The following is a 56,724-nucleotide window of genomic DNA, read 5'->3' as shown; positions in this document are numbered from 1 at the left end:
GCGCGTCAGCGTGATGTCGGCCCAGTCCTGGTCGGCGCCGGTGTACCACGCGTTCTCGCCGCTGTGCGGCGTCGTGAGCGTCACGGTCTTGTTCGGCAGGTTGATCTTGACGCCGTCCTCGGTGCCCTTGAGCGGACGCGAGTTCTGGCCGACCTTGACGGTCAGCGCGTCGTCGCCCGGGTTCACCTGACGGGGGTTGGCCCAGCCGAGCACCCACTTGTCCCAGAGGCCCATGTGGGTCGGCATCGACTGGAAGATGGGCCCGGCGTGCGAGCCCGACGACATGAGGTCCCAGAAGTCGACGTCGGAGTTGCCGGCGCCGGAGGTGTCGTACAGGTCGGGCAGGCCGAGGTCGTGGCCGTACTCGTGCGCGAACACGCCCACGCCCGAGTCCTCGGGCTGCACGATGTAGTTCGACAGCTTGAGGTCGGTGCCGGGGATGTCGGCGCCGCCGGCGACCGCCGACGAGTGCGCCCAGAGGGCGTAGGTGCCCTCGGCGCCGCCGCCGCCGGACTTGTCCTCGCCGGCGTGCACGAGCACGACGTGGTCGATGACGCCGTCGGGCTCGTAATAGTTGCCGTCGCCGTCGCGGTCGCCCTGGTCCTCGATGTCGTAGTCGGCGAACGGGAAGCCGGGCTGCTGCACGGCGAGCGCCTCGACCGCGTCGATCGCGAGCTGGCCGGCTCCGAGCGGGTTGTCGGGGTGGCCCTGCATGTCCTGGATGGCGCCGGCCTCGTACACGCCCTCGTCGTTGAGGTGGCAGACGCTCGCGCCGTACCAGGCCTCGGAGTGGTCGACCTTCACCCATTCGGTCGTCTTGCCGGTCACGGTGTAGGCGCCGCGCGACATCTCCTCGTACATGTTCTTCATCGAGTAGCCGGAGATGTCGAAGCCCGGCTTGCCGTCGGGCCCGGTCAGGTCGGTGCGGACCCGCTCGGTGATTCCCTCGTCGCTGAACAGCATCGCGTCGAAGTGCGCGGGGGAGAAGTCCTCCACCCACATCGAGTTGTTGTCGAGCATCGACGCGTCGGCGGGGTCGGGGATGTTGTTGTGCAGCGGGCCGTTCTGGACGCTGCCCGGCTTGCAGTCCGTCGCGCCGAAGGCGGTCGGAACCTGCACGCCCGTGAAGTCGTCGTCGGCCTGGTCGTCGAACTCGACCAGGATCGTGAGGAGCTTGGCCTCCTGGGTCGACTTGGCGCCCTTGAAGCGGTCCTTCAGCTCCTTCGGGCTCGTGCCGGTCTCGATCGACTTGGCCTCGAGCTTCGCGAGCCCACGCGCAGCGACGGGGTTGCCCGACGCGAACTTCTCGTCGACCCCCGCCGCCTTGGCGATGGCCGCCTTCTGCGCCGCCTCGCCCTGCACGACCTCGAGGTCGGTGCCGAACGCCTCCTCGGCGCGGGGCTCGACGTAGTTCATGTAGTACTCCGAGGCGTCGATCGACGTCTCGCTTCCCTGCGGTGCCGCCGTCGCCATCCCGCCCGCGCCAGTGGCGGCGAGTCCGGATGCGACGAGGGCGAGCGCCGGCAGGGCTGCCGCGGCGCGCTTCCGCGCGCGCGAGCTGGTTCCAGCCATGGTTCTCCCTCCGAGTGCCCGCGACGGTGGCCGCGGACACGAACGTCGTCCGCCGGTGGGCGGACGTAGGGGGAATCCTGCCCCCCGAACGGGGACGGTGGGAAGCCCCCGAGGGCAACTGCGTGGAATCGTTGCTATCGAGGCATCCTCAACACAGATTCACCGCGTCGAGGGAACGTGCGATGGTGGAGCGGGATGTCGCAGCATCTGCGAAACGCGAAGACTGCCGGATGGCGCGCCGCGCGCCCTCAGCCGATGAGCAGGCTGCGCAGCTGGTCGGCCGAGTGCACGACCGCGAACGCGTCGCCCGCCTCCTCGGGGGAGCCGTAGCCCCACTCGACGAGGATCGTGGGCAGGCCGTGCGCGGCCGCGCCGAGGATGTCGTAGCCGCGGTCGCCGACCATGACCGCGTTGGCGGTCTCGACGCCCTGCTCCCGCAGGCGGCGCAGCGCCTCGGCGACCACGTCGGCCTTGGTGCTGCGCGTCTCGTCGTCGCTCGCGCCGGCGATCGTCGCGAAGTGGTGGTCGAGCCCGTGGTGGGCGAGCACCTCGCGCGCCATCGACTCGGGCTTGCTCGTCGCGAGCGCGACCGGGATGCCCGCGGCGTTCAGGCGCTGGAGCACGCCCTCGACCCCGGGGAAGACGGGCGAGCGCAGCAGGTGCTCGTCGTAGTGGTCGCGGTAGACGTTGAGGGCCTCCCACGCGTCGACGTCGGTGAAGCCCGCCGTCATGCGGAGGCTGTCGAGCAGCGGGGGCCCGACGTACGACTGCAGGATCTCGCGGTCGGGGACCGGCAGCCCCATCTCGGTGAACATGTGCGCGAGGGAGTCCATGATCTCGCTCGCCGAGTCGACGATGGTGCCGTCGAGGTCGAAGAGCACCGCGGACCAGGTGCGCGTCGGCGCGATGGCGGCGATGGGCGAGGTGGAGGTCACCGAGCCATCCTAGAGCGCCTTCATCCGAGTGATTCTCAGGAAGGCGGCTAGAACAGCCGGGCGTGGCCGCTCTCGACGCCCTTCATCGCGTCGTAGTCGAGCACGACGCAGCGGATGCCGCGGTCTTCCGCGAGCGTGCGCGCCTGCGGCTTGATCTCCTGGGCGGCGAAGACGCCGGCGACCGGCGCGAGTCGTGGGTCGCGGTTCATGAGCTCGAGGTAGCGGGTGAGCTGCTCGACGCCGTCGATGTCGCCGCGGCGCTTGAGCTCGACCGCGACGGATCGGCCGGTGGCATCCGTCGCCAGGATGTCGACGGGCCCGATTGCGGTCATGTACTCGCGGCGCACGAGCCGGTACCCATCGCCGAGCAGCTCGATCTGCTCGGCAAGCAGCTTCTGCAGGTGCGACTCGACGCCGTCCTTCACGAGGCCGGGGTCGACGCCGAGCTCGTGCGCGGAGTCGTGGAGGACCTCGTGGATCGACACGGTGAGCTGGTCGACGGTCTTCGCGTGCGTGACCTTCCACACCTCGGTGACGCCGGCGGCGCGCTGGTCGTCATCGGGCTCGGCTGCGGCGAGCGTGCACGGCGGGCTCATCCAGTTCAGGGGCTTGTAGCTGCCCCCGTCGGAGTGCACGAGCAGGCTGCCGTCGCCCTTGACCATGAGCAGGCGCGTCGCGAGCGGCAGGTGCGCCGACAGCCTGCCGGCGTAGTCGACGGAGCAGCGGGCGATGACGAGACGCACCCTGCGAGTCTACGTCGGAGGTCGCACAGCGTCGGGCCGCGCGCGGCTCGCCGCCGACCTACCCCTGCGGCGACCCGTCGTGCGGGCGCGCCTCGTGGTGGCGCAGCCCGTGCGTGCGCTCGCGCTCCTTCATCTCGGCCTCGTAGACGTGGCGCCGACCGCCCACGAGCTCCTCGCGCGCGGCCCGCTCCGTCGCCTTGACCGCCGCGAAGTAGCCGTCGTCGTACTCCTCGACGACCTGGAACGTCCAGCGCCCCTCGAGCACGTTGCGGCCGACGATCTCGCGATCGATCCGATCGGCGATCTCGTGGTGCCCGGCCTTGCGGAACAGCTCGACCGCCTCGCCGATCGCGAGGTCGGCCGTCCCGGTCATCCGGTGGAAGTGATAGAGCGACCCGCGGGCGTCCTCGAGCACCTCGAGCGCCTCGGAGAACTTGCCGAGCGCCTCGATCGTGGCATCCGTCACGCCCTCGGGCCTGGTGTGCTCCGGGCGCGGGGCGTCGTCGGGCACCGCCGGCAGGGTCTCGTCGTCGGGCAGGGTCTCATCGCGCACGCTCATGCCTGCATCATGCCGAGCGGATGGCGCGCGCGACAGGCCTTGCGGCCCACGGTGGCGGTTCAGCTGCGGCGCGGGCGGTTGCGCTCGCGCGCGGCCGGCGCCGCGAGCCCGGCGACCACCATGAGCCCCAGGAGCAGCAGGAGCCCGTTCAGGATGCCGAACTGCTCGCCGAGGAACCCGATGAGCGGCGGGCCCACGAGGAACGCGCAGTACCCGATCATCGCGACCGCGGAGACGCGCGCCGCGGCATCCGCTCGATCGGCGACATCGGCAGCGGCCGACATCCCGACGGGGAACGCCAGCGAGCACCCGATGCCCCACAGCGCGGTGCCGACGATGAGCATCCACGGCTCGCTCGCGAAGATGAACAGCGCAAGGCCGACGACGCCGATGCCGGCCATGACCTGCAGCACGAGCACGCGGCCGAAGCGGTCGATGAACGGGCCGCCGAGCACGCGCGCGCCGGTGATGGCGATGGTGAAGACCGTGAAGATCGCCGCGCCGGTCGTCTCGTCGAGGCCGTGGCCGTCGACGACCGCGAGCGCGAGCCAGTCGTTCGCGCTGCCCTCGGCGAACGACATCCCGAGCATCACGACGCCGATCAGCAGCAACCGGACGTCGGCCCACACGCTGAGGCTGCGCTTGAGCCGCAGGGTCCACGGCTCGCGGGGCGTGTCGGAGTGCGGGTCGTCGCCGAGCTCCTCGCGCAGCGGGACGAAGCGCACCGCGACCACGACGGCGACGGCGATCACCGCGGCGATGATGCCGAGGTGCACCGACACCGACAGCGCCAGGGCGGATGCGACGGCCGCGAGCGCGGCCCCGGCGACCGTGCCGAAGCTGAAGAAGGCGTGCATGAGCGGCATGACCGTCTTGCCGAGCTCGCGCTCGGCCTCGGCGCCCTCCACGTTCATCATCACGTCGACCGCGCCGTTGCCGAAGCCGAACATCACCAGGCCCACGGCCACGAGCACGACGCTCGGCAGCACGGAGCCGCCGAGGCCGACGAGAACGAGGCCGACCGACACGGTCACCAGCGCGCCGATCATGCCGAGTCGCGCGCCGAAGCGCGCCATGAGCCATGGCGCGGCGATGAGGCCGACGATCGAGCCGATCGAGCCGGCGAGGATGACGAGGCCGACGCCCTGGGTGCTGAGCCCCACGTCGTCGCGGACCGCCGGGATGCGCGCGACCCAGCTGGCGAGGCTGAGGCCCGAGAGGAAGAAGATCGCGAAGATCGCGTTGCGCCAGGCGACCAGCTCGCGGCGGGGGCGAGCGGATGCCGCGGCGGCGGGCGTCTCGCCGGCGCCGGCCGGACCGTGGGCCTGCTGGTCGTGTTCGGTCATCGTGTCTGCGGGGTCTCGGTGGTGCGACATTACTGCCTCGTCGTCGAAATGCGGCCGGATTGCGGTTCGAATCGATTCGAGTCGAATCGATTCGACTGTACCCGGCGCCGGCCTCGGCCAGCAACCCGCGACACTCGGCGATCTCGCAGCAAACGGGGGGTGGTGCCTCCGGTTCGCGGCGTGTGATGATGCTCGCAATCGAGGACGGCGCCAACTTGCACGGCGCCGTCCTCGTCCACGTTCCGGCAAGGGTCGTGCGGCCGGCACCCCGTGCCATCCGCCCCCATCGCTCTGACTACGATGGGCGGGTCACCTCGACGCGCGCCGTGACCCTCGGTGCGTGGAACCCGGCGCCGGCCCACCACGCGGGCGCCCGTACGCAGAAGGCACCGCCGATGAAGGCCCTGTACAAGTCCGCGCCCGGCGCGGGACTCGAGTTCGTCGATCGCCCCGAGCCCGAGACCGGGCCCGAGGACGTGAAGATCCGGGTGCTGCGCACCGGCATCTGCGGCACCGACCTGCACATCGAGCACTGGGACGACTGGGCCGCGTCCGAGATCCGCACGCCGTTGGTCCCGGGCCACGAGTTCTACGGCGAGGTCGTCGAGGTGGGCGACCTCGTGCACGACGTGGCGGTCGGCGATCACGTGTCGGGCGAGGGGCACATCGTGTGCGGGATGTGCCGCAACTGCCGCGCGGGCCGTCGCCAGATGTGCATCCGCACCAAGGGCCTCGGCCTGCACCGGGACGGCGCGTTCGCCGAGTTCATCGTCATGCCGGGCGAGAACGTGTGGGTGCACCACTCGCCCGTCGACCCCGAGGTCGGCGCGATCTTCGACCCGTTCGGCAACGCCGTGCACACCGCGCTGGCGTTCTCCCTCGTCGGCGAGGATGTGCTCGTCACCGGTTGCGGCCCCATCGGCCTCATGTCGATCGCGGTCGCGCGGCACGTCGGCGCCCGCTTCATCGTCGCGAGCGACGTCAGCCCGGCGCGGCTCGAGCTGGCGATGCAGATGGGGGCGGACGCCACGGTCGACGTGTCGCGCGAGCGCATCCGCGACGTCCAGCCGCGCCTGGGCATGCGCGAGGGCTTCGACATCGGCTTCGAGATGTCGGGCTCGGCGAAGGCGCTGCCCGAGATGATCGAGAACATGAACCACGGCGGCCGGATCGCGCTGCTCGGCCTTCCGAGCGAGCCGTACGCGATCGACTGGGGCAAGGTCGTCACCCACATGCTGATCCTGAAGGGCATCTACGGTCGCGAGATGTTCGAGACGTGGAACTCGATGAGCGCGATGCTGCAGACCAGCTCGGAGCTGCGCGGGCGCGTGGCGTCCATCATCAGCGACCGCTACCCGGCGCGCGAGTGGCGCGCCGCCTTCGACGCCGCCGCGTCCGGCGGCGTCGGGAAGGTCATCCTCGACTGGACGGAGGTCTGAGCGTGTACGGATCGGTGAAGGAGCAGCTGCGGGCGGAGCTCGCCGAGATCGAGGCCGCCGGGCTCACGAAGCGCGAGCGCGGCATCCACGGGCCGCAGTCGTCCGAGATCGAGGTCGGCGGCCGCGAGGTGCTGAACTTCTGCGCGAACAACTACCTGGGGCTCGCGAACGACCCCCGCATCGTCGCGGCCGCGCACCGCGGGCTCGACGAGTGGGGGTACGGACTCGCGAGCGTGCGCTTCATCTGCGGCACGCAGGAGCTGCACCTCGAGCTGGAGAAGCGGGTGTCGGAGTTCCTCGGCTACGACGACACCATCCTGTTCTCGTCGTGCTTCGACGCGAACGGCGGCGTCTTCGAGGTGCTCTTCGGGCCGGATGACGCGATCATCTCCGACGAGCTCAACCACGCGTCGATCATCGACGGCATCCGGCTGTCGAAGGCCCAGCGGTTCCGGTACCGCAACCGCGACATGGCCGACCTCGAGGCGAAGCTGCGCGAGGCGTCGGGCGCGCGCCGCCGCGTGATCGTGACCGACGGCGTCTTCTCGATGGACGGCTACGTCGCGCCGCTGCCGGAGATCTGCGACCTCGCCGAGCAGTACGACGCGCTCGTCTTCGTCGACGACTCGCACGCGGTCGGCTTCGTCGGCGAGCACGGTCGCGGCACGCCGGAGTTCTGCGGAGTGGAGGGACGGGTCGACATCACGACCGGCACGTTCGGGAAGGCGCTCGGCGGGGCGTCCGGCGGCTACGTCGCGGCGCGCGCCGAGATCGTCGCGCTGCTCCGGCAGCGGGCGCGGCCCTACCTGTTCTCCAACACGCTCGCCCCGGCGATCGTCGCGGGTACGATCGAGGCGCTGCGGCTCGTGAGCGAGTCGGGCGAGTTGCGGCAGCGCCTGATCGCGAACGCGGCGCTGTTCCGCGAGCTGATGACGGATGCCGGCTTCGAGCTGCTGCCCGGATCGCACCCGATCGTCCCCGTGATGTTCGGCGACGCGGCGCTCACCGCGCGTATCGCCGACGCGCTGCAGGAGCGCGGCGTGTACGTCACGGCGTTCTCCTACCCGGTCGTCCCCAAGGGGCTCGCGCGCATCCGCGTGCAGCTGTCGGCCGCGCACGACGAGGACGAGATCCGCCGCTGCGTCGCCGCGTTCGCCGACGCGCGCGACGCGGTGCTCGCCGCCGCGCCCGCCTGACCCGTCCGACCCGGGTCTCAGTGGCGTTCACCTCGGCGGATATACGATCCGCCGCCCGGGCGGATCGCGTCCGGCCCCGGCGCGCCGTATCGTATATCCGCGGTGTTGGCCGCATTCAGCGAGCTCGAATCGATTCGACCGTAGAATCGATGTCGTGAAGGCCGAAGCCGCGCCCGAGACCGGCGCCATCCCCCGCGTGACGCTCGCCGACGTCGCCGCGAAGGCGGGCGTGTCGGCGTCGACCGCCTCGCTCGCGTTCAGCGGCTCGGGCCCGGTGTCGGATGCCACGAAGGAGCGCGTGCTCGCCGCTGCCGCCGACCTCGGCTACGGCGGGCCCGATCCGCGCGCGCGTTCGCTGCGCCGCGGCCGCTCGGGCATCGTCGGCGTCGTGCTCGAGGAACGCGTGCGCGCCGCCTTCCTCGACCCCGTGAAGATCCAGACCCTCGACGGCCTGACCGAGGGGATCGCGCCGCTCAAGGCCGGCCTGCTCCTGCTCACCGACACCGGCGACGCCGAGGCGCCGGTCAGCATCGACACCGCGCCGCTCGACGCGGTCGTGCTCATCGGCTGCAGCCCGAGGTTCCAGAGCCAGATCGAGGCGCTGCAGCGCCGCGGCATCCCGACCGTCGCCATCGAGGGGGCGCCCGGGGGCGACATCCCCGAGATCACGATCGACAACCGCGAGGCGACCCGTCGCGGCGCCGAGCACCTGCGCGAACTGGGGCACACGGATGTCGCGACCGTGACCCTCCCCTTCGAGCCCACGCGCACGCGCGGCCCCCTCACGCCGGGCCATGAGTCGTCGGCGACCGTCGACACGAGCGTGGAGCGGCTGCGGGGGGCTCGCGACGTCTACCCCGGCATCCGCGCGCAGGTGGCGGCGACCAGCTCGATCGAGGAGGGCCGCGAGGCCGGCCACGCCCTGCTGGCGGATGCCGCGAGCCGGCCGACCGCGATCATCGCGCAGTCCGACCTGCTCGCCGCGGGGGTCATCCAGGCCGCCGAGGCGCTCGGACTCGACGTGCCCGGCGACGTGAGCGTGATCGGGTTCGACGGCATCCGCGTCGACGGTCTCCAGCACGACCTGACGACGCTCGTCCAGCCGTCGGTCGCCAAGGGGCGCGCGGCGGGCGAGGCGATCGTGCGCATGCTGTCGGGCGAGTCCGCGAGCGGCACCGACTTCACGAGCACCCTGCACGTCGGCGACACGACGGCGCCGCCGCGCGCCTGAGCGACGGGGTTCAGTCGGGCGCGATCTCGCCGGAGCCCGAGATCGAACTGCGTACCTCGGGGCGTCCGGAGTAGCGCACGGTCCCGCTCCCCGAGAGCGTCACGTCGAGCGTGTCGGCCACGTCGACGGAGACCTCGCCGGACCCCGAGAGCACGACCTGCGCCGACCGTGCGCTCAGGTCGCCGGCATCGATGTTGCCGGAGCCGCTGACGTTCACCACCAGCTCGTCGGTCGACCCCTCGGTGTCGATCGAGCCGGATCCGCTGATCGAGGCTCGCACGGACTGCGCGTCGAGCGCGTCGGTCTCGATCTCGCCCGAGCCGCGGATGTCGAGCGACACCTCGTCGGCGCTGCCGAACTCGGCGGTGATGTCGCCGGAGCCCTCGAGGACGACCGACTCGAGCGACGTGACGGTGACCTCGACGTCGAGGTCGCGATCGCCGACGATGAGCGGTCCGCGGCGCACCCCGATCTCGAGCCGGCCGTCGTCGACCTCGGTGGAGAGTCGCTCGAGCAGGTTCTCGCCGCCGGTGACGGTCAACGAGGGCTCGTCGCCGAGGCGGATCGCCACCTCGCCGCCGATCTGCACCACCACTTCGGTGGCGTCCTCGATCTCGCGATCCTCGGTGCGCCGGTCGCCGGCGGTGACGAACGGCACGCACGCCGTGAGGGCGAGCAACGATCCTGCGGTCGCGAGCGCGCCGACGGCGCGGCCCGCGGTGACGGCTCGACCGGACATGAGAGCTCCTTCGTCGACGGACGCTTCGACGCTAGCCACGGAACCGCGTCGCCGGACGGGCCGTTGGTCACTCGGCTACGCGGGCGCGCCCGTCACCATCCACGCGCGGCCCCGCGCGCGCCACGACAACGTGACCGCGCGCGCGGCGAGGTACCCGATCGCGAAGGCGGCGGTGAGCCCGGCGAGCGCGAGGGCTCCGGGCACGTCGGCGCCCGAGCCGTCGGCCCACCACACGACGCCGACGGCGAGCGGGACGAAGACGGCCAGGTTCACGAGGCCGGTCCAGGCGAGGTAGCGGGCGTCGCCCGCGCCGATGAGGACGCCGTCGAGCACGAACACGAGCCCGCCGAGCGGGGCCGAGAGCCCGAGCACGACGAGCGACGGCGGCAGCAGTGCGGCGACCGCGGCCGATGAGGTGAACACGGCCGGCAGCACCCACGCGGTCGCGATCACGAGGGCGCCGATGACCGCGCCCGCCGCGACGCCCCACTCGACGCAGCGGCGAAGGACCGCGCGCACGTGGTCGACGTCGCCCGCGCCGAGCCCCTTGCCGATGAGGGCCTGGGCCGCGATCGCGAGCGCGTCGAGCGCGAAGCCGAGCGTGAAGTAGATCGTGATCGCGACCTGGTATGCCGCCAGCTCGTCGCGTCCGAGCGAGGCGGCGGCCCAGGTCGCGAGCAGCAGCGCCACGCGCAGGCTCAGCGTGCGCAGGAACAGCCAGCCCCCCGCCCGTGCGCCGCGCAGCACGCCCGCGTGGTGCGGCCAGGCGCTCGCGCCGACGCGGGCGATGTGCCGGCCGATCACCGCCAGGTACACGAGCACCATGCCCCACTGCGCGACGACCGTTCCGATCGCCGAGCCCGCGATGCCCCAGCCGAGGCCGTAGATGAACACGGCGTTCAGTGCGATGTTCGCGGTGAAGCCGAGGCCGGCCACCCAGAGCGGCGTGCGCGTGTCCTGCAGGCCGCGCAGCAGTCCGGTCGCCGCGAACACCACGAGCATCGCCGGGAGTCCGGCCATCGAGATCGTCAGGTAGACGGACGCCTGGGCGGTCACCTCTGCGGATGCGCCGAAGGCGCCCACGAGCCACGGCGCGGCGAGCCATCCGAGTGCCGCCAGGACCGCGCCGAGCCCGAGCGCGAGCCACAGTCCGTCGACCCCGGATGCGACCGCGCCGCGTTCGTCGCCCGCGCCCAGCCGACGCGCGACCGACGGCGTCGTCGCGTAGGCGAGGAAGATCATCAGGCCGATGATGGTCTGGAGCACCGCGCTGGCCAGGCCCAGGCCGGCGAGCGGGGCCGCGCCGAGGTGCCCGACCATGGCGGTGTCGGCGAGCAGGAACAGCGGCTCGGCGACGAGCGCGCCCAGCGCGGGCACGGCGAGGCGCAGGATGTCGCGGTCGACCGCGCGCCGCGATGGCGCGTGGAGCCGGGTCGGGGTGGGCGAGGTGCTCATGCCTGCACGAGCCTACGGCCTGCCTCCGTCAGCCGGTCCCGGTTCCGGCCCCGCCCCCGTTCAGCAGGGCTGGAAGCCCGCGTCCGGCTCCGAGGCCGCGGCGCCCTTGATGAACGTGAAGCGCGTCCCCGATCCATCGACCGGGAGCACCACCACGACGCCGTACTCGGGGGTCCACCCGTCGGACACGAGGAAGTACTTCCCGCCGGTGCTCTCGAGCAGCCGCAGGCCGCGATAGCGGTACCGCGTCACCTCGCCGTCGGCGAGGCACCCCGCCTCGACACCGGGCGCCGAGATGTCGAGCGGCGTCGCGCTGTCGACCTCGACCCCCGGGAGTTCCGCGACCGTGAATTCACGACCGAGCTGATTGCCCTCGACGATCGCGTAGTTCGTGGCCGACCAGAACAGGCCGACCGCGACCAGCACTGCGACCGAGCCGCGCAGCACGGCCGCGGTCAGCGGCGGCATCCGCACCGCGCCGGGGAGCCGTGAGCGGAGGTGGACGGCGTAGAGCACCAGCAGGAGCGCGCCCGCCCACAGCAGCGGCGCCGCGATGAACGCGGGCGCGGCGATGGCCTCGACGTTCGCGCCCGCCCAGGCGCCGGCCAGCCCGGCGATGAAGACGAGCGCCGCGAGCACCCAGATCCAGCGCGGCGCCCCGCGCACGACCCGATCCGACGGTCCCCGGGCCGCGAGCCTGCGCCGCCAGAGATGGTCGCAGCCGACCCACACGAGCCCGGCCACGCCGGCGATGATCGGCAGGATGAACACGGACCGCACGGCGCGGCGCGCGTACTCGTCGACCGTCATGCCGAGGATCGCCTCGTCGATGCCGAGGTACCGCGACATCTCGTCGGAGCGCACCCACCCGAAGTAGACGACGAGTGCGGTCAGCACGCTCACGTTGAGCAGGATCCCGACGAGGCTGCGGACGAGTCCGTTACGGGTCTCCTCGTCGTCCTCGGACGGCGCGTCCGTCGACTGGGGTGCAGGCGGTGGGGCGGATGGCGCGGCGTCCGCGTCGCGCGCCCGGCCGCGTCCTCGCCGGCGCATCATCCGCTCCCTCCGGTGGACGGCGCCGTCCCGGTGCCGTCGGTTCCCGCGTCGGTCCCGCCGGTGTCGGTCCCGCCGGTGTCGGTCCCGCCGGTTCCGTCGGCCCCTTCGTTTTCCCCGGCGCCGCCGGTGCTGGTGCTCTCAGTCGGCGTCGGGGTCGGTGGCTGCGTCGGCGGAATACTCTCGTCGGCGTCGGGCGTCAACGGATCGTCGACGAACGCATCGAGCGAGGGAAAGGTGGTGTCGCCTTCACTCGTGTGCCAGAGCGGCATCGGGCCAGCGGGGCACTCGAACGATTCGTCAGGTCGCTGGTCGAGCACGCTCATCACCTCGCGATACAGCAGGCAGGAGAACCTGCCAGGCGCGAAGCGGAGATCGGCGGGAATCGCGAGCCCGACGAGTCCGTACTGCGTGACGGCCTGATTCATATGCTTGCGCCCGGTCTGCATATCGCCACTGCACACGGCGACACCGGCGGCCACGAGCAGCACGAAGCGGGGATTCGAGAAGCCGTACGAAGCCTCGCCGTACTCGTTCGGCTTCGACTGCTCGAGGAACGCACGGCCGGCTTCGCAACTCTCGCGAAGGGCGGTGTACGCGCTGCTGTCGCTGAACGTTATGCTCTCGTCAGTCGGCGGAAGCTCGAACGCGTAGACGACAGGCTTCTCGCCGCCACCTCCGCCCGAGCCGCCGCCGTTGCCGTTTCCTGAGCCGCCGCCGTTCCCGTGTGCGCCGCCGTTCCCGACCCCGCCGCCGTTGCCGTTCCCGGACCCGCCGCCGTTGCCGTTCCCGTTGCCGCCGCGGGATCCGCCTCCGGAGCTGTCGGACGTGGTGTCGTCCGATCCCGTGATCGTGTCCGGTGTCGCGCACCCCGCCAGCACCGCCCCGCCGAGGAGCGCGGTCGCGGCGAGGAGCACCGCCCGGTCGAGCCGTCGTCGCCGTCGAGCGTCCATCGTGCATCGCCCCCTTGCTGATGAGGGCATGGTCGGAGTCCGAGCGTGCCGCCGCAACAGGGCGACCCCTTGCGGTCGCGCCAGTGCCAGCCCCGACCGGAGGGCACGCCCCGCGCTACGACTCGACGATCTCCTTGCCGAGCGGCGCGAGCGAGACCGGGATGAGCTTGAAGTTCGCGATGCCGAGCGGGATGCCGATGATCGTGATGCACATGATGACGCCCGTGATGAGGTGCTCGAGCGCGAGCCACCAGCCGGCGAGGACGACCCACACGACGTTGCCGAGGAACGACCACACGCCCGAGCGCGGGTTCGACACGACCTCGCGGCCGAACGGCCACACGGCGTAGTTGCCGATGCGGAACGACGCGAGGCCCCACGGGATCGTGACGATGAGGATGCACATGAGCACCCCGGCCAGCAGGTAGCCGATCCAGAGCCAGACGCCCGCGAGCACGAACCAGATGATGTTCAGCAGCGTGTTCATGATGCTCCGATCGTCGCACCGAACGGGATCCGTCGCGACGGGCTTGCGCGCAGACGGCCCGCCCCCGCTGGCGTCCTCGCGCTCGCCGGATGCGAGACTGACCGTATGAGACGGGGCCGGCTCCGCGTGCTCCTCGGCGCCGCTCCGGGCGTCGGCAAGACGTACGCCATGCTCGAGGAGGGCCGACGCCTCCGCGACGAGGGGCGCGACCTCGTCGTGGGCTTCGTCGAGCCCCACGGGCGCGCGGCCACCGCGGCCATGGTCGAGGGGCTGGAGGTCGTGCCGCGCCGCATCGAGACGCACCGCGGACTCCGGCTCGAGGAGATGGACGTCGACGCGGTGCTCGCCCGCAGGCCCGAGATCGCGTTGGTCGACGAGCTGGCGCACACGAACGCCCCGGGCTCGCGCAACGCCAAGCGCTGGCAGGACGTGGACGAGCTGCTCGACGCCGGCATCGATGTCATCTCCACGGTCAACACCCAGCACATCGAGTCGCTCGGCGACGTCGTGTACGAGATCACGGGGGCCCAGCAGCGCGAGACGATCCCCGACTCGGTGCTGCGCGCCGCCGACCAGGTCGAGGTCGTCGACCTCGCGCCGCAGGCGCTGCGCGACCGCCTCGCGACGGGCCTCGTGTACCCGGCCGAACGCATCGACGCGGCGCTGTCGAACTACTTCCGGCTCGGCAACCTCACCGCGCTGCGCGAGCTCGCGCTGCTGTGGCTGGCCGACGAGGTCGACCAGGCGCTCAAGGCGTACCGCGCCGAGCACGGCATCGACCGCAAGTGGGAGGCGCGGGAGCGCGTGGTCGTCGCGCTCACGGGCGGCCCCGAGGGAGAGACGCTGCTCCGCAGGGGCGCGCGCATCGCGGCGCGCTCGGCGGGCGGGGAACTGCTGGCCGTGCACGTCACGACTCCGGACGGCCTGCGGTCCCGCCATCCCGAGGCCCTCGACCGGCAGCGCACGCTCGTCGAACGACTCGGCGGCACGTTCCACGAGGTGGTCGGCGAGGACATCCCGCGGGCGCTGGTCGACTTCGCGCGGGCGTCGGATGCCACGCAGCTCGTCATCGGCGTCAGCCGCCGGTCGCGTCTCGCCGCGGCCTTCACGGGCCCGGGCATCGGCGCGACCGTGATCCGCGAGTCCGGCGACATCGACGTGCACATCGTCACGCACGCCGCGGCCGGATCCGGGTTCTCGCTGCCCCGCCTCGGCGGCGCGCTCAGCCGGCAGCGCCTCATCGCGGGCTTCGCGGTCGCGCTGATCGCGGGACCGTTGCTCAGCTGGCTGCTGTGGGTGCTCCGGTCCGAGGCGTCCATCACGAGCGACGTGCTCGCCTACCAGCTGCTCGTCATCATCGTCGCCCTGATCGGCGGGTTGTGGCCGGGCCTGTTCGCGGCCGTGCTCTCGGGGATCACGCTGAACTTCCTGTTCATCGAGCCGCAGTACACGTTCTCCATCGGCCAGCCGCGGCAGTTCCTCGCGCTCGTGTTCTACGTGCTGAATGCGCTCCTGGTGAGCTACGTCGTCGACCAGGCGGCGCGGCGGAGTCGCGAGGCGCGCCGGTCGGCGGCGGAGTCGCGGCTGCTCGCGGCCATCTCGGGGAGCGTGCTGCGCGGCGAGGACGCCCTCCAGGCGATGGTCACCCGCACCCGGGAGGCGTTCGGGCTCGCGGGCGTCCGGCTCATCGTCGACGGCGAGGTCCGCGCTGCCGACGGCGAGCCGACGCGCGACGAGCGCCACGCGGAGGTGCCGATCGGGACGCGCGGCGTGCTCGAGCTGCACGGGCCCGAGCTCGAGGCATCCGAGAGCCGGCTCCTCGCGGTGATCGCGACGCAGATGGATGCGGCCATCGAGCAGGGTGCGCTCGCGACCGCCGCCTCGGCGGCCGACTCGCTCGCCGAGACCGACCGCGTGCGCAGCGCCCTGCTGGCGGCGGTCGGGCACGACCTGCGGCGTCCGCTCACGGCCGCGAGCGCCGCGGTGAGCGCGCTGCGCGCGGAGGACGTGCAGCTCAGCCCGACTCAGCGCCAGGAGCTGCTCGCGACCGCGGGGGAGAGCCTGGAGTCGCTCGCGGAACTGGTGACCAACCTGCTCGATGTCAGCCGCGTGCAGGCCGGGGCCCTCGCGGTGACGCTCGCCCCCACCGAGGTGGCCGACGTCGTGTTCCCGGCGCTCGAGGAGCTGCACGCCGGCCCGGCCGAGGTCGAGCTCGACCTGCCCGAGGACTCGCCCCGCCTCCTCGCCGACACCGTGCTGCTGCAGCGTGTCGTCGTGAACCTCCTCGCCAACGCCCTGCGCTTCTCCCCGCCGGGGAAGCGCGTGCGCGTCGCGGCGAGCGGCTTCCGCGGAACGGCCCAGCTCAGGATCGTCGACCGCGGCCCGGGGATCCCGCCCGAACGCCGCGACCAGGTCTTCACGCCGTTCCAGCGGCTCGGCGACACCGACAACGAAACGGGACTCGGCCTCGGCCTGGCGCTCTCGAAGGGGTTCGTGGAGGGGATGGACGGCACACTGGAGGTGGAGGACACTCCGGGCGGCGGAGTGACGATGGTGGTCACCCTCCCGGCGGCGGAGGAGGTCGCGTGAGGATCCTGCTGGCCGACGACGACGAGCAGCTGCAGCGCGCGCTGCGCATCACGCTGACCGCGCGCGGCTACGAGGTGCTGCAGGCGCGCGACGGCGCCGAGGCGATCGACCTCGCCGCCAACGGACACCCCGACCTCATCGTCCTCGACCTCGGGATGCCGCGCGTCGACGGGATCGACGTCATCCGGGCCGTGCGCGCGTGGTCGAGCGTGCCGATCCTCGTGCTGTCGGGCCGCACCGACTCGACCGAGAAGGTCGAGGCGCTCGATGCGGGCGCGGATGACTACGTCACGAAGCCGTTCGCGATGGACGAGTTCCTGGCGCGGATCCGGGCACGATCACGCCGCCCCGCGGGCGAGGGGGATCCGGCTTCCGTGCGCATCGGCGACCTCGAGGTCGACCTGGCCGCACGCACGGTGCGGACGGCCGACGGCGGTGCGAGCGCAGTGCGGCTGACGCCGACCGAATGGCGGCTGCTCGAGCTGCTGTTGCGGAACCCGGGCAAGCTCATGACGCGCCAGATGCTGCTCGGCGAGGTGTGGGGACCGTATCACTCGAACGACGGAGGGTACCTGCGACTGTACATCGCGCAGCTTCGCCGCAAGCTCGAGCCCGTTCCGTCGCAGCCGCGCTACCTCGTCACCGAAGCGGGCATGGGCTACCGGTTCGATCCCTGATGCGCGCCGTCCTAACGGAATCCGTACGGTCCGGCGCCGGATCCTGACAACGCGCCGACGCCCGTCCGGCGCAGTTTGGACTGGAATCGAAGCGTGACCATCCGGGTTTCGGCGCGCGCAGCGCGACGCCTTCGCGTGCGGCGCGGCTTCCGCCTCCATCCGGCGCAGGCCGTGGCAGTGGGCTTCGCCGCCGCAGTGGCGGCCGGCACCCTCCTGCTGTGGCTGCCGCCGATGACCGTCGAACCCGGCGGCACGAGCTTCATCGACGCGCTCTTCACGGCGACGAGCGCCGTCTGCGTGACCGGGCTCACGGCGGTCGACACCGAGCTGCACTGGAGCCCGCTCGGTCACGTGGTGATCCTCGCGCTGATCCAGCTCGGCGGACTCGGCATCATGATCTTCGCCTCGCTGATCGGCCTCGTGCTGGCCCGCAAGATGTCGGTGCGAGCGCGCCTGAACACGGCCGCCGAGGCGAAGGCGGTCGGCTACGACGACGTGCGGGGGCTCGTCCGCAGCATCGTGCTGATCTCCTTCGTGATCGAGGGCCTGACCTGGATGTTCCTGTTCCCCAGGTGCCTCCTCGCCTACGGCTACGGTGCGGGGGATGCCGCGTGGCACGCGCTGTTCCACTCGGTATCCTCGTTCAACAACGCGGGCTTCTCGCTGTACTCGAACAACATGATGGACTTCGTCGCCGATCCGTTCATCTGCCTGCCGATGTGCGCGGCGGTCATCCTCGGCGGGCTCGGGTTCCCGGTCATCATGCAGCTGCGCAAGGAGTTCGGCCGTCCGTGGCACTGGTCGATGAACACGAAGCTCGTGCTGTGGGGGACCGGCATCCTGCTCGTCGGCGGATGGATCTACCTCACCGTCGTCGAGTGGGACAACCCCGACACGTTCGGGCCGCTCGACCCCGGGGCCAAGCTGCTCGCCGGCTTCTTCGCGTCGGTGCAGACCCGTACGGCCGGCTTCAACAGCGTCGACATCGGGCTCATGCACGACGAGAGCTGGATCGCGATGGACGTGCTCATGTTCATCGGCGGCGGGCCGGCTGGCACTGCCGGCGGCATCAAGGTCACGACGTTCGCCGTGCTGTTCTTCATCCTGCTCACCGAGCTCCGCGGCGAAGGGGCCGTGAACATCTTCGGCAAGCGGCTCTCGCGGGCGGTGCATCGGCAGGCGATCACCGTGGTGCTCATCGCGGTCGGGGCGGTGGTCGCCGCGACCGTCCTGCTGATGCACATCACCGGGCTGGGGCTCGACCGGGTGCTGTTCGAGGCCGTCTCGGCGTTCGCGACGGTCGGCCTCTCCACCGGCATCACGCCCGACCTGCACCCGGCCGCCGACGTGGTCCTCGCAGTGCTGATGTTCCTGGGTCGCATCGGCCCGCTGACCCTGGGTTCGGCGATCGCGCTCCGCGAGCGCCGCATCCTCTACGAGTTCCCCAAGGAAAGGCCCGCCATTGGCTAGGTTCTCGCTCTTCGGCAGCACCGCCGACACCTCCCGTCGGATCGCAGAGGCCGACTCGGTCGCCGTCATCGGGCTCGGCCGATTCGGCGGCTCGCTCGCGCTCGAGCTCATGCGCGCCGGCACCGAGGTGCTCGGCATCGACGCTGACGAGGAGATCGTGCAGTCCCTGAACGGCGAGCTCACGCAGGTGGTGCGTGCCGATTCCACGAAGGCCGAGGCGCTGCGGCAGCTCGCGATCGACGAGTTCGATCGCGTGGTCGTCGCGATCGGCACCGACATCACCGCCTCCATCTTGACGTGCTCGGTGCTGCTCGGCATGAAGACCCCGGTGATCTGGGCGAAGGCGGTCACCGAGCAGCACGCGCTCATCCTCGAGCAGCTCGGCGTGCATCACGTGATCCGGCCCGAGGCCGAGATGGGCAAACGGGTCGCGCACCTCGTCCGGGGCGCGGCCCTCGACTACCTCGAGATCGAGACCGGCTACGCGATCGTGAAGTCGGCGCCGCCGGCCCGCCTGCACGGAGTGCCGCTCGGGCAGTCCGGCCTGCGCAAGGACTTCGGCGTCACCATCGCGGCGTTCAAGGAGCCCGGCGGCGAGTGGCACAACGCCGACGCCGACACGGTGCTCGCCGAGGGTGACACGATCCTCATCGTCGGGCCGACGCGCAAGGCCGAGGGGTTCGCGCAGCTGCGCTGAGGCGCGCGCGCCGACACGCGCCTCTTCCGCCGCGACGGCGTAGGATGCGGCCAAGGAGAGGCCGGTCATGTCGCGATTCACGCGGTTCGGAGGGGCGAGCGACGCCACGCGCCGCATCGCGGAGGCCGACTCCGCGGCGGTCATCGGGCTCGGCCGATTCGGACGGTCGCTCGCGCTGGAGCTCATGGCCGGAGGCACCGAGGTGCTCGGCGTCGACGCCGACGAGGAGATCGTGGAGTCGCTGAGCGGCGAGTTGACCCACGTCGTGGCGGCCGACTCGACGAAGGCCGAGGCGCTGCGGCAGCTCGCGATCGACGAGTTCGATCGCGTCGTCGTGGCCATCGGATCCAACCTCGAGGCGTCGATCCTCACGTGCTCGGTGCTGCTCGGCATGAAGATCCCCGTGATCTGGGCGAAGGCCGTGACCGACCAGCACGGCCTCATCCTCGAGCAGCTCGGCGTGCACCACGTCATCTACCCGGAGGCCGACATGGGCCGGAGGGTGGCGCACCTCGTCCGCGGTGCCGCGCTCGACTACATCGAGATCGAGAAGGGCTACGCCATCGTCAAGTCGTCGCCCCCGGCGCGCCTGCACGGCACGCCGCTCGGACAGACCGGGCTGCGCAAGGAGTTCGGCGTCACCGTGGCGGCGTACAAGAAGCCGGGCCAGGAGTGGCACAACGCCGATGCCGACACGGTGCTCACCGAGGGCGACACGATCCTCATCGTCGGCCCGACGCGGAAGGCCGAGGGGTTCGCGCAGCTCCGGTGACACCCGTGCGCGACGCGGGTCGCGGCATCCGTCGCCGTTCGGCCCGTTCTCGGGAAGCCGCCGCTTAGGCTGTGGGGATGAGCCCCGCGACGAAGCCCTCCGGCATCATCCTCGACGAACTCGACGCCGACGTGCGCCCCCAGGACGACCTGTTCCGGCACGTCAACGGCAAGTGGATCGCGCGCACCGAGATCCCCGCCGACAAGGCGCGGTACGGCAGCTTCGTCGTGCTCTACGAGGAGGCCGAGCGGGCGGTCCGCGAGATCATCGAGGAGTCGCAGCAGGCCGAGCCGGGCACCGAGGCGCGCAAGGTCGGCGACCTGTACGCGTCGTTCATGAATGAGGAGCGCGTCGAGCTGCTCGGCGCGACGCCGATCGCGGCGCAGCTCGTCGAGGCGTCGCTGCCGGGCACCGTCGACCAGCTCCTCGAGGCGGTCGGCCGCCTCGAGCGGCAGGGCGTGTCGGGCTTCGCGCAGCTCTTCGTCGACAACGACCCCGGCGACCCCGACCGCTACCTCGTGTTCGTCGAGCAGGGCGGCATCGGACTGCCCGACGAGAGCTACTTCCGCGAGGAGCGCTTCGCCGCCATCCGCGAGAAGTACCGCGAGCACCTCGAGCGGATGTTCGGACTCGCCCAGCTCGACGACGCGGCGGGCCGCGCGGCCCGCGTCTTCGACCTCGAGACCGAGATCGCGGCGACGCACTGGACCAACGTCGACTCGCGCGACAGCCAGAAGACGTACAACCTGAAGCCCTGGGCGGATGTCGCGGACGCGGCATCCGTCGACCTCGACCTGTGGCGCGACGCCATGGGCGTACCCGCGGGGGCGTTCGCCGAGCTCGTCGTGCGCCAGCCCAGCTTCGTCGAGGGCGTCGGGAAGCTGCTGACCGAGGATCGGCTGCCGGCATGGCGCGACTGGCTCGCGTGGCAGGTCGTCCGCAGCTCGGCGGCGTACCTCTCATCCGACTTCGTCGACGCGAACTTCGACTTCTACGGCCGCACGCTCACGGGCACGCCCGAGCTGCGCGAGCGGTGGAAGCGCGGCGTCTCGTTCGTCGAGGGCGCCATGGGCGAGGCGGTCGGGCGCATCTACGTCGAGCGGCACTTCCCGCCGGCGGCGAAGGAGGCGATGGACGAGCTCGTCGCGAACCTCGTCGAGGCGTACCGGCAGTCGATCTCCGAGCTCGACTGGATGGGCGAGCAGACGCGGGCGAAGGCGCTCGAGAAGCTGGAGAAGTTCACGCCGAAGATCGGATACCCGGTGAAGTGGCGCGACTACTCCACGCTCGTGGTCTCCGCCGACGACCTCGTCGGCAACGTCCGCGCCGCGGCCGAGTTCGAGTTCCAGCGGCAGCTCGGCAAGATCGGCAAGCCGATCGATCGCGACGAGTGGTTCATGACCCCGCAGACGATCAACGCGTACTACAACCCGGGCTTCAACGAGATCGTGTTCCCCGCGGCCATCCTGCAGTTCCCGTTCTTCGACGCCGAGCGGGATGCCGCGGCGAACTACGGCGCGATCGGCGCCGTCATCGGCCACGAGATCGGCCACGGCTTCGACGACCAGGGCTCCCGGTTCGACGGCGACGGTCGCCTGGTCGACTGGTGGACCGAGGCCGATCGGGCCGCGTTCGAGGAGCGCACCAAGGCGCTCATCGACCAGTACGACGTGCTGGTGCCCGAGCAGCTGGAGGTCTCGGGCGACGGCGAGCACCACGTCAACGGCGCGCTCACGATCGGCGAGAACATCGGCGACCTCGGCGGGCTCGCGATCGCGTGGAAGGCCTACCAGCTCTCGCTCGGCACGAAGCAGGCGCCCGTGATCGACGGCCTGACCGGCGCGCAGCGGTTCTTCCTGTCGTGGGCGCAGGCCTGGCAGCTGAAGGGCCGCGACGAGGAGGTCATCCGCCTGCTCGCGATCGATCCGCACTCGCCGAACGAATTCCGGTGCAATCAGATCGTCCGCAACATCGACGAGTTCTACACTGGCTTCGACGTCGCTTCCGATGACGCGCTCTGGCTCGACCCGGCCGAGCGCGTCCGCATCTGGTAGCGGCTCGAACGACCCCGTCCATTCCCGTCGCACGCACCGCTTGAGCCGCGGTGGGGGAGCGCGCGACCCGAACGAAAGCCCGTTGTATCCGCCGTGGTGACCTCGTCGCAGGGTTCCGAGCGCCGTGCTCGACATGCCAGCATCCGCCGAGGTCGTCACCGAACCGACGAGCACAACGAGGACTTCTCACGCGGGTTCGACGCGCTCGGCGAGCTCGCCCTCGCGGGCGTGCAGGTGTCGGCGCGCGCCACCGACCTGGCGACGGGGCGGGTGCTGTTCTCGGTCGACGACCACGTCGTGATGCCCACCGCGTCGATCGGCAAGGTGCTGCTCCTCGTCGAGGTCGCCTCGCGGCTCGGCCACGCGAGCCCCGAGGCGCTCACCGTGCTCGACCGGGCGCCGCGCGACGCGGTCGGCGACTCCGGGATCTGGCAGCACCTGCAGACACCGTCGCTGCCGATGGCCGACCTCGCCGCGGTCGTCGGCGCGTCGAGCGACAACCTCGCGACCAACGTGCTCATCCGCCACATCGGGCTCGAGGCGGTGCGCGCCCGCACCGAGGCGCTCGGCCTGACGCGCACGGCGCTGCTCGACCTGGTGCGCGACCACCGCGGTCCCGACGACGCGCCCCAGCTGTCGATCGGCTCGGCGAAGGAGCTCACCTGGCTCTTCGCCTCGCTCGCGCGCGGCGAGATCGTGAGTCCCGAGGTGTCGCAGCGGGTCGTCGGCTGGCTCTCGCTCAACGCCGACCTGTCGATGGTCGCGTCGGCGTTCGGCCTCGATCCGCTCGCGCACCGCATGCCCGACCACAACCTGCTCCTGATGAACAAGACGGGCACCGACGGCGGCGTGCGCAGCGAGGTCGGCGTGCTGCGCGGACCGCGCGCGAGCGTCGCGTACGCGGTCTCGATGTACTTCGCCGACACGATGCTCGCGTCGCGGCTGGCGGTGCTCGACGGCATGCGGCAGGTCGGCGCCGACCTGCTCGAATACGTGCACTGATCGCGGTCCCAGGCCCGACCCCGAACGGGGGCATTGCTGCGGCGTCGGGCGCGCGGGAACCTGAGAATGGCTCGCGTCAGCCCGTGCCATCCCGACACGGGGGCGTCCCGAGCAGGTGAGGACGATGTCGGATTCCCAGGTCCCGCAGTCGCGAACGATCACGCGCCGTACCTTCATCCGCGCAGCCGGCGCCGCCGGCGCGGGGTTCATCCTCTACGCGATGCAGCCGGGCGGCCGGGCGATCGCGCTCGCGCACGTCGCGCACGCGGCACTCGACCCCGCGACCGTGCCGAAGTTCGCGACGCCGCTGCTCATCCCACCCGTCATGCCGCGCGCCGGCACCGTCACGGCGCCCGGCGGCAAGCCCATCGACTCCTACGAGATCTCGATGCGACAGATCACGCAGCAGGTGCTGCCGGCCGGATTCCCGGCGACGACCGTGTGGGGGTACGGCGCCGTCGCCTCCTTGCGGAAGAAGGGCGTGCTGGCGCACAACGCCCCCTCGCTCACCATCGAGGCGAGGTGGAACCGGCCCGTCAGGGTGAAGTGGATCAACGACCTGGTCGACGACGACGGCAACTACCTGTCGCACCTGCTCCCCGTCGACCCGACCCTGCACTGGGCGAACCCGCCGGGCGGCGAGGCCGGACGCGACGATCGCCCGACGTTCGAGTCGACCCCGGGGCCGTACACCGGACCCGTGCCGATCGTCACGCACGTCCACGGCTCCGTCGACGTGGGGGACGAGAGCGACGGCTACGCCGAGGCCTGGTACCTGCCCGCGGCGACCGATATCCCGGCGGGGTACGCCACCGAGGGGACCTGGTACGACTTCTTCGCCTCGAAGGCCGCGGCGGGCTTCGGCGCCGCGTGGGGTCCCGGGTTCGCGACGTTCCAGTACCCGAACACGCAGCGCGCCTCCACGATCTGGTACCACGACCATGCGCTCGGGATGACCCGGCTGAACGTGTACGCGGGACCGGCGGGCTTCTTCCTCATCCGCGGCGGGCCCGAGGGCGACGATGCGGTGCTGGACGGCAGGACGGGCGCGCGGGCCGTGCTGCCCGGCCCAGCCCCGCGGGAGGGCGACAAGTTCCCGCCGAACAAGACCTACTACGAGATCCCGATCGCGGTGCAGGACCGCTCGTTCAACCCCGACGGCTCCCTCTTCTATCCCGACTCCCGCGAGTTCTTCGACGGCATCGTGGGCGAGTTCATCCCGGATGGCGACTTCTCGCCGATCTGGAACCCGGAGTTCTTCGGCGAGACGATCATCGCCAACGGCAACACCTGGCCGTTCCAGGTCGTCGAGCAGCGGCGCTACCGCTTCCGGTTCCTCAACGGCTGCCAGTCGCGCTTCCTGATCCTCGACTTCAGCGGCATCCCGGGTGTACGTGCCTGGCAGATCGGCAACGAGGGCGGGTTCCTCACGGCGCCCGTCGACCTGGCGGCGCACGGGAACCGCCTGCTGATGTCGCCCGCCGAGCGGGCCGACCTCGTCGTCGACTTCGCCGCCGTCCCGGTCGGCGACCACGTGCTCGGCAACGTCGGGCCCGACGAGCCGTTCGGCGGCGGCGAGCCGGGCGTGGACTTCCCGGTCGCGAACCCCGAGACCACGGGCCAGGTGCTCGCGTTCCGCGTCGTCCCCGCCGTCGGCCCCGACCCCACGACCCCGCCCGAGCACCTCGTGCTGCCGGCGATCGCGCCCCTGCCGCCGGAGACCGTCGTGCGGCCGCTCGCGCTCATCGAGCGCATGGGCGTCGGCGTGGACGCGGCGGGCGACCCGCGCGAGGGCCCCACCGAGGCCGTGCTCGGCACCGTCGACGCGGGCGGCCTCCCCACCGAGTACGAGTGGGCCGACGAGGTCACCGAGAACCCCGACGTCGGCGCGACGGAGGTGTGGGAGTTCGTCAACACCACCGGCGACGCGCACCCCATGCACGTGCACGAGGTCGCATTCGAGGTCGTCGACCGCGAAGGACTCGTGCGCGACGACGACGACGAGGTCGCCCTGCCGCTGCAGCTCGACGGCACCGTGACGCCGCCCGAGCCGTGGGAGACCGGGCGCAAGGACACCGTGATCGCGTATCCGGGTCAGGTGACGCGCGTGCGGGCGACGTTCGCCACGCCGGGCCAGTACGTCTGGCACTGCCACATCGTCGAGCACGAGGACAACGAGATGATGCGCCCGTACCGCATCGGCCCGGTCCAGCCCGGCCAGCCGGTCGAGGAGGACCCCGAGATGTGACGAGCGGATGCCGCGATCCTCACGCCACGCGGCATCCGCTCGGCACTGCCCGCGAGATCGCCGCCGGCCGTCAGGGCGTGCGCGCCGGGTCGAGCAGCCGCTCGACGCCGTCGAGCACCGCCCGGTGCGTCTCGGCCGCACCGAGGATGCGGAAGTGCCCGGGCACCGGCACCCGGATGTTCGTCGCCCCGTCGAGCATGCTCCCGTCGGGGATGTGCGGGTCGTAGCGCCCGAACACCGACACGATGCTGGCGTTGACGGATGACGCGCGCCCGAGCATCACGATCGTCTCGTCGCTCGGCAGCAGGGCCCTGACGCTCGGGTCGATGAGCAGCCTCGCCATGCGCGAGCCCGCGAACGGGGTCGCGATCGCGACGAGGCCGAGGAGGCCCTGCGAGCCGGACGGCCCGGAGCCGGGCGCGGGCGCCGCCGCCGCGGCATCCGACTCGGTGACCAGCAGCTGCTTGGCGATCAGCCCGCCCTTCGAGTGCGCCACGATGACGCGCCCGGTCGGCGGCACGGGCACCTTCGCGAGCGCGCGGCCGAGGCGGCGCGCGGTGTCGGCGATGCCCCGGCGGTTCGTGCCCATGCCGTGCACCACGCGCACCCGGTAGCCCGCGCGGTTGATCGCGTCGCCGAGCGGTCGCATGAACGACCAGTGCTCGTAGATGCCGGGCAGCAGCACCACCTCGGGCAGGCCCGCATCGCCCGAGCGCCAGCGCGGGGGCGGGTTCCAGCCCTCGACCACGATCGCGAGCTGGCGCCATCCGGCGTACACGTAGTCGCCGGCCCACCACCACGCGCGCTCGATGCGAGACGACTCCTCGGGCGGCGACACCCGGGTGACCTCGCGGCCGACCGCCTCGCCGCGCGCGTGCGCCGCGATCAGGTCGGCGACGTGCTCGCCCGCGGTGACCATGGTCTCGTGCCCCCGGTCGGGGATCTCGGCGTAGCGGCCGCGGGGCAGGAGCAGCGTGACCTCCTCGGCCCAGGCTCGCGGCGCGAGCCGGTCGTGCTCGCCGCGGATCACGAGCGTCGGCGCCGCGACATCGGGCAGCACCAGCTCCAGGCGGTGCGCGAGCATCTGGCCGAGCTTCTTGAAGTACCAGCGCGGGCCGGCCGCCAGGTACGACCGGATGCCGAGCAGCACGACCTTCGGGCGCGCGAGCGACGGGTCCTCGGCCAGGCGGATCGCCTGCACCACGCCGGAGCGCTCACGGGGGTTCACGGTCGGGGCGATCAGCACGAGCGAGGCGATCAGCTCGGGATGCTGCGTCGCCGTCTCGGCGACGACCTGCGCGCCCATCGAGTGCCCGACGAGCACGACCGGCGCGTCGAGGCGCTCGGCGGCGATGAGCTCGGCGAGGTACGCGCCCGACTCCGACATGGTGTACGCGTGGCGCGGCTCGGGGGCCTCGCCGAAGCCGGGCAGGTCGAGCGCGAGCACGCGCCCCACCCGGGCGAGCGAGTCGGCGAGGTCGGACCAGTACCGGTGCCCCATGCCGATGCCGTGCACGAGCACGAACGTGGGACCGTCGTCGCGGCCGGACTCGGTGATCACCGTCACCGCGTCGTCGCGGCGGAACTCGCGCGTGCGGCTCACGCGGCCTCCCTCCGTCGGTGCATGCAACCGATCCTGTCAGTCGATCAGGCCGGATGCCGCGAGCCGCCGCAGCACCTCGACGCCCGCCGGCGGGCAGCGGTGCGCGTCGGCCGTGCCGACCCAGTGCACCGCGCCGACCTCGCCGGAGGGCGCGGGCGCGGCATCCGTCTCGGCCAGGAACACGTGCATGAGCACGTGCTGCCCCTCAGCCTGCCCGTGGGCGAGCTCGCGCACGGTGAACGCCTCGGCGAGGGTCCGCGGGTCGAGCTCGACCCCGACCTCCTCGAGGGCCTCGCGCGCGGCCGCCTCGGCGGGCGTCTCGCCCGCGTCGATCTTGCCGCCGGGCATGTAGTGCACATCGCGGTCGCGCGGTGACCATGAGCACCCGGCGCTCGCGCACGAGCGCGATGGCGGCGACGTGCAGGTCGGGCGGCTGCGGCATCCGTCCAGCCTATGCGGGGCGAGCGGAAGCCGGCCTGCCGATCAGGTGACGAACACGTCGTCGAGCGTGACCGTCGCGAGCCCGCGCTCGCGCAGGAACCCCTCCAGCCGGTCGAACACCCGCGTGACCGGGTCGTGGTTGAGGTGGCCGAGCACGATGCGTCCGGCATCGAACCACTCGTTCGCGAGGTCGACGATCGTCTGGTCGGGCAGCGGGCCCGAGTCGCCGAGCGAGCCGTACCAGAGGGTCGGCACGGTGTAGCCGATCGCCGCCGCAGCGGCGTCGACGCGGGCGTCGTGGCGCCCGTACGGCGGCCGGAAGAACGGCCGCGCGTCGACGCCGTACACCTGGGCGAGGTAGTCGTGGTTGCGCTGGAGCTCGGCCTGGATGCCGGCGTCGTCGAGCGTCGTGAGGTCGGCGTGCGACCACGTGTGGTTCGCGATCTGGATCTGCCCGCTCGCGACGAGCGGCCGGATCGCCGCGGCGTTGTCGTCCCACGACGAGTAGACGCCGTTCACGAAGTAGGTGAGGCGGATGCCGCGGCTCGCGGCGAACGCCGTGTACGCGCCGACCACGGCCGAACTGGTGCCGTCGTCGACCGTCCACGCCATGACGTCGCCCATCTCCGGCGGGAGCGCCGTGAGCGTGCCCGGCGGCACGGGGACGCGCTGGAGGGCCGGGGCGGGCGGCGCCGCGGGTTCGGGCGCCGGCTCAGGTGCGGGCTCGGGCTGGAGCTCGGCGGGAGCGGCGGGCTGCTCAGTCGCCGCGGGCGACGGCGACGCCGGCTCCCCGGTCTGCTGGTCGGCGGCGCATTTCGCGAGGGCGAACACGGCGCCGACGCCCAGCGCGCCGAGCAGGGTACGCCGCGCGATGTCGCCCATGCTGCTCCCCACCGGCGCCGGGCGACCCGGCGCCTCTCCGGTCGTTCTACACCCGACCCGGGCCCGCGGCCGGGCGCGGCGCGCGCGAGGCGCGAACCACGCGGCATCCGGCGCCGCGCGCATTTCGTAGGATGGACGGGACTTCGGGCGAATTCCGTCCAACCTCCTCCACCAGGACCATTGGAGCCACCGTGGCCGCACCCAGCCGTCTCGAATCCGTCACGACCCTCGCCCAGCACCGGGGCTTCGTCTTCCAGGCGGGTGAGATCTACGGCGGATCCCGGTCGGCGTGGGACTACGGCCCCCTCGGCGTCGAGCTGAAGGAGAACATCAAGCGCCAGTGGTGGCGCACCATGGTGCAGGGCCGCGACGACGTCGTCGGCCTCGACTCCAGCGTCATCCTGCCGAAGCAGGTGTGGGAGGCATCCGGCCATGTCGAGGTGTTCACCGACCCGCTCATCGAGTGCCTGCACTGCCACAAGCGCTTCCGCGAGGACCACCTGATCGAGGCGTACGAGGAGAAGAAGGGCCGTGCGCCCGAGAACGGGCTCGGCGACATCGTGTGCCCGAACTGCGGCACGCGCGGCCAGTGGACCGAGCCGCGCGCCTTCTCGGGCCTCCTCAAGACGTTCCTCGGTGTCGTCGACGACGACTCGGGCCTGCACTACCTGCGCCCCGAGACCGCGCAGGGCATCTTCGTGAACTTCGCCAACGTGCTGCAGGCGGCGCGCATGAAGCCGCCGTTCGGCATCGGCCAGATCGGCAAGTCGTTCCGCAACGAGATCACGCCCGGCAACTTCATTTTCCGCACGCGCGAGTTCGAGCAGATGGAGATGGAGTACTTCGTCGAGCCCGGCACCGATGAGGAGTGGCACCAGTACTGGATCGACGCGCGCTTCCAGTGGTACGTCGACCTGGGCATCGACCCCGAGAACCTGCGCCTGTTCGAGCACCCGAAGGACAAGCTCAGCCACTACTCCAAGCGCACGGTCGACATCGAGTACCGGTTCGGCTTCGCCGGCGGCGAGTGGGGCGAGCTCGAGGGCGTCGCGAACCGCACCGACTTCGACCTCTCGACCCACGCGAAGCACTCCGGCAAGGACCTCTCGTTCTTCGACCAGTCGCGCAACGAGCGCTGGACGCCGTACGTGATCGAGCCCGCGGCCGGCCTCACGCGCTCGCTCATGGCGTTCCTCGTCGACGCGTACCACGTCGAGGAGGTGCCCAACGCGAAGGGCGGCACCGACACGCGCACGGTGCTCAAGCTCGACCCGCGCCTCGCGCCCGTGAAGGCGGCCGTGCTGCCGCTGTCCCGCAACGAGCGCCTCTCACCGCTCGCACGCGAGGTCGCGACGAACCTCCGCAAGCACTGGAACGTCGAGTTCGACGACGCCGGCGCGATCGGCCGCCGCTACCGCCGCCAGGACGAGATCGGCACGCCGTTCTGCGTCACGGTCGACTTCGACTCGCTCGACGACGACGCCGTCACGGTGCGCGACCGCGACACCATGCAGCAGGAGCGCGTGCCGCTCGCCGCGCTCGAGGGCGTCCTCGCGGGGCGCCTCGTCGGCGCCTGACCCGCGGCGCGCGCGCCGCGCGCACGCGCCACGCTCGCGCTCCCCACGGGCCAACCCGTCGCCAATCCCGTGTTCCTGCGGGTGAACCCACCGAAACCCGGGATTCGCGCACGCGCGCAACCCGCGCCCCGTTCGCGAGTCACGCGTTCGTGCGGGTGGACCCGCAGAAACCCGGGATTCGCGGAGGCGCGTAGGGAGCGGGTAGGCGCGGCAACCGGCGCCACATCCGCGAGTCACGCATTCGTGCGGGTGGACCCGCAGAAACCCGGGATTCGCGAGGGCGGGGCGGGGCGGGTAGGGGGCGGGGCGTGACCGGGCATCCGCGGCACCCTCGTTCCGTCGCGAGTCACGCGTTCGTGCGGGTCGACCCGCAGAAACCCGGGATTCGCGAGGACGGGCAGGGCCGGGCGCGCAGGCGCGGCGTCAGGCGCGCAGGCGCCGCCACTCGCGGCGGAGCATGGCGTAGGCGGCCGTGTCCTGCCATCCGTCGTCGTACTCCTCCTCCAGGAGGGTCGCCTCGCGCCGCATGCCGAGGCGTTCGCAGAGCCCGGCGGATGCCGCGTTCCGCGCGTCGAGGTGGGCGTACACGCGGTGCGCGGCGAAGCGCCCGAACGCGAGGTCGAGCAGGGCGGATGCTGCCTCGACGGCGAGTCCGCGCCGCTGGAAGTCGGGATGGACCACCCAGCCCACCTCGAGCTGGGCGTGCTGCAGGCTGCCGAGCCGCACCATGAGGTCGCCCACCACGCGGTCGGGCCGCGCACGCCCGGCCGCGACCTCCTGCAGCGACGGCTCGCCCGTCAGCACCATCGCGAGGAACACCGCGTCGCCGTCGGCCTGGAGCCGCCGCATCTCCGCGCGCAGCCGCGTATGCTCCGCCGCCTCGCTGCGGCTGCGCTCGGGCCACGGGATGTAGCGCAGCACCTCGGGCAGGCGCTGGTACTCCCAGACGTCGTCGGCGTCGGATGCCGCGAGCGGACGCAGCACCATGCGCTCGGTGCGCAGCGGCCGGTGGTCGAGCACGGCCATGTCGAAGGGGAGGCGCAGCGCGGGCGGGCCGGCGTCGGCGGCCTCGTCGGGGAGGGCGTGCATGCTCAGGCAGCGTACCCGGCATCGGAGCCGAAGCGCGCGCCGGGTCATTCCGGATGGCTCGTATGAACGCGCCCTCAAGTGTGGGCGCACTCCGCCAACCGGAGTGTCGAGCGGCGGGCGCAGCGGGAGTGTCGAGTCCCGCGAACGGCGTCGCGTCAGACGGCGTCGCGGTGGGTGTCGGCGTCGGCGGATGCCGCGGCCTCGGCGTCGGCGCGGATGCCGAAGATCGCCTCGAGTCCCTCGAGCCACGCCTGCTGCTCGCCGGCGCGCGCGTACTCGCGCGAGCGCACCATGGGCGTGTGCAGCAGCACGCCCGCCATGTGGCGCAGCGCCTGCTCGGTGCGACGGTCGTCGTCGCCGCGCGAGCGGGCGCGGTCGATCTCGGCGTCGAGCACGTCGAACACGTGCTTGCGGAGCGCCACGACCGCGGGCGCCAGGTCGAGCTCCTCGCCGACGCGACCGAAGTTGCGGGCGGCGCGGTCGACGAGCTCGCGGGCCGCGTCGGTCGCGCCGAACTCCTCGAGCGGCGCGTGGATCTTGATGGTCTCGAGGTCGAGCAGCTCGACGCCGGGCACGTCGAGCACGTCGGGAGCGACGTTGCGCGGCAGGCCGAGGTCGATCACCAGCTGTCGGGGAGCCTCGGCGGCCGCGCCATCCGTCGCGCTCTCGCGGCCCTCGCGCCCCGGGTGCAGCGCGACCGGCGCCGGCCCGGCGGCCACCGCGAGCTCGGTGCGCCCGAGCTCGAGCAGCGCGCGATCGACGACGTGGTGCTCGACCGTGGTGCAGGCGACGATGAGGTCGGCGCCGGCCGCGGCCATCGCGTAGTCGCCGGAGGCCACGGCCTCGATGCCGTGATTGGCCGCGAACCTGCCCGCCCGGCCCGAGAGCGAGTGCACGGCGACGTCGACGACGCCGCGGTCGCGGAGCGCGGCGAGCGACGCGCCGGCGTAGCGGCCGGTGCCGACGAGCAGCACGCGCACGGCGGACCAGTCGGTGATGCGGCTCTCGGCGAGGTCGAGCGCGAGGCGCACGAGCGAACGGCCCTCGCTGCCGATGCCGGTGCGGTTCTTCACGCGGCGGGAGGTCTGCGAGGCGCGCTGGAACAGCCGCTCGAGCTCGGGGGTCGTGGTGCCCTCGTGGCGCGCGCGCTCGAGCGAGCGGCGCACCTGGCCGGCGATCTCGCCCTCGCCGACGACGACCGACTCGAGCCCGGAGGCCACCGCGAAGAGGTGCCCGGCGACCGCGTTGCCGTGCACGAACCCGAAGGTGCTGCGCAGCTCGTCGGCCTCGAGCCCGGCCACGTCGCCCACGGCGCGGACCGCATCGTGCACCGCGTCGACCGGGGAGTCGCCCTCGGGCGTGTCGAGGTCGAGGTAGGCCTCGAACCGGTTGCACGTGGCGACGACGACGGCGCCCTGGACGGCCGGGTGGCCGTCGAGGAGGCGCGGGGCGGCATGCTCGGCCGACGCCGAGAGGCGTTCGAGCATGTCGAAGCCGGCGTTCTTGTGGCTCGCGGTGAGACAGATGAGCACCCGACGATTCTACCGGTGGTCGAAAGGTGCTCCGACCAGCACCGTCACGTCGGGTCAGGCGGCCGCGCCGCGGCCTGCGACCGGGATCGCGCCGGTCAGCGGCGGCAGCTCGAGCCCCTCGGCCGCGAGCGCCGCGCGGTGCCGCGCCTTCCACGCGCGCACCGTCGCGAAGAACGGCGCGTCGGTGAGCGCGTACCGGCCCAGGCGGGGATCGCTCAGCATCACCGGGAGCTCCATGCTCGTGCCTCCGCGGCGGATGCGCACGACCGCGACGGGAACGCTCGCGCTGCCGATGACGGTGCGGTCGGAGCGGATGTTCCGCACCTCCCGCCACGGGAAGGCAGCGACGCGCTTCGGCCGGTGCCCCCCGCCCCAGAACGAGATGCCGGCGTCGTCGGCGACGATCGAGAAGCGGCCGGGCAGCGCGATCCGGCGGCTGCCGGGCGAGGCCAGCTCGTCGAGGCGCGCGACGAGATCGCGGTTGCGGATGCCGCAGCTCACGTCGCCCCCGTGCACCGAGCCGAGGGCGCGCCGGCGTGCGTTCGCGCGCGCCGCGGCGGCGGCGCGCCGCAGCATCGCGACGAGCAGCACGAGCGCGGTCGCCGCGGCGACGCCCGCGGCGACGGGACCCGCGGAGACCTCGGGAAGGCGCGGGATCAGTCGCTCGACGTACTGCTCGCCGAGCACGAGCCCGGCGACGAGGAGGGCGGCCGCGACCGCGACCAGCGAGATGAGGGCGGTGCGGTTCCGTGAGGCGATGCTGGGCACGATGCGATCTCCGTGGGTGGCGGAGGCGCGCCGACATCGGGGTCCGTCGACGCGTCGTCGTGCATCGGGAGCGCACGACGGGTCCGACCATAGCGCCGTGAGAGCGCTCCCGCCAGACCCCAGTCCGCCGAGCGTGAGCTCGGGCACCCCAGCGCGCGCCCAGCCCCGATGGGGGAGGATGAAACGCGTGATCCTCTCCCCGCAGCATCCGCTCGCCTCAGGCCTCACCCACGACTCCCGCCTCGTCCGCGCGTACCGCGGGCTGCGCAGCGACACCGTCCCGGTGTGGTTCATGCGGCAGGCGGGCCGATCGCTGCCCGAGTACCGCGACCTGCGCGTCGGCACCCGCATGCTCGACGCGTGCCTCGACCCCGCGATGGCGGCCGAGATCACGCTGCAGCCAGTGCGGCGCCACGGCGTCGACGCGGGCATCTTCTTCAGCGACATCGTGGTGCCCCTGAAGCTCGTCGGCGTCGACGTCGAGATCCAGCCCGGCCGCGGGCCGGTGTTCGGCCGGGCCTATGGCGATGCCGCGGCGGTCGCCGAGCTCACCGCGATCGATCCCGCACGCCTCGACGAGGCCGCCGGGCCCATCACCGAGGCCGTGCAGCGCACCGTCGCCGAGCTGGCGACGCTCACCTCGCCGGGAGCGCGAACCTCGACGCCCCTCATCGGCTTCGCCGGCGCGCCGTTCACGCTCGCCGCGTACCTCGCCGAGGGCGGCCCGTCGAAGGACCACCTCGCGGCCCGCACGCTCATGCACGCCGATCCGGGCGCGTGGCGCGCGCTCATGGAATGGACCGCCGAGCTCACCGGCCGGTTCCTCCGCACCCAGGTGCTCGCGGGCGCGTCGGCGGCGCAGCTGTTCGACTCCTGGGCGGGTGCGCTCTCGCTCGCAGACTACGAGGCGCACGTCGCCCCGGCGTCGGCCGCGGCGCTGGCCCACGTGCACGACCTGACCTACGCGGCGGCGGATGCCTCCGGCACGGCCGGCACCCTCGCGGTCCCCGTCGTGCACTTCGGCGTCGGCACGGGCGAGCTCCTCGGCGCGATGAAGCGCGTGGGCGTCGACGTCGTGGGCGTGGACTACCGCGTGCCGCTCGACGTCGCGGCGGGGCGCATCGGCACGGGCGTGCCGCTGCAGGGCAACCTCGACCCGGCGCTCCTCGCGGCGCCGTGGCCCGTGCTCGAGAAGGCGGTGCGCGACGTGATCGAGCGCGGTCGCGCGGCGCCCGCTCACGTCTTCAACCTCGGCCACGGCGTGCCGCCCGAGACCGACCCCGAGGTGCTCACGCGCGTGGTCGAGCTGGTGCACGAGGCCGGGCGATGACCTCCTCGGGGCCCGACGACTCCGCCGATCCCGGACCGGCACCCGGCGCCGAGCGCCGCGCGACCGACGTGGTCGTCGTCGGCGGCGGCGTCGCGGGCCTCGTCGCAGGGCTCGAGTGCGCGCGGCTCGGGCTGGGCGTGGTCGTGCTCGAGCAGGCCGAGCGGCCGGGCGGATGCGTCGGCCGCATCGACCTCGACGGGCTCGCGCTCGACAGCGGTGCCGAGTCGTTCGCGACCCGCAACGGCTCGGTGGCCGAACTGCTCGGGCGACTCGGCCTCGAGGACCGGATCGTGCCGCCGAACCGCGCCGGGGCGTGGCTGGCCTGGGGCGACCGCGGCGCGCGGCGCGCCGCGCCCCTGCCGAAGACCGGCGTGCTCGGCATCCCGGCCAACCCGCTCGGCGACGACGTGCGCGCCATCATCGGCTGGGGCGGCGCGTGGCGCGCATGGCTCGACCGCATCACGCCCATCCTCAAGATCGGCCGGGCCGAGCGGCTCGGACCGCTCGTGCGCCAGCGCATGGGCGCGGCGGTGCTCGACCGGCTCGTGACGCCCATCTCCGCGGGGGTCTACTCGACCGACCCCGACGACCTCGACGTCGACGTCGTCGCGCCCGGCCTGAACGAGGCGATGACCCGGGCCGGCTCGCTCTCGGGCGGCGTCGGCCAGCTCGTCGCGGCGCGCCGCGCGGGCAGCGCGGTCCTCGGGCTCCGCGGCGGCATGCACACGCTCGTCGACGCGCTCGTCGCCGAGCTCGAGCGGTTCGGCGCCGAGGTGCGCACCGGCACGCGGGTCAGCGCGCTCGAGCGGCGCCCCACCCGGCCCTCCGACGCCGGTGCCGTCGCCTCGTCGTGGCGCGCCATCGCCGAGCAGGTCGAGGTCGACGCGCGGTTCGCGATCCTCGCGACGCCCGCGCACGTCTCGCGCGGGCTGTTGGCGGGGCTCGTGCCCGACGCCGGCCTCGCCGAGGACTGGCCCGACGCGGCATCCGTCGAGCTCGTGACGCTCGTGCTCCACGCGCCCGAGCTCGACGCCGCGCCGCGCGGCACGGGCGTGCTCGTCGCCGCCGGCACGCCCGGGGTCGCGGCCAAGGCGCTGACCCACTCCTCGGCGAAGTGGGCCTGGCTCGCGGAGGCGGCCGGCGGCCGGCACGTCGTGCGGCTCTCCTATGGCCGGGCGGGTGCCGCCAACCCGCTAGCCGGCCTCGACGACGCCGCCGTCGCCGAGCTCGCGGTGCGCGACGCCGCCGCGCTGCTCGGCGTGGAGCTCGACGCCTCCCGCGTGCGGGCGTCCGGCCGCAGCGCGTGGCGCGACGCGCTCTCGCAGGCCGCCGTGGGCCAGCTCGCGCGCGTCCGCGCGCTCGAGGCGGCCCTCGAGGACCACACCGGGCTCGCCCTCGCGGGCTCCTGGGTGGCCGGAACCGGGCTCGCCTCCGTGGTCCCGCACGCGATCGACGCGGCCGGCCGCATCCGGCACCTCGCCCTGCGCATCGCCGACGACGCATAGCCGGAGCGGAATACGATCGGGCCGAACGGGCCGCAACCCCCTTGCGCGGGCGACCCCGGGGTCTACTCTGGAGTCACTGCTGACTTCGATCGCAGCGGGGGATGGGGTGCACATGAAGGGCAAGATCCTCTTCGTCGTCGGTCTCGGCGTCGGATACGTGCTCGGCGCGCGCGCGGGCCGCGAACGCTACGAGCAGATCCGCAAGGCCGCACAGGACGTCTGGAACCAGCCGAAGGTCCAGGAGGGCGTGCAGACGGTCAAGGACTTCGCGATGAGCCGCGCCGGCGACGTGGGCGACACCGTCCTCGACGGCGCGAAGAAGCTCGTCGCGCAGGTGACGCAGTCGCAGACCTCGTCGACCGCCCGCTCGGGTTCGTCGACCTCGACGCCGTCCGGCTCGGCGGCGAAGCCCGCCACGGCGACGCCGAAGCCCGCGACATCCGGCGCATCGGCGTCCAAGTCGACGTCGAAGGCCGCATCGCCGGGCACGGGGTCGGGCACCGGCACCGCGTCGACCGGCTCCTCGGCGAGCCCGTCCTCGTCCTGATTCGACCTCCGGAGGTGGACTCCCGATGGCTGCACCACTGAACGACGAACGGTCGATCTTCACCATCGTCGGCGAACTGCCCGACCAGATCTCCGCGCTCGTGCGTGCCGAGATCGACCAGGTCAAGGCCGAGCTGAGCTACAAGGCGAAGCACTTCGGCATCGGCGCGGGCCTCGCCGCGGCCGCCGCGTTCGTCGGCATCTTCCTGCTCGGCACGCTCATCGCGACCGGCATCCTCGCGCTCTCGCTGGTCATGCCCGGCTGGGCGGCGGCGCTGATCGTGTCCGGCGTCCTGCTGCTCATCATCGCGATCCTGGTCGCCGCGGCAGTCGCCAACTTCCGCCGCGGCAGCGAGCCGCTCGAATCGATCGAGAGCGTGCGACAGGACATCGACGCGATCACGGGAAGGGGCGCGTATGGCGGCCGGGACTGACGTCGTGACGTTGGACAAGAAGCAGCAGCGCAACCTCACCCGACTCCAGGCGCACGACAACGCCAGGGCGGCACGCGATCAGCTCGCAGGCACGCTCAGCGCGCTCGAGGAGAAGCTGAACCTGCCCAAGCGGGTGGCCCGGGCGACCGCCCGCGCCAAGGTGCGCGTGCAGCGCTTCTCCGACGAGCAGCCCGGTACGGCGATGGGCGTGGCCGCCGGCCTGGCCGTCGCGGTCGGCGTGGGCGTCTGGCTCGTGGTGCGTGCGAACCTCGATCGGTGACGAGCCCGTGACGGATGCCGCGGCGCGGGACGCCGCGGCACGGGACGGTAGCTCGACCGCCGCGACCACCGCGGTCGAGCGCGTCACGGCGCAGTTGCGCGACGAGATCCTGAGCGGCGCCCTCGGTCCCGACGCCCCGCTGCGCGAGGAGCTCTGGTCGGCCCGCCTCGGCGTCTCGCGGCACACCGTCCGGGCGGCATTCCAGCGGCTCGTGGCCGAGCGCCTCGCCGTCGCCGAGCCGTACCGCGGCGTCCGCGTGACGAGCTTCGACGACCGGCAGATCCTCGCGCTCCAGCAGCTCCGCGCGGCGCTCGAGGTCGAGGCGCTCCGGATCGCGTTCGAGCGCTTCGGCGGCACGCTGCCCGACGCCGTGCTGGCGCCGGCACGTGCCGCGGTCGGGGCGATGGAGTCGCTCGGCTCCGGGCCCGACCGGCCGGGCGAGGCGCCCGACGACGCGTGGCTGCAGGTCGAGCGGCTGCACGCCGACTTCCACTCGGCGCTGGTGGCCGCGTCCGACAGCCCTCGGATCATCGAGATGCACACCGCGCTCGGCAGCGAACTGCTGCTGTTCATCCTGCACGCCCGCACGCACTACAGCGTCGCGTCGATCGTCGAGGAGCACCGCCGGCTGCTCGACGAGCTCCCCTCGCGGGGGCCCGAGGCCCTGCGCGACCACCTGGAACACTCCACGAGGCTGCTCCTCGGCTGAGCGGCCCATCCCCGCAGGAGGCACCATGTCCGCCACGGATCGCCCCACGGAACCCGCCGCCGTCGACGCCTTCGCCGACCGCATCCTCGCCTCGGCGCTCGGCGCGTTCGAGACGCTCTCGGTCCACGTCGGCGACCGGCTCGACTGGTACCGCATCCTCGCCGGGCGCGGCGCGCTCACCTCGACCGAGCTCGCCGAGGCCGCCGGCACGGGTGAGCGGTACACGCGCGAGTGGCTCGAGCACCAGGCAGTGAGCGGCATCCTGGAGGTCGACGACGAGGAGGCCGCGCCATCCGCTCGTCGCTACCGGCTCCCGCCCGCGCACGCCGAGGTGCTCACCGACGACCGCTCGCTCGCCTACCTCGCGCCGATCGCCCGCATCATCGCGAGTGCGGCCGTGCAGGTGCCGGCGCTGCTTGACGCCGCCCGCACGGGCGGCGGCGTGCCCTGGGCGCGGTTCGGCGCCGACATGCGCGACGCCCAGGGCGACGTGAACCGGCCGTGGTTCGAGCACCGCCTCGCCGACGCGCTCGCCGGCGTGCCCGAGCTCGACGCGATCCTGCGCCGCCCAGGCGCTCGCATCGTCGACGTCGGGTGCGGGCACGGCTGGTCGACCATCGCCCTGGCCCGCGCGTATCCCGAGGCCCGCGTGGACGGCGTCGACGTCGACGCGCCCTCGATCGAACAGGCGCGCACGCACGCCGACGAGGCCGGCCTCGCCGACCGCGTCGCGTTCCACCTCGGCGGCGGGGAGGCGCTCGCGGAGGAGGGCGCCTACGACGCCGGGTTCGTGTTCGAGGCGCTGCACGACATGCCGCATCCCGTCGAGGTGCTCTCGGCGCTGCGGCGCGCGGTGCGCGACGACGGCGCGGTCGTGATCATGGACGAGGCCGTCGCCGACCGGTTCGCACCCGACGGCGACGACGTCGAGCGCGTCATGTACGGCTACAGCCTGTTCATCTGCCTGCCCGACAGCCTCTCCACGCCGGGGTCGGTCGGCACCGGCACGGTCATGCGGCCGGCCGTCCTCGAGGGGTACGCGCGCGAGGCCGGATTCTCGCGCGCCGAGGTGCTGCCGATCGAGGGCTTCGCCTCGTTCCGCTTCACGCAGCTCCGGCCGTGAACAGGAGGACCCATGGATGCCACGGAGCTCCGAGCACTGCAGGCGCCGCTGAAGGACCGGTACCGCAACCACCCCGACGCCGCCGTCGCGCAGGTGACCGCCCGGGCGACCTTCACCGACCCGGGCATCACGGCGACGGTCGACGGGTTCGCCGGCCGGGTGCGCGCGGGCCTGCACCCCGCGACCGGCGGCGACGGCTCCGACGCGTGCTCGGGCGACCTGCTCCTGCAGGCGCTCGTCGCGTGCGCCGGGGTGACCCTCCGGTCGGTCGCGACGGCGATGGGACTCGACATCCGCTCGGCCGAGCTCGTCGCCGAGGGTGTGTTCGACGCACGCGGCACGCTCGGCATGAGCCGTGACGTGCCGGTCGGCGTCATGGATGTCACGGTCACCGCGATCGTCGACACCGACGCCGACGATGCCGCGCTCGCCCGCCTCGCGACGGGGACCGAGCGGTTCTGCGTCGTCGCGCAGTCACTCGCCGAGACGCCCGAGTTCGTCGTCGTCCGCGCGGCGCGCTGACGCGGCATCCGCTCGACGCGTTTTTTGCGCTTTCAGGTTGCGGGGGGAGGATAGTGGCATGTCTTCCCCCGCTGCCGAAGGGGCAGCCGACGCGCGTCCGACCGAATCCGCCGCCGAGCAGACGTACGAGGGCTACACGCTCTTCGCCGTGCTCCGCAAGGACCCCGCACGTCCCGACGACCTCGACGGTCGTGACGTGCCCCGCTTCGTCGACGAACTCGACGGCGTGATCAACCTCGTCGAGGACGAGGGCGTGACCGTCCGCGGCATCTACGACGTCTCGGGCCTCCGCGCCGACGCCGACGTGATGCTCTGGCTGCACGGCCCGAGCGCCGAGGGCCTGCAGTGGGCGCTGCGGGAGCTGCGCCGCGCGCGCCTGCTCATCGCGCTGCTGCCGACGTGGAACGCCATGGGCGTGCACCGCGACGCCGAGTTCAACAAGGCGCACGTCCCCGGCTTCCTGCGGGGCGTCGAGCCCAAGGCGTGGCTCACCATCTACCCGTTCGTGCGCAGCTACGAGTGGTACCTGCTGCCGCCCGAGGAGCGCGGCCGCATGCTCGCCGAGCACGGCCGGATGGGCGCCGCGTTCCGGGGCGTCATCGCGAACACGGTCGCGGCGTTCTCACTGGGCGACTACGAGTGGCTGCTGCCGATGGAGTCCGACGAGCTCACCGACCTCGTCGACATGATGCGCGACCTGCGCGCGACCGACGCACGCCGTCACGTGCGCGACGAGCTGCCGTTCTACACCGGCCGCCGCATCTCGACCGCCGAGCTCGTGGAGGTGCTGCAGTAATGGCGGCGCAGAACCTCGGCCGCAAGCCCGCGCCCGCGACCTCCGCGCCGCTCGCGCCGGGCGCGGTCGTGCCCGGCGCCACCCCGCCGGCGCAGTCCGGCCCCGAGCACGTCGAGGCGCCCGTCGCCTACGACGCAATCCTGCTCGCCGGCTTCGGCGGGCCCGAGGGGCAGGATGACGTGATCCCGTTCCTCCGGAACGTCACGCGCGGTCGCGGCATCCCCGACGAGCGACTGGAGGAGGTCGCGCACCACTACCGGCACTTCGGCGGCGTGAGCCCGATCAACGAGCACAACCGCGAGCTCAAGGCGGCCCTCGAGGCCGAGCTCGCCCGCCGCGGAGTCGACCTGCCGGTGATCTGGGGCAACCGCAACTGGGACCCGTACATGAACGACGCCGTGCGCGAGGCGGGCGAGCGCGGCTTCACCAAGCTCATCGCGATCGCCACGAGCGCGTACAGCTCGTACTCGAGCTGCCGCCAGTACCGCGAGGACTACGCCGACGCGCTGGAGGACACCGGCCTGGCCGGTGTCATCCAGATCGACAAGGTGCGCCAGTTCTTCGACCACCCGGGGTTCGTGACGCCGTTCGTCGAGGGCGTCCGCGACGCGCTCGCGAAGCTCGCGGCCGAGCACGAAGGCCTCGATCGCACGACCCAGGTCGAGGTGCTCTTCGCGACGCACTCCATCCCGGACGCCGACGCGGCCAGGTCGGGCCCCGCCGAGCGCGGCTTCGGCGAGGGCGGCGCGTACGCCGCGCAGCACCTCGCGGTCGCCGAGGTCGTCATGCGCGAGGCGGGCGCGGGTGACGTGCCGTGGCAGCTCGTCTACCAGTCGCGCTCGGGACCCCCGACCCAGCCGTGGCTCGAGCCCGACGTGAACGACGCGATCGCCGAGCTCCCGGCCGCCGGCCGGAAGGCCGTCGTCATCGTGCCGCTCGGGTTCGTGAGCGACCACATGGAGGTCATGTGGGACCTCGACGAGGAGGCCATGGAGACGGCCGAGGAGCACGGGCTCGCCGCCATCCGCGTACCGACGCCCGGGGTCCATCCCGCCTACGTCGCCGGACTCGTGGACCTCGTGCTCGAGCGCGTGAACGGCACGCCGGCCGCCGACCGCCCGCACCTCACCGACCTCGGCCCCTGGTACGACGTGTGCCGGCCGGGATGCTGCGAGAACGTGCGCCTCGGGTTCAAGCCGGCCCTCGCGGGGATCGCGCCGTGAACACCGCCCGCGAGGTGATCCGCGTCGGCACGCGGGGGAGCGCGCTCGCGCTCGCGCAGACGACGCAGATCGCCGAGCGACTCGGGAAGGCGGCCGACGCCGACATCGAGATCGTCACCGTCACGACCCAGGGCGACACCTCCCGCGCTTCGCTGCAGACGATCGGCGGCACCGGCGTGTTCGCGGCGGCGCTGCGTGAGGCGCTCGTCGCAGGGGAGTGCGACGTGGTCGTCCACTCGCTGAAGGACCTGCCCACGGCCGACCACCCGCAGCTGCGCCTCGGCGCCGTGCCCAAGCGTGCCGACGCGCGCGACACGCTGTGCGCGCGCGACGGCCTGGCGCTCGCCGACCTGCCCGAGGGCGCCCGCGTCGGCACCGGATCGCCGCGCCGCATCGCGCAGCTCGCGGCCGCGCGTCCCGACATCACGGCGGTCGACGTGCGGGGCAACATCGACACGCGCCTCGGCTTCGTCGAGGCGGGCGAGCTCGATGCCGTGCTGCTCGCCTCCGCCGGCCTCGGCCGGCTCGGCCGGTCCGATGCGGCGACCGAGCGCTTCGAGTTGTCGGCCTGGCCCACCGCGCCCGGACAGGGCGCGCTCGCGCTGGAGGTGCGGCGCGAGCGCGGCTCGCGAGCGCTCGAGCGCGGCCTCGAGGCGGTCGACCATGTCACGACGCGGGCGACGGTGCTGGCCGAGCGGCTCGTGCTCGCGGGGCTCGAAGCGGGCTGCGCGGCGCCGGTCGGTGCGACCGCGTTCGTGGAGGACGAACTTCTGTTCCTCTCGGCGACGGTGTACAGTGCCGACGGGACGCGGTCGTTGACCAGCTCGCACGCCGCCACCCCCGACAGCCGCTCGGCCGCCGACCTGGCGGATGCGGCACGCGACGTCGCACACCGCGTCGTCGCGGAACTCCTCGGCAACGGCGCCGCCGACCTCGCACCTGCCCAGGAGTCGCCGTGACCGAATTCGAACCGATGACCGGCGCGATCCACCTGCCCGGAGTCAGCGGATCCAAGCCGCTGGCCGGATGGCGCGTGCTCGTGCCCCGCGGCGGGCCATGGGGCGACGCCGTGGCGGCATCGCTCCGCGCGCGGGGCGCGTCGCCGATCATCGCGCCGATGATCAACTTCGCGCCGACCGACGACCAGCCGGCGCTCGAGGCGGCCCTCGCCAAGCTCGCCGCGGGCGGATTCGACTGGGTCACGGTGACGAGCGCGACGACGGTCGACGTCCTCGCCTCGTACGGCGCGGTCATCCCGGATTCGACGAAGGTCGCCGCGGTGGGCGAGACCACCGCGGCCGCCCTCGTCGCGGCCGGCTACCGCGCCGACATCGTCCCCTCCGAAGACAACTCGGCCAGCGGGCTCCTCGAGGAGTGGGAGGCGGCGACGAACGGCGAGAAGCCGCTGCGGGTGCTCGCGCTCCGCTCGGCGATCGCGAAGCAGGTGCTCTCCATCGGGCTCGAGCGCATCGGCCACCACGTCGAGGCGGTCGTCGCGTACCGCACGGTCGGGGTGCCGGTCGCGCAGAAGGTCGTCGACGACGTCCGTGCCGGCAAGGTCGACGCGATCCTCGTCACGTCGGGCAGCGTCGCCGAGCAGGTGCAGGCGCAGCTCGGCCCGATCCCCGAGCGCACGCTCATCGCGGCGATCGGCCCGCAGACCCGCAAGGATGCCGCGAAGATCGGCCTCCGCGTCGACGTCATCGCCGCCGAGCGCAGCGCCGAGTCGCTCATCGACGCCGTGGTGCAGGCCGCGACGCAGACGGTCTGACCTCGGCCGCGCCCTTCACCCACCGACCGCCCAGCCGGGCGCGCGTAGGCTTGGCGGGTGACATCCGCACCCGCCCCCCGCGTGCGGCCCCGGCGCCTCCGTGAGTCGCCGGCCCTGCGCCGCATCGTGTCCGAGACCCGCCTCGACCCCGCCGAGCTGGTCCTGCCGATCTTCGTCCGCGAGGGCGTGAGCGAGCCGATCCCGATCGCGTCGATGCCGGGCGTCGTGCAGCACTCGCTCGAATCGGTGAAGCAGGCGGTGACGGATGCCGCGGCCGCCGGGGTCGGCGGCGTGATGCTGTTCGGCGTGCCCGAGACCCGCGACGCCACCGGCTCGTGCGGCGTCGACCCGAACGGCATCCTCAACGTCGCGACGCGCGTCGTCGCCGACGAGGTGGGCGATGCGCTCGTGGTGCAGACCGACCTGTGCCTCGACGAGTTCACCGATCACGGGCACTGCGGCGTGCTCGACGCGCTCGGCCGGGTCGACAACGACGCGACGCTCGAGCGCTACCGCGAGATGGCGCTGGTGCAGGCGGCCTCGGGCTCGCAGCTGCTCGGGCTCTCCGGGATGATGGACGGCCAGGTGACCGCGGTGCGCGACGAGCTCGACGGCGCCGGGTTCACGCACACCTCGATCCTCGCCTACTCCGCCAAGTACGCGTCGGCCTTCTACGGCCCGTTCCGCGACGCGGTCGAGTCGACGCTCGAGGGCGACCGCCGCACGTACCAGCTCGACCCGGGCAACCGCCGCGAGGGCCTCCGCGAGGCGATGATCGACATCGACGAGGGCGCCGACGTCGTCATGGTCAAGCCCGCGGGGTCGTACCTCGACGTGCTGGCCGACGTCGCGGCCGCGAGCGACGTGCCCGTCTGGGCCTACCAGGTGTCGGGCGAGTACGCGATGATCGAGGCCGCCGCGATGCACGGATGGATCGACCGCCGTCGCGCCGTGATCGAATCGGTGCGCGGCATCCGTCGCGCGGGCGCCGACGCCGTGCTGACCTACTGGGCGACCGAGCTCGCCGCGTGGATCCGGGAGGGGATCGAATGACCACCGCTGCGACCACGACCAACGCGGAGCTGTTCGACCGGGCGCAGGCCGCGATCCCGGGCGGCGTCAACTCGCCCGTGCGCGCGTTCCGCTCGGTGGGCGGCACCCCGCGCTTCCTCGTGTCGGCCCGCGGCCCGTACGTGACCGACGCCGAGGGCCGCGAGTACGTTGACCTCGTCGCGGGCTGGGGTCCCGCCATCCTGGGTCACGCGCACCCCGAGGTGATCGCCGCGGTGCAGGATGCCGCGGCGCGGGGCCTCTCGTTCGGCGCCTCGACGCCCGTCGAGACCGAGCTCGCCGAGCTCATCGAGCAGCGCGTGGCGCCGGTCGAGAAGCTGCGCCTCGTCTCGACCGGCACCGAGGCGACGATGAGCGCCATCCGCCTCGCCCGCGGCTTCACCGGCCGCGACCTGCTCGTGAAGTTCGCCGGGCACTACCACGGGCACTCAGACGGGCTGCTCGCCGAGGCCGGCTCGGGCCTCGCGACGTTCGCGCTCCCCGGATCCGCCGGCGTGCCCGCCGAGGTCGCGGCGCTCACGCTCGTCGTGCCGTACAACGACCTCGACACGCTGAACGCGCTGTTCGAGGAGCACGGCGACCGCATCGCCGCCGTCATCACCGAGGCGGCCGCCGCGAACATGGGCGTCGTGCCGCCGATGCCCGGCTTCAACCGGGCGCTCGTCGAGCTCGCGCACGCCCACGGCGCGCTGGTCATCAGCGACGAGGTGCTCACGGGCTTCCGCGTGTCGAAGGCCGGATGGTGGGGCCTCGAGTCCGCCGGCGCCGTGCTGCAGGGCGCGCCGAACGGGCTCGGCGACGCGGTCGAGACCGCGTACACGCCCGACCTCGTCACGTTCGGCAAGGTCGTCGGCGGCGGCATGCCGGTCGCCGCGCTCGGCGGACGCGCCGACATCATGGAGCGGCTCGCGCCGCTCGGCCCGGTCTACCAGGCGGGCACGCTCTCGGGGAACCCCGTCGCCGTCACCGCGGGCGTCACGACGCTGCGGCTCGCCGACGACGCGGTGTACGCGAAGCTCGACGACGTCGCCGCGCTGCTGCAGCGCGAGGTGTCGTCGGCGCTCGCCGCGGAGGGCGTCGCGCACGGCGTCCAGCGCGCGGGCAACCTGTTCAGCTTCCTGTTCGGCGAGGCCGTCGCCGGTGGCGCGCGCGATTACGCGGGCGTGCTCGCGCAGGAGTCCTGGCGGTACGCGCCGTTCTTCCATGCGATGCTCGACGCGGGCGTCTCGCTCCCGCCGAGCGTGTTCGAGGCCTGGTTCGTGACGGCCGCGCACGACGACGCCGCGATCTCGCGCATCGTCGACGCCCTGCCGGCGGCGGCCCGCGCCGCGGCATCCGCTCGCCCCCCGGCCCCCTGACGTTTTCACCGTTCTCAGGCGTTGTTCGGCGGGTCGCCGCAATGGCCGGCGTGTCGGCCTGAGAAGAGCGCGGTTCGGGCGCGGGTCGCCTGAGAAGAGGATCTGGACGGGTGGTCGGATTCGTGCACGGAACCGATCCTGCGTTTGTGGAGCGTTGACGACGCGACCCTGCGGCGCGTCGGGCAGGATGGGACATATGGCCAACCTGCGCGTGCACAACGATCGGCTCGAGGTCCACCTCACGCCGGCCGAGAAGTCGCTCGCACTGCGCGGCGCCGACGTGATCGTCCAGCGCGACGACATCCGCTCGGCCACCATCACCGACGACCCGTGGATCTGGATCCGCGGCATCCGGCGACGAGGCACCGAGGTGCCGCTCGTGGTTGCGGCCGGCGTCTGGAAGACGCACGGCGGCAGCGACTTCGTGCTCGTGAAGGGCAAGCGCCAGGCGGTCGTGCTCGAGCTGTCGGCCGGCGAGTTCGCGCGCCTCGTGCTGAGCACGAACCACGCGGCCCAGCTCATCGACAAGCTCAAGGTGGGCGTGCCGACCGGCCACCACGTGGCCGACGAGGTGTTCGCCGAGGAGGAGACGAGCGGCGACTGAGCCGCCGCCGGTCACACGAACAGGAACAGCACGAACCCGAGCAGGGGCAGCGTGCCCTGCACGAGTGCGGGGCGGAGATAGCCCGGCCCGGTGGTCGTGAGCACGATCGCCGCGGCCGTCATCGAGGCGGTGCTGAACAGCACCAGGGCGCGAGCCGCGTACGGCAGGTTCCCGTCGAAGAAGAGCACGAGCCCCGCGACGGCGCCGATGGCGAGGAAGAGGTTGTAGAACCCCTGGTTGTACGCCATCGGCCGGAGGACCTCGGCCTGTTCGCGGCCGCGCACGTTGAAGATCCGCCAGGTGCTCGGCTGCATCCACCGCACGCTCTCGAGCACGAAGATGTAGACGTGCAGCAGCGCGGCGAGCCCGACGACCACGCTGCCGATGATCGCGATGACCGACATGGCTGGATGCTACGCGCATCGCCGCCGCCCGGTCTCAGTGACGCGCGACCCGCTCGACCCGGACGGTGACCGGTCGGCCCAGGAAGCGCTCGACCTCGTCGATCGCCGCGTCGCGGGAGTCGACCTCGGCGCGCGACATCCGCCGCCAGGGCACGATGCGCACGGTCGCGGCCCGTGCCGACAGGTTCGGCGCCCACCGGCCGCACAGCACGCCGTCGGCGATCATGGCGTGCGGCGGGAACTCGGCGGTGGTCGCGCCCGGATGCCGCGGCGGCAGCAGGTGGGTGCGCGGAGCGGCGTACCCCATGACGTACTCGTCGTACGCCTGGAGCAGGTCGACGACGCCGGCCGGCGACGCCGGGTCGGGGGCGACGGATGCCGCGTGGCCGGTCCCTTCGGCGACCTCGGCGTCGTGCCAGAGCGGCGACCCCTCGGGGCCGTCGATCCGGGCGATGCGTCCGCCGGTCCGTTCGGCGGCGTCGGCGAGGGCGGTGCGCACGTCGCGCAGCCCGAACCCCGACCACGCCGACAGGTCGCGCTCCGACGCGGGGGCGCGCGTGCGCAGGAACCGCTCGGCGAGCTCGGCGAGCGCCTCGTCCCGCGGGCGACGGCTCGCCGCGGCATCCGGGACCCGATCGGCGAACGCGGCGTACGTGCGCTGGGCGCCCGAGCTGGTGCCCGAGATCACCACGCGCTCGAGCTCGGCGAGCATGAGGCAATACGCGAGCGCGTTGCCCGTCGACGGCAGGCCGGCGTCGGCGAGGGCCGCGCCGATCTCGGCGCGTGTGCGGTGCGCTGCGGCCACGGCCGCCTCGATGGTCGCGAGCACCTGGTCGGCGACCGTGCCGACGAGCCCGTGCCGGGCGTAGTAGGTGCCGTTCGCTCGGTGCACGCGCTCGGCGGAGAGCGCCACGAGCCAGCCGGCGTCGGCCGGCGCGACGAAGTGCCAGGTCGGCCGCAGCACGTGCGTGCGGAGGATCTCGCCGCGGTCGATCGAGGCTGCGACCTCGGCCGAGGTCGGCCTGGTGGCGGCCGGCACGCGCTGCGCGAGCCCCCACTGCGCGGGCAGGTACTCCTGCGACTGCACGGCGAGCGAGCGCGACACCACCACGGCCGGTGTCGCCGCAGCGGCGCCGGCTGCGCCAGCGGCCGCACGCAGGCCCTGGGCGGCGAGCCGCCGCACCCGGACCTCCGCGAGCGAGAGCGCCATGGGCTACGAGACGTCGCGCCGCCAGGTCGTGGCCGCCCCGATGACGGTCGCCACCACGCCGATCGCCAGAAGCACGAGCCCGCCCTGCCACCACTCGAGCTGGTCGGACGCGCCGAGGGAGGCGATGTTGTAGAACGAGGCCCCGACGAGCGCGTCGCTCGCCGCACCGGGCAGGTACCGGCCGATCGACGCGGTCGCCTCGTTCAGCGAGAGCGCGAGGCGCAGCACCGGCTCGACGAACTGCGTGAACGCGATCACGATCACGATCGCGGCGACCTGGTTCGGCACGAGCGCGCCGAGCCCGACGCCGATCGTGCCCCAGAGCGCCATCGCGAGGATGCCGCGGCCGACGAGCGCCCACGTGTCGCTCGAGTCGAGTCCGGTCTCGAAGTCGAACGCGGCGAGCGCCGCGGCCCCGGTCGCGACCGAGGTCGCGAATCCGACGACGCCCAGCAGCGCGCCCATGACAAGCTGCGACGAGTACTTGCCGGCGAGCACCGTGGTCCGGTGCGGCTCCGCGAGGAACGTGGTCGTCAGCGTGCGGTGGCGGAACTCGCTCGTGACCGCGAGCGCGCCGAGCAGCACCGGGAACACGTAGCCGATCGACGAGGCGAAGCTGTAGAGCAGCGGCGCCAGCTCGACGCCGGGCGGCAGGGTGGTGTCGCTGCCGGTCGCGGCCGCGGCATCCGGGTTGCGGACGGCCCAGCCGAGGAACGCGCCGAAGCCACCCGCCATCACGGCCACGTAGGTGCCGAGCACGATCGCGAGCAGCCACCACATGCGCGTGGTGAACACCTTGCGGAACTCCGCCGAGAGGGAGCGCACGTACGGCATCAGGCGTCACTCCCATCGACGAGCGCGATGAACGAATCCTCGAGCCCCGACGCCTGTCGGTGCAGCACGCTCACCTCGACGCCCCCGACGAACGCAGCATGGCCGACGACCCCCGGGTCGGGCTCGGACACGACCAGTCCGCCGGGGCCCTGCGTGTAGTGGAGGCCGGCCTGGTCGAGCGCGGCGGCGAGGCGAGCCGGGTGGGGTGAGGCGACCACGGTGCGCGGCGAGGCGTCGAACTCGAGGTCGGACAGCGGCCCGGCCTTCACGAGGCGTCCGCGGGAGATGATCACCACGTCGTCGACCGACTGCTGCACCTCGCTGAGCAGGTGGGAGCTCACGAGCACCGTGCGCCCTTCGGCGGCGAGGCTCCGCAGGAATCCGCGGATCCACCTGATGCCCTCGGGGTCGAGGCCGTTGATCGGCTCGTCGAGCACGAGCACGCGCGGGTCGCCGAGCAGGGTGGTGGCGAGCGCGAGCCGCTGGCGCATGCCGAGGGAGTAGCCGCCCACGCGGCGATCGGCGAACTCGCTCATTCCGACCTGGGCGAGCACCTGGTCGACGCGGTGCGGGCGGAGGCCGGCCGCGGTCGCGGTCACGCGCAGGTGGTTGCGGGCCGTCCGGCCGGGGTGGAACGCCGCGTCGAGCGCGGCGCCCACGATCTCGAGGGGCTGCGGGAGGTCCCGGTACCGCACGCCGCCGATGGTCGCCGAGCCCGCCGTCGGGCGCTCGAGCCCGAGCAGCGTGCGCAGCGTCGTCGTCTTCCCGGCACCGTTGGGACCGAGGAACCCGGTCACCCGGCCGGGCCGGACGGTGAAGCTCAGGTCCTCCACGGCGGTGACGCTGCCGAAGCGCTTGGTCAGCCCGGCGATCTCGATGGGGATGCCGTCGGTCATGTGCCTCCTCGGCGGTTCGGGTCGGCGCGGGTGCAGGTCGCGCCCGGGGCGGGTGGGATGGCCGGGGGCGGCTCAGTCGAGCATGCGGATGCCGCTGGGGAGCACGCCGCCGGAGTACAGCATGTCGGCGAGGTCCTGCAGCACGCCGAGCGTGACCCGCTGCGGATAGGGCCCGTACGAGATGCGGGCCACGCCGAGTTCCTCCAGGCGGTCGGGCGGCGGCACCTGGGGCAGGCCGATGAGCGACACGCGTCGGCGGCCGATGCCCTCGACGAGCTCGGCGACGACCTCGTCGTCGAAGTCGCCCGGCACGAACACGCACGTCGCCCCGGCGTCGAGGTAGGCGCGGCCGCGCTCGATCGCGTCGGCGAGCCGCACCTCGCGGGGTCGGTCCTTGCCGAGCAGCCACGCATCGGTGCGGGCGTTGAGCGCGAAGGGGATGCCCTCGGCCTCGGCGGCGGCGACCGCGGCTTCGACCGCCGCGACCGACTCCGAGAGCGGCTTCAGCTGGTCTTCCAGGTTCGCGCCGGCGACGCCGACGCCGATGGCGCGGCGAACGGTCTCGCCGGGATCCCCGTAGCCGGCCTCGAGGTCGGCGGTCACGGGCTGCTCGACCGCGCGGGCGATACGACCGACCATGTCGAGCATGAGGTCGCGGGGGATCCGCTCGCCGTCGGGGTAGCCGAACACGGCGGCGATCGAATGGCTGGCGGTCGCGATGGCGCGGGTCTGGGGCAATGCGGCGACGGCCCTGGCGGTCACGACGTCCCAGACGTTCACGACGTGGAGGAGTTCATCGTCGGCGTGCAGGCGGCGCAGTTCGGCCGCCGTGTCGGCGAGGCTCATGCCCACAAGACTAAGCGGCGGCCGGCCGAACCGGACAGAATATTCCCCGCGTTTGGAACGGTGCGACCCGTGAAATGGGGGTGATCCTCCGCTCGGCGATCCGAGCGCGAGTTTCAGGCGATCGCGGCCGCGAGCCCCGCGAGCAGGCGTTCGACGTCGTCGCGGTCGGTGTAGGGTGCGAGCCCCACGCGCAGTCCGCCGGCATCACCGAGCCCCAGGCGGCGCGAAGCCTCGAGGGCGTAGAAGTTGCCGGATGGCGCGAGCACGCGCTCGGCCGCGAGGGTTCGCGTCACCTCTGCCGCGTCGCGCCCTTCGAACGTCATCAAGACGGTCGGCGTGCGGCGCCGCGCGCGGGAGCGCACGGTGACGCCCGGCAGCGCGGCGAGCCCCTCGGCGAGGCGCGCGGCGAGCGCGGACTCGTGCTCGTGCAGGGCGGCGTACGACGCGACGAGGCGCATGCGACGCGAGCTCGCGGCATCCGCCGATTCGGGGTCGAGCGAGGCGAGCACGTCGACCGCCGCCGTGACGCCCGCGAGAAGTTCGTACGGCAGCGTTCCGAACTCGAATCGCTCGGGCACGACGTTCGTCGCGGGCAGCAGCTTGTCGGGCGAGAGCGTCTCGAGCAGCTCGGGGCGGGCCACGAGCACGCCGCAGTGCGGGCCGAGGAACTTGTACGGCGAGCAGGTGAAGAAGTCGGCGCCGAGCGCGGCGACATCGGGCAGCTCGTGGGCGGTGAAGTGGACGCCGTCGACGAACAGCAGCGCGCCGGCCTCGTGGACGGCGGCTGCGATGGCCGGGAGGTCGGGTCGGGTGCCGATCAGGTTCGACGCGGCCGTCACCGCGACCAGCCGGGTGCGGTCGGTCAGGAGCGCCGTCACGGCCTCGACCGGCAGCTCGGCCGTCTCGGGGTCGAAGTCGGCCCAGCGCACGGTCGCGCCCGCCCGCTCGGCCGCCTGCACCCAGGGGCGCACGTTCGAGTCGTGGTCGAGGCGCGTGACGACGACCTCGTCGCCCTCGCCCCAGTCGCGCGCGAGCGTGCGGGAGACGTCGTAGACGAGCTGCGTGGCGCTGCGCCCGTGCACGATGCCGCGCGGATGGCCGTTCACGAGGTCGGCCATCGCGAGGCGGAACGCGTGCACGGCCGTCTCCGCCCGCTGCTCGGACAGGCCGATCGTGCCACGGTTCGACAACGGACCCGTGAGCACCGACATCACCGCCTCGCCCACCTGCCGCGGCGTCTGCGTGCCGCCCGGCCCGTCGAACTGGGCCCATCCCGCTTCGAGCGAGGGGAACCAGGAGCGGATGCGCGCGACGTCGTAGGCCATGCGCCAGAGCCTAGGCGAGTACCATTCGGGCTATGACCACGCACCGCGTGGTGCACCGTCGCAGCGTGCTGATCCGCGCCGGCGTCGCCGTCGTCGCCGGGGTCGCCGCCATGAGCGGATGCCTCTACGGCCCGCCGTACGACCAGCTCCTCACGGGCGACGAGGAACTGCTCGAGGTCGCGCAGCGCGACTACACCGACACGGGCGACCGCGTCGCGATGGCCGTGATCGACGGCGACGAGGTGCGGACCGCGTTCGTGTCGGCCGATCCCTCGACGAGGTTCGAGTTCGGCAGCGCCACCCGCGGGCTCACCGGGCTGCTGCTGGCCGACGCCGTCGGGCGAGGGGAGGTCTCGCTCGACGACACGGTGGGCACGTACCTCGACCTCGGCGACGCGCCGGTCGCGAGCGTGACCCTGCGCGAGCTCGCGAGCCATCACTCCGGCCTGCCGCAGGACCCGCTCGCTCCGGGGGCCTGGGAGCCGCCGCCGGCGTCGGACAGCGCTGCGACGCCGCCCCCGGACCGCGGCGGCCTGGATGCGATGCTCGCGCGCGTGGTCTCGATCGACCTCGTGCCGCAGCTCCAGTACAACGTCAGCGACTTCGACGCCGCACTCGTCGGCCAGGCGCTCGCCGCGGCCACGGGCACGCGATACGCCGACCTCCTCGAGGAGCGCGTGCTCGCGCCGGCCGGTATGACCGACGCCGTGGTGGTGGAGACCGCCGACCTCATGCCGGACGGCCTCGCGCAGGGCCACGACACCTGGGGCGGCAAGGTCGCGCCCCGCGGGAGCGGCGCGTACTCGCCTGCGCTCGGCGTCGTCCTGACCCTCGACGACCTGATCGCGCTCGCTCGCGCGGTCCTCGACGGGCCCTTCGCCGGGAGCGCCGCGCTCGAGCCGATCGCCCGGACCCGATGGCCCGGCATCGACATCGGCGCCTTCTGGGAGCACGACTCGCGCGACGACGGCGACGCCGTGTACATCGTCGGCGCCTCCGGCGGCTTCGCCGCGGCCCTGCTCGTCGACCGGCGCGACGGGCAGGCCTCGATGCTGCTCTCGAACGCCGAGATCGACTGGCCCTGGTCTCGCGTGCTCCCGCTGATGCGGACGCTCGAGGACTGATCCGCCCCGTCGGGCCGGCCCTGCACCGCGGATGTCGCGTTCCGCGCCGCGCCATCCGTCACCGCCGCGGGGTTAGCATGCAGGCATGCAGGGGCCCGGAGCCGCGGGGGAGCGAACGGCCGGCGGACCGTCGGCGGGCGGACCGCCGGCGCAGGTCGACGAGAAGCCGCCGCCCGAGCTGCCCTCGCGCATCTCGTTCACCCGCGTCCTCGACGGCTTCTTCTTCGTCTACGCGGGCCTCGCGGCGGTGTGGCTCGCCTGGCTGCTGCTCACCCAGTCGTTCGAGTTCGGCTGGTTCGGCATCCTCTTCTTCCTCGTGTTCTGGCTCGTGCTGGCGTACCTCGTCCTGCCGCGGCTGCACCGCATCCTCACCACGATCTACGTGCCCGACTACTTCATCGGCCGCACTCGCACGAGTGACGGACTGCTCGGCGATCCGGTGAACCTCGCATTCGACGGACCCGAGGCCTCGCTGCACGCCGCGATGCGCGCCGCCGGCTGGACGCGCGCCGACGACGTGACGCTCGCCTCGGGCTGGCGCATCGTGACCTCGACGCTGTCGCGACGCAGCTACGACGAGGCGCCCGTGAGCCCGCTGTTCCTCTTCGCCCGCCAGCAGGACTTCGCGTACCAGCAGGAGGTCGCGGGCAACCCCGCGAAGCGGCACCACGTGCGGTTCTGGCGGACGCCCGACGGATGGCTCCTGCCGGGCGGTCGTCGCGTGGATTGGCTCGCAGCCGGCACCTTCGATCGCGCGGTCGGGTTCTCGCTGTTCACCCTCCAGGTCACGCACAAGATCGACGCCGACATCGACATCGAGCGCGATCACATCGTCGCGACGCTCACGGCCGCGAATCCCGACGTGCGGATCGACCTGCTGCGCGACTTCTCGACGGGGTACCACTCGCGCAACGGCGGGGGCGACACCATCCGGACCGACGGCGACCTGCCCGTGGTCGACGTGCGCGGCGTGCCCGCCCCCGCCCTCCCGGCTGCGGAGGCGGCATCGTGAGCCGCGAGCGCCCCCCGGAGCCGTCCGGGCCCGTCGAGGTCGAGAAGCGCGCGGCGTTCGAGCCGCCCTCGGTGCTGGCCGAGCGGGAGCCGCCGCCGCCCCGCGACGCACGGGTCCACCGGCCCGCGGCGGTGGTGTTCGGCACGGCCCTGGTCGTACTGCGCGTGCTCGCCGGCATCGTCTGGCTCATCGCCCTCGCCGCTCAGTGGGACGAGGTCGTCGAGCGCGAGCTCGACGTCGTGCTCGAGGGACGACCCGAGGGGGCGGCTGCGGACGCCGGGCTCGCGCTCGTGCTCGTCGCCGGCTCGATCCTGCTCGTCATCGACCTGGTGCTCGCGGTCCTCGTGTGGTTCGGCAGCAACGGCGCGAGGATCGCCGTGATGCTCATCGCGACCGGGAACATCACCGTCGCCGCGGTCGACTCGTTCACGGGCGAGGCCGAGGTGACGATCCGGACGACGTTCCTCACGGTCGCCCTCGACATCCTCATCCTGCTCGCGCTCTCGAGTCGGGAGTCGAGGGCCTTCGCGCGACGCACGCGCGGGCTCGCGCGCCCGCGTCAGGTCCCCGGCGCATGAGCGGCGCGTGAACCGCAACAGCGGGTGGCCGCGCCTACGATGACGAACATGCACGCGATGAGGGCGGGACTCACCGCGACGGCGATCGCCGTCGCGGTGGCCGCGGCGGTCGGCGGATGCAGCGTCGCGGCGCCGTCGGGGTCGGGGTTGGAGGAGGGCGCCGCGATCGAGGACACCTCGAAGCCCTCGGGGCCGTCGGGCGACGACGAGCTGCTGCGCGCCATCCGCCCCTCGTTCACCGATCCCGACGACGTCGTGGCCGTCGCGCTGCTCGACGGTGACGAGGTGCGCACCGCGTTCATCGACGCGTCGCCCGAGACGGTGTTCGAGACCGGGTCGATCACCAAGACGTTCACGGGCCTGCTGCTGGCCGAGGGCATCGAGCGCGGCGAGGTCGAGCTCGACGACCTGCTCGGCGAGCACCTCGACCTCGGTGATTCGCCCGCGGCATCCGTCACCCTCGGCGACCTCGCCGCGCACCGCTCGGGCCTGCCCACGTTCCCGACCGATCCGGAGTGGCGCGCCGACGTCGAGCCCGGCTTCCAGGCCGGCGAGGACGTGATCGACGAGAGCGTCGACGAGCTCCTCGCGCAGGCGGCCGCGGAGCCGCTGCCGCCCGACCCGCAACCGCAGTACTCCAACCTGGGGGCCGCGCTCGTCGGGCAGGCCCTCGCCGCGGCCGCCGGCATGGAGTATCGCGAGCTGCTCACCGAACGGATCCTCGAGCCGCTCGGCCTCGACGGCGCGGCGCTGCCCGTCGAGGACGACGAGGTGCCCGCGGGTCTCGCTCAGGGCCGTACGCCCGACGGCGCGGCCGCCGAGCCGTCGACCCTCGGCGCGTACGCCCCCGCGGGCGGCATCGCGGCCACGGTCGGCGACCTCGCGACGTATGCTGCCGCCGTGATCGACGGGCCGTTCGCCGACAGCGCGGCCCTCGAGCCGCGGCCGGGGCTCGAGGGCGGCTCGATCGGCTACTTCTGGGGCATCACCGACCTGGCCGGGCACCGCCGGCTCGCGCACGACGGCATGACGGCGGGCTTCGCGAGCTCGCTCGTGGTCGACGTCACCGCCGGCACGGCGGCGATCGTGCTCGTCAACCGCGCCGACGGCTCCGCGACCGGGGTCGCCGAACGGCTGCTCGCGCTCGCCGACGACTGAGCCTCAGGCGGCGGATGGCGCGTGGCGCCCGCACTCCGCGGGTCCGCAGGCCTCGCAGCGCACGAACTGCGTCCGGCACGAGGCATCCGTGCAGTTCACGGTGCGCTTGGTCGCGCCGCCGCACCCCTCGCACACGCCGATGACCGCGGCGCGGTCGCTGAAGTCGACCGAGCCGCGCCCGTCGAACACGTAGAGGGAGCCCTCCCACAGGCCGTCGTCGCCGAAGCGCTCGCCGTAGCGCACGACCCCGCCGTCGAGCTGGTACAGCTCGCCGAAGCCGCGCGCCGCCATGAGGCTCGAGAGCACCTCGCAGCGGATGCCGCCCGTGCAGTAGGTCACGACGGGGCGGCCCTTCAGGTGGTCGTAGGCGCCCGAGTCGAGCAGCCCGACGAAGTCGCGCGTCGTCTCGACGGGCGGCACGATCGCGTCGCGGAACCGGCCGACCGCCGCCTCGAACGCGTTGCGCCCGTCGAGGAACACGACCTCCTCGCCGCGCTCCTCGACCAGCTGGTGCAGCGCCTCGGGGCTCAGGCGCGTGCCGCCGCCGACCACGCCCGACGCGTCGACGCGCAGCTCGCCGGGGGCGCCGAACGAGACGATCTCGTCGCGCACCTTGACGCTGAGCTTCGGGAAGTCGAGGCTCCGGCCGTCGTCGTCGAGGCCCGTGCCCTCGCTCCACCTGAAGTCGATCCGCGCGAACGCCGGGTAGCCGCGGGTCTTCCGCACGTACCGCTTGAGCGCGCGCATCTCACCGCCGAGCGTGCCGTTCAGGCCGTCCTTCGAGATGAGGATGCGCCCGCGCAGGCCCAGCGACTCGGCGAGGTCGCGCTGCCACAGCCGCACCGCGTCGGGGTCGGCCAGCGGCGTGAACACGTAGAACAGCAGGATCTTGGCGAGCGGCACCCCGGGAGTCTAGGGCTGGCGGCTGGGCGGATGCCCTCCATCGGGCGTGGGCG

Annotated in this window: 54 protein-coding genes (1 of these 54 running past the window's edge); 31 read left to right on the top strand and 23 right to left on the bottom strand. The window is 72.9% G+C overall.

Annotated features, from left to right (window positions below; translation table 11 throughout):
• The 5 genes from ACZ4TW_RS01585 to ACZ4TW_RS01565 all read right to left on the bottom strand — a co-directional run.
• A protein-coding gene (locus ACZ4TW_RS01585; protein WP_465539484.1) for an immune inhibitor A domain-containing protein crosses the window boundary here: on the bottom strand, window positions 1–1,572 show its 5' portion. Its footprint begins 1,221 nt before the window's first position; 1,572 of the gene's 2,793 nt are visible here — the first part of the coding sequence; the start codon lies at window positions 1,570–1,572; its stop codon lies beyond the left edge, outside the window.
• Window positions 1,573–1,820: 248 nt separating this feature from the next.
• Window positions 1,821–2,507 (bottom strand): HAD hydrolase-like protein, encoded by a 687-nt coding sequence (locus tag ACZ4TW_RS01580; protein WP_465539482.1) that lies wholly within the window; start codon window positions 2,505–2,507, stop codon window positions 1,821–1,823.
• A 47-nt stretch (window positions 2,508–2,554) separates the two neighbouring features.
• A complete protein-coding gene (gene nucS, locus ACZ4TW_RS01575) occupies window positions 2,555–3,250 on the bottom strand; it encodes an endonuclease NucS (RefSeq protein WP_465539480.1) in 696 nt (231 codons plus the stop codon).
• A 58-nt stretch (window positions 3,251–3,308) separates the two neighbouring features.
• On the bottom strand, window positions 3,309–3,809 hold the full coding sequence (locus ACZ4TW_RS01570; RefSeq protein WP_465539478.1) for a hypothetical protein: 501 nt from the start codon (window positions 3,807–3,809) through the stop codon (window positions 3,309–3,311).
• A gap of 59 nt (window positions 3,810–3,868) precedes the next feature.
• Window positions 3,869–5,185 carry an MFS transporter gene (locus ACZ4TW_RS01565; protein WP_465539476.1) on the bottom strand — a complete coding sequence of 439 codons (1,317 nt, stop codon included), beginning with the start codon at window positions 5,183–5,185 and terminating at the stop codon, window positions 3,869–3,871.
• 365 nt (window positions 5,186–5,550) lie between these two features.
• Here ACZ4TW_RS01565 and tdh point away from each other — a divergent pair, with 365 nt between their 5' ends.
• The 3 genes from tdh (at window position 5,551) to ACZ4TW_RS01550 (ending at window position 9,021) form a co-directional block, all read left to right on the top strand.
• On the top strand, window positions 5,551–6,594 hold the full coding sequence (tdh, locus tag ACZ4TW_RS01560; RefSeq protein WP_465540244.1) for an L-threonine 3-dehydrogenase: 1,044 nt from the start codon (window positions 5,551–5,553) through the stop codon (window positions 6,592–6,594).
• 2 nt (window positions 6,595–6,596) lie between these two features.
• A complete protein-coding gene (locus ACZ4TW_RS01555; protein ID WP_465539474.1) occupies window positions 6,597–7,790 on the top strand; it encodes a glycine C-acetyltransferase in 1,194 nt (397 codons plus the stop codon).
• A 154-nt stretch (window positions 7,791–7,944) separates the two neighbouring features.
• Window positions 7,945–9,021, top strand: a complete 1,077-nt coding sequence (locus tag ACZ4TW_RS01550) for a LacI family DNA-binding transcriptional regulator (RefSeq protein ID WP_465539472.1) — start codon at window positions 7,945–7,947, stop codon at window positions 9,019–9,021.
• Window positions 9,022–9,031: 10 nt separating this feature from the next.
• Here the strand turns inward: ACZ4TW_RS01550 and ACZ4TW_RS01545 are convergent, their stop codons facing one another.
• The 5 genes from ACZ4TW_RS01545 to ACZ4TW_RS01525 all read right to left on the bottom strand — a co-directional run bounded on the left by ACZ4TW_RS01545 (window position 9,032) and on the right by ACZ4TW_RS01525 (window position 13,708).
• Window positions 9,032–9,760 (bottom strand): head GIN domain-containing protein, encoded by a 729-nt coding sequence (locus ACZ4TW_RS01545; protein ID WP_465539471.1) that lies wholly within the window; start codon window positions 9,758–9,760, stop codon window positions 9,032–9,034.
• Window positions 9,761–9,835: 75 nt separating this feature from the next.
• On the bottom strand, window positions 9,836–11,215 hold the full coding sequence (locus ACZ4TW_RS01540) for an MATE family efflux transporter (RefSeq protein ID WP_465539469.1): 1,380 nt from the start codon (window positions 11,213–11,215) through the stop codon (window positions 9,836–9,838).
• 60 nt (window positions 11,216–11,275) lie between these two features.
• Window positions 11,276–12,268 carry a hypothetical protein gene (locus tag ACZ4TW_RS01535; protein ID WP_465539467.1) on the bottom strand — a complete coding sequence of 331 codons (993 nt, stop codon included), beginning with the start codon at window positions 12,266–12,268 and terminating at the stop codon, window positions 11,276–11,278.
• Window positions 12,268–13,221 carry a hypothetical protein gene (locus ACZ4TW_RS01530; protein ID WP_465539466.1) on the bottom strand — a complete coding sequence of 318 codons (954 nt, stop codon included), beginning with the start codon at window positions 13,219–13,221 and terminating at the stop codon, window positions 12,268–12,270. Before ACZ4TW_RS01530 ends, ACZ4TW_RS01535 begins: the two co-directional genes overlap by 1 nt.
• A 115-nt stretch (window positions 13,222–13,336) precedes the next feature.
• Entirely contained in the window at window positions 13,337–13,708 is a 372-nt protein-coding gene (locus ACZ4TW_RS01525) for a YccF domain-containing protein (protein WP_465539465.1), read from the bottom strand.
• A gap of 105 nt (window positions 13,709–13,813) precedes the next feature.
• Here ACZ4TW_RS01525 and ACZ4TW_RS01520 point away from each other — a divergent pair, with 105 nt between their 5' ends.
• The 8 genes from ACZ4TW_RS01520 (at window position 13,814) to ACZ4TW_RS01485 (ending at window position 25,217) form a co-directional block, all read left to right on the top strand.
• Entirely contained in the window at window positions 13,814–16,297 is a 2,484-nt protein-coding gene (locus tag ACZ4TW_RS01520; protein ID WP_465539463.1) for a DUF4118 domain-containing protein, read from the top strand.
• On the top strand, window positions 16,294–16,974 hold the full coding sequence (locus ACZ4TW_RS01515) for a response regulator (RefSeq protein WP_465539460.1): 681 nt from the start codon (window positions 16,294–16,296) through the stop codon (window positions 16,972–16,974). Before ACZ4TW_RS01520 ends, ACZ4TW_RS01515 begins: the two co-directional genes overlap by 4 nt.
• 99 nt (window positions 16,975–17,073) lie before the next feature.
• Window positions 17,074–18,444, top strand: coding sequence for a TrkH family potassium uptake protein (locus ACZ4TW_RS01510; RefSeq protein WP_465540241.1), 1,371 nt, complete (start codon window positions 17,074–17,076; stop codon window positions 18,442–18,444).
• On the top strand, window positions 18,437–19,141 hold the full coding sequence (locus tag ACZ4TW_RS01505; protein WP_465539459.1) for a potassium channel family protein: 705 nt from the start codon (window positions 18,437–18,439) through the stop codon (window positions 19,139–19,141). Before ACZ4TW_RS01510 ends, ACZ4TW_RS01505 begins: the two co-directional genes overlap by 8 nt.
• Window positions 19,142–19,208: 67 nt before the next feature.
• Window positions 19,209–19,913: a potassium channel family protein gene (locus ACZ4TW_RS01500; protein WP_465539457.1), complete on the top strand. Its 705-nt coding sequence runs from the start codon at window positions 19,209–19,211 to the stop codon at window positions 19,911–19,913.
• A gap of 77 nt (window positions 19,914–19,990) precedes the next feature.
• Entirely contained in the window at window positions 19,991–21,967 is a 1,977-nt protein-coding gene (locus ACZ4TW_RS01495) for a M13 family metallopeptidase (protein WP_465539456.1), read from the top strand.
• A gap of 96 nt (window positions 21,968–22,063) precedes the next feature.
• On the top strand, window positions 22,064–22,969 hold the full coding sequence (locus ACZ4TW_RS01490; protein WP_465539455.1) for a serine hydrolase: 906 nt from the start codon (window positions 22,064–22,066) through the stop codon (window positions 22,967–22,969).
• Between the two features lie 124 nt (window positions 22,970–23,093).
• Window positions 23,094–25,217: a multicopper oxidase family protein gene (locus ACZ4TW_RS01485; RefSeq protein ID WP_465539453.1), complete on the top strand. Its 2,124-nt coding sequence runs from the start codon at window positions 23,094–23,096 to the stop codon at window positions 25,215–25,217.
• A gap of 70 nt (window positions 25,218–25,287) precedes the next feature.
• Here the strand turns inward: ACZ4TW_RS01485 and ACZ4TW_RS01480 are convergent, their stop codons facing one another.
• From ACZ4TW_RS01480 to ACZ4TW_RS01470, 3 genes are all read right to left on the bottom strand, one after another.
• Complete coding sequence (locus ACZ4TW_RS01480) at window positions 25,288–26,820, bottom strand: alpha/beta hydrolase (RefSeq protein WP_465539452.1); 1,533 nt, start codon at window positions 26,818–26,820, stop codon at window positions 25,288–25,290.
• 36 nt (window positions 26,821–26,856) lie between these two features.
• Window positions 26,857–27,168 carry an NUDIX domain-containing protein gene (locus ACZ4TW_RS01475; RefSeq protein WP_465539451.1) on the bottom strand — a complete coding sequence of 104 codons (312 nt, stop codon included), beginning with the start codon at window positions 27,166–27,168 and terminating at the stop codon, window positions 26,857–26,859.
• Between the two features lie 135 nt (window positions 27,169–27,303).
• Window positions 27,304–28,143, bottom strand: coding sequence for a polysaccharide deacetylase family protein (locus ACZ4TW_RS01470; protein ID WP_465539450.1), 840 nt, complete (start codon window positions 28,141–28,143; stop codon window positions 27,304–27,306).
• A 191-nt stretch (window positions 28,144–28,334) separates the two neighbouring features.
• Between ACZ4TW_RS01470 and ACZ4TW_RS01465 the strand changes: the two genes are divergently transcribed.
• Entirely contained in the window at window positions 28,335–29,720 is a 1,386-nt protein-coding gene (locus ACZ4TW_RS01465) for a glycine--tRNA ligase (protein ID WP_465539448.1), read from the top strand.
• Between the two features lie 423 nt (window positions 29,721–30,143).
• Here ACZ4TW_RS01465 and ACZ4TW_RS01460 read toward each other — a convergent pair whose 3' ends face one another.
• The 3 genes from ACZ4TW_RS01460 to ACZ4TW_RS01450 all read right to left on the bottom strand — a co-directional run bounded on the left by ACZ4TW_RS01460 (window position 30,144) and on the right by ACZ4TW_RS01450 (window position 33,109).
• Window positions 30,144–30,809, bottom strand: a complete 666-nt coding sequence (locus ACZ4TW_RS01460; protein WP_465539447.1) for a GNAT family N-acetyltransferase — start codon at window positions 30,807–30,809, stop codon at window positions 30,144–30,146.
• 155 nt (window positions 30,810–30,964) lie between these two features.
• Complete coding sequence (locus tag ACZ4TW_RS01455) at window positions 30,965–32,341, bottom strand: glutamyl-tRNA reductase (RefSeq protein ID WP_465539445.1); 1,377 nt, start codon at window positions 32,339–32,341, stop codon at window positions 30,965–30,967.
• A 54-nt stretch (window positions 32,342–32,395) separates the two neighbouring features.
• Entirely contained in the window at window positions 32,396–33,109 is a 714-nt protein-coding gene (locus ACZ4TW_RS01450) for a hypothetical protein (RefSeq protein WP_465539443.1), read from the bottom strand.
• 178 nt (window positions 33,110–33,287) lie between these two features.
• Here ACZ4TW_RS01450 and hemE point away from each other — a divergent pair, with 178 nt between their 5' ends.
• From hemE to ACZ4TW_RS01375, 15 genes are all read left to right on the top strand, one after another.
• Window positions 33,288–34,439 carry a uroporphyrinogen decarboxylase gene (gene hemE / locus ACZ4TW_RS01445; protein WP_465539441.1) on the top strand — a complete coding sequence of 384 codons (1,152 nt, stop codon included), beginning with the start codon at window positions 33,288–33,290 and terminating at the stop codon, window positions 34,437–34,439.
• Window positions 34,436–35,944: a protoporphyrinogen oxidase gene (hemG, locus tag ACZ4TW_RS01440; RefSeq protein WP_465539439.1), complete on the top strand. Its 1,509-nt coding sequence runs from the start codon at window positions 34,436–34,438 to the stop codon at window positions 35,942–35,944. The genes hemE and hemG overlap by 4 nt, the downstream gene beginning before the upstream one ends.
• 112 nt (window positions 35,945–36,056) lie before the next feature.
• Window positions 36,057–36,491, top strand: coding sequence for a YtxH domain-containing protein (locus ACZ4TW_RS01435; protein WP_465539437.1), 435 nt, complete (start codon window positions 36,057–36,059; stop codon window positions 36,489–36,491).
• A gap of 25 nt (window positions 36,492–36,516) precedes the next feature.
• On the top strand, window positions 36,517–36,924 hold the full coding sequence (locus ACZ4TW_RS01430; protein ID WP_465539436.1) for a phage holin family protein: 408 nt from the start codon (window positions 36,517–36,519) through the stop codon (window positions 36,922–36,924).
• Window positions 36,908–37,204, top strand: a complete 297-nt coding sequence (locus ACZ4TW_RS01425) for a hypothetical protein (RefSeq protein ID WP_465539434.1) — start codon at window positions 36,908–36,910, stop codon at window positions 37,202–37,204. The genes ACZ4TW_RS01430 and ACZ4TW_RS01425 overlap by 17 nt, the downstream gene beginning before the upstream one ends.
• Window positions 37,185–37,913, top strand: coding sequence for a GntR family transcriptional regulator (locus ACZ4TW_RS01420; protein ID WP_465539432.1), 729 nt, complete (start codon window positions 37,185–37,187; stop codon window positions 37,911–37,913). The genes ACZ4TW_RS01425 and ACZ4TW_RS01420 overlap by 20 nt, the downstream gene beginning before the upstream one ends.
• A 25-nt stretch (window positions 37,914–37,938) precedes the next feature.
• Window positions 37,939–39,036 (top strand): class I SAM-dependent methyltransferase, encoded by a 1,098-nt coding sequence (locus ACZ4TW_RS01415; RefSeq protein ID WP_465539430.1) that lies wholly within the window; start codon window positions 37,939–37,941, stop codon window positions 39,034–39,036.
• 12 nt (window positions 39,037–39,048) lie between these two features.
• Complete coding sequence (locus ACZ4TW_RS01410) at window positions 39,049–39,558, top strand: OsmC family protein (protein ID WP_465539428.1); 510 nt, start codon at window positions 39,049–39,051, stop codon at window positions 39,556–39,558.
• 58 nt (window positions 39,559–39,616) lie between these two features.
• Window positions 39,617–40,354 carry a hydrogen peroxide-dependent heme synthase gene (gene hemQ, locus ACZ4TW_RS01405; protein ID WP_465539426.1) on the top strand — a complete coding sequence of 246 codons (738 nt, stop codon included), beginning with the start codon at window positions 39,617–39,619 and terminating at the stop codon, window positions 40,352–40,354.
• Window positions 40,354–41,577, top strand: a complete 1,224-nt coding sequence (locus ACZ4TW_RS01400) for a ferrochelatase (protein WP_465539424.1) — start codon at window positions 40,354–40,356, stop codon at window positions 41,575–41,577. Before hemQ ends, ACZ4TW_RS01400 begins: the two co-directional genes overlap by 1 nt.
• A complete protein-coding gene (gene hemC / locus ACZ4TW_RS01395) occupies window positions 41,574–42,536 on the top strand; it encodes a hydroxymethylbilane synthase (protein ID WP_465539422.1) in 963 nt (320 codons plus the stop codon). The genes ACZ4TW_RS01400 and hemC overlap by 4 nt, the downstream gene beginning before the upstream one ends.
• Before the next feature lie 14 nt (window positions 42,537–42,550).
• Complete coding sequence (locus ACZ4TW_RS01390; RefSeq protein WP_465540239.1) at window positions 42,551–43,348, top strand: uroporphyrinogen-III synthase; 798 nt, start codon at window positions 42,551–42,553, stop codon at window positions 43,346–43,348.
• 57 nt (window positions 43,349–43,405) lie between these two features.
• A complete protein-coding gene (hemB, locus tag ACZ4TW_RS01385; RefSeq protein ID WP_465539421.1) occupies window positions 43,406–44,401 on the top strand; it encodes a porphobilinogen synthase in 996 nt (331 codons plus the stop codon).
• Complete coding sequence (hemL, locus tag ACZ4TW_RS01380) at window positions 44,398–45,777, top strand: glutamate-1-semialdehyde 2,1-aminomutase (RefSeq protein ID WP_465539419.1); 1,380 nt, start codon at window positions 44,398–44,400, stop codon at window positions 45,775–45,777. Before hemB ends, hemL begins: the two co-directional genes overlap by 4 nt.
• Window positions 45,778–45,973: 196 nt before the next feature.
• A complete protein-coding gene (locus ACZ4TW_RS01375; RefSeq protein ID WP_465539417.1) occupies window positions 45,974–46,381 on the top strand; it encodes a hypothetical protein in 408 nt (135 codons plus the stop codon).
• A gap of 11 nt (window positions 46,382–46,392) precedes the next feature.
• Here the strand turns inward: ACZ4TW_RS01375 and ACZ4TW_RS01370 are convergent, their stop codons facing one another.
• From ACZ4TW_RS01370 to ACZ4TW_RS01345, 6 genes are all read right to left on the bottom strand, one after another.
• Window positions 46,393–46,785, bottom strand: a complete 393-nt coding sequence (locus tag ACZ4TW_RS01370) for a DUF1304 domain-containing protein (RefSeq protein WP_465539416.1) — start codon at window positions 46,783–46,785, stop codon at window positions 46,393–46,395.
• Between the two features lie 34 nt (window positions 46,786–46,819).
• Entirely contained in the window at window positions 46,820–47,995 is a 1,176-nt protein-coding gene (locus tag ACZ4TW_RS01365) for a winged helix DNA-binding domain-containing protein (protein ID WP_465539415.1), read from the bottom strand.
• Between the two features lie 3 nt (window positions 47,996–47,998).
• Window positions 47,999–48,829: an ABC transporter permease gene (locus ACZ4TW_RS01360; RefSeq protein ID WP_465539414.1), complete on the bottom strand. Its 831-nt coding sequence runs from the start codon at window positions 48,827–48,829 to the stop codon at window positions 47,999–48,001.
• Window positions 48,829–49,725 carry an ATP-binding cassette domain-containing protein gene (locus ACZ4TW_RS01355; protein WP_465539412.1) on the bottom strand — a complete coding sequence of 299 codons (897 nt, stop codon included), beginning with the start codon at window positions 49,723–49,725 and terminating at the stop codon, window positions 48,829–48,831. The genes ACZ4TW_RS01360 and ACZ4TW_RS01355 overlap by 1 nt, the downstream gene beginning before the upstream one ends.
• Before the next feature lie 72 nt (window positions 49,726–49,797).
• A complete protein-coding gene (locus tag ACZ4TW_RS01350; RefSeq protein ID WP_465539410.1) occupies window positions 49,798–50,571 on the bottom strand; it encodes an isocitrate lyase/PEP mutase family protein in 774 nt (257 codons plus the stop codon).
• 113 nt (window positions 50,572–50,684) lie between these two features.
• Complete coding sequence (locus ACZ4TW_RS01345; protein ID WP_465539408.1) at window positions 50,685–51,896, bottom strand: cysteine desulfurase-like protein; 1,212 nt, start codon at window positions 51,894–51,896, stop codon at window positions 50,685–50,687.
• 32 nt (window positions 51,897–51,928) lie between these two features.
• Between ACZ4TW_RS01345 and ACZ4TW_RS01340 the strand changes: the two genes are divergently transcribed.
• From ACZ4TW_RS01340 to ACZ4TW_RS01325, 4 genes are all read left to right on the top strand, one after another.
• Window positions 51,929–53,020 carry a serine hydrolase domain-containing protein gene (locus ACZ4TW_RS01340; RefSeq protein WP_465539406.1) on the top strand — a complete coding sequence of 364 codons (1,092 nt, stop codon included), beginning with the start codon at window positions 51,929–51,931 and terminating at the stop codon, window positions 53,018–53,020.
• An 85-nt stretch (window positions 53,021–53,105) separates the two neighbouring features.
• Complete coding sequence (locus ACZ4TW_RS01335) at window positions 53,106–54,032, top strand: LssY C-terminal domain-containing protein (RefSeq protein WP_465539405.1); 927 nt, start codon at window positions 53,106–53,108, stop codon at window positions 54,030–54,032.
• A complete protein-coding gene (locus tag ACZ4TW_RS01330; protein WP_465539404.1) occupies window positions 54,029–54,610 on the top strand; it encodes a hypothetical protein in 582 nt (193 codons plus the stop codon). The genes ACZ4TW_RS01335 and ACZ4TW_RS01330 overlap by 4 nt, the downstream gene beginning before the upstream one ends.
• Window positions 54,611–54,658: 48 nt before the next feature.
• Complete coding sequence (locus tag ACZ4TW_RS01325; RefSeq protein ID WP_465539403.1) at window positions 54,659–55,768, top strand: serine hydrolase domain-containing protein; 1,110 nt, start codon at window positions 54,659–54,661, stop codon at window positions 55,766–55,768.
• A 3-nt stretch (window positions 55,769–55,771) separates the two neighbouring features.
• Here ACZ4TW_RS01325 and trhO read toward each other — a convergent pair whose 3' ends face one another.
• The gene (gene trhO / locus ACZ4TW_RS01320; RefSeq protein ID WP_465539401.1) at window positions 55,772–56,671 is read right to left on the bottom strand and encodes an oxygen-dependent tRNA uridine(34) hydroxylase TrhO; all 900 of its coding nucleotides are present in this window, start codon (window positions 56,669–56,671) and stop codon (window positions 55,772–55,774) included.
• Window positions 56,672–56,724: the final 53 nt, after the last annotated feature.

Source organism: Agromyces sp. NPDC029043 (assembly GCF_055564615.1).
This window is presented reverse-complemented; position numbering and strand designations above follow the sequence as displayed.

Coding starts and splice junctions, on each gene's coding strand:
- ACZ4TW_RS01390 (WP_465540239.1), top strand. CDS start 42,551: ATGACCGGCGCGATCCACCTGCCCGGAGTCAGCGGATCCAAGCCGCTG.
- ACZ4TW_RS01530 (WP_465539466.1), bottom strand. CDS start 13,221: ATGGACGCTCGACGGCGACGACGGCTCGACCGGGCGGTGCTCCTCGCC.
- tdh (WP_465540244.1), top strand. CDS start 5,551: ATGAAGGCCCTGTACAAGTCCGCGCCCGGCGCGGGACTCGAGTTCGTC.
- ACZ4TW_RS01410 (WP_465539428.1), top strand. CDS start 39,049: ATGGATGCCACGGAGCTCCGAGCACTGCAGGCGCCGCTGAAGGACCGG.
- ACZ4TW_RS01570 (WP_465539478.1), bottom strand. CDS start 3,809: ATGAGCGTGCGCGATGAGACCCTGCCCGACGACGAGACCCTGCCGGCG.
- ACZ4TW_RS01325 (WP_465539403.1), top strand. CDS start 54,659: ATGCACGCGATGAGGGCGGGACTCACCGCGACGGCGATCGCCGTCGCG.
- ACZ4TW_RS01425 (WP_465539434.1), top strand. CDS start 36,908: ATGGCGGCCGGGACTGACGTCGTGACGTTGGACAAGAAGCAGCAGCGC.
- ACZ4TW_RS01365 (WP_465539415.1), bottom strand. CDS start 47,995: ATGGCGCTCTCGCTCGCGGAGGTCCGGGTGCGGCGGCTCGCCGCCCAG.
- ACZ4TW_RS01435 (WP_465539437.1), top strand. CDS start 36,057: ATGAAGGGCAAGATCCTCTTCGTCGTCGGTCTCGGCGTCGGATACGTG.
- ACZ4TW_RS01460 (WP_465539447.1), bottom strand. CDS start 30,809: ATGCACGCCCTCCCCGACGAGGCCGCCGACGCCGGCCCGCCCGCGCTG.
- ACZ4TW_RS01540 (WP_465539469.1), bottom strand. CDS start 11,215: ATGAGCACCTCGCCCACCCCGACCCGGCTCCACGCGCCATCGCGGCGC.
- ACZ4TW_RS01350 (WP_465539410.1), bottom strand. CDS start 50,571: ATGAGCCTCGCCGACACGGCGGCCGAACTGCGCCGCCTGCACGCCGAC.
- ACZ4TW_RS01520 (WP_465539463.1), top strand. CDS start 13,814: ATGAGACGGGGCCGGCTCCGCGTGCTCCTCGGCGCCGCTCCGGGCGTC.
- hemQ (WP_465539426.1), top strand. CDS start 39,617: ATGTCTTCCCCCGCTGCCGAAGGGGCAGCCGACGCGCGTCCGACCGAA.
- ACZ4TW_RS01345 (WP_465539408.1), bottom strand. CDS start 51,896: ATGGCCTACGACGTCGCGCGCATCCGCTCCTGGTTCCCCTCGCTCGAA.
- ACZ4TW_RS01370 (WP_465539416.1), bottom strand. CDS start 46,785: ATGTCGGTCATCGCGATCATCGGCAGCGTGGTCGTCGGGCTCGCCGCG.
- ACZ4TW_RS01535 (WP_465539467.1), bottom strand. CDS start 12,268: ATGCGCCGGCGAGGACGCGGCCGGGCGCGCGACGCGGACGCCGCGCCA.
- ACZ4TW_RS01470 (WP_465539450.1), bottom strand. CDS start 28,143: ATGGGCGACATCGCGCGGCGTACCCTGCTCGGCGCGCTGGGCGTCGGC.
- ACZ4TW_RS01475 (WP_465539451.1), bottom strand. CDS start 27,168: ATGCCCGGCGGCAAGATCGACGCGGGCGAGACGCCCGCCGAGGCGGCC.
- ACZ4TW_RS01485 (WP_465539453.1), top strand. CDS start 23,094: ATGTCGGATTCCCAGGTCCCGCAGTCGCGAACGATCACGCGCCGTACC.
- ACZ4TW_RS01340 (WP_465539406.1), top strand. CDS start 51,929: ATGACCACGCACCGCGTGGTGCACCGTCGCAGCGTGCTGATCCGCGCC.
- ACZ4TW_RS01355 (WP_465539412.1), bottom strand. CDS start 49,725: ATGACCGACGGCATCCCCATCGAGATCGCCGGGCTGACCAAGCGCTTC.
- ACZ4TW_RS01335 (WP_465539405.1), top strand. CDS start 53,106: ATGCAGGGGCCCGGAGCCGCGGGGGAGCGAACGGCCGGCGGACCGTCG.
- ACZ4TW_RS01545 (WP_465539471.1), bottom strand. CDS start 9,760: ATGTCCGGTCGAGCCGTCACCGCGGGCCGCGCCGTCGGCGCGCTCGCG.
- ACZ4TW_RS01360 (WP_465539414.1), bottom strand. CDS start 48,829: ATGCCGTACGTGCGCTCCCTCTCGGCGGAGTTCCGCAAGGTGTTCACC.
- hemL (WP_465539419.1), top strand. CDS start 44,398: ATGACCACCGCTGCGACCACGACCAACGCGGAGCTGTTCGACCGGGCG.
- ACZ4TW_RS01495 (WP_465539456.1), top strand. CDS start 19,991: ATGAGCCCCGCGACGAAGCCCTCCGGCATCATCCTCGACGAACTCGAC.
- ACZ4TW_RS01525 (WP_465539465.1), bottom strand. CDS start 13,708: ATGAACACGCTGCTGAACATCATCTGGTTCGTGCTCGCGGGCGTCTGG.
- ACZ4TW_RS01500 (WP_465539457.1), top strand. CDS start 19,209: ATGTCGCGATTCACGCGGTTCGGAGGGGCGAGCGACGCCACGCGCCGC.
- ACZ4TW_RS01565 (WP_465539476.1), bottom strand. CDS start 5,185: ATGTCGCACCACCGAGACCCCGCAGACACGATGACCGAACACGACCAG.
- hemE (WP_465539441.1), top strand. CDS start 33,288: ATGAAACGCGTGATCCTCTCCCCGCAGCATCCGCTCGCCTCAGGCCTC.
- ACZ4TW_RS01415 (WP_465539430.1), top strand. CDS start 37,939: ATGTCCGCCACGGATCGCCCCACGGAACCCGCCGCCGTCGACGCCTTC.
- hemG (WP_465539439.1), top strand. CDS start 34,436: ATGACCTCCTCGGGGCCCGACGACTCCGCCGATCCCGGACCGGCACCC.
- ACZ4TW_RS01430 (WP_465539436.1), top strand. CDS start 36,517: ATGGCTGCACCACTGAACGACGAACGGTCGATCTTCACCATCGTCGGC.
- ACZ4TW_RS01375 (WP_465539417.1), top strand. CDS start 45,974: ATGGCCAACCTGCGCGTGCACAACGATCGGCTCGAGGTCCACCTCACG.
- ACZ4TW_RS01400 (WP_465539424.1), top strand. CDS start 40,354: ATGGCGGCGCAGAACCTCGGCCGCAAGCCCGCGCCCGCGACCTCCGCG.